At 45.1% G+C, this 48147-nt stretch carries 39 protein-coding genes and 2 pseudogenes; 12 read left to right on the top strand and 29 right to left on the bottom strand.

Annotated elements, in window-relative coordinates; all coding sequences use genetic code 11:
• Positions 1–117, top strand: a pseudogene (locus ACO0K1_RS15405) (IS30 family transposase); the annotation flags it as partial.
• A 48-nt stretch (positions 118–165) separates the two neighbouring features.
• On the opposite strand, the gene ACO0K1_RS15400 reads toward ACO0K1_RS15405, so the two are convergent.
• From ACO0K1_RS15400 to rpsB, 19 genes are all read right to left on the bottom strand, one after another.
• The gene (locus ACO0K1_RS15400; RefSeq protein WP_423027266.1) at positions 166–849 is read right to left on the bottom strand and encodes a thiol:disulfide interchange protein DsbA/DsbL; all 684 of its coding nucleotides are present in this window, start codon (positions 847–849) and stop codon (positions 166–168) included.
• An 81-nt stretch (positions 850–930) separates the two neighbouring features.
• Positions 931–1092, bottom strand: a complete 162-nt coding sequence (locus ACO0K1_RS15395; protein WP_423027264.1) for a hypothetical protein — start codon at positions 1090–1092, stop codon at positions 931–933.
• A 350-nt stretch (positions 1093–1442) separates the two neighbouring features.
• Positions 1443–2747 (bottom strand): nitrate/sulfonate/bicarbonate ABC transporter ATP-binding protein, encoded by a 1305-nt coding sequence (locus ACO0K1_RS15390; protein ID WP_423027262.1) that lies wholly within the window; start codon positions 2745–2747, stop codon positions 1443–1445.
• Between the two features lie 79 nt (positions 2748–2826).
• Positions 2827–4560 carry an ABC transporter permease gene (locus ACO0K1_RS15385; RefSeq protein WP_423027260.1) on the bottom strand — a complete coding sequence of 578 codons (1734 nt, stop codon included), beginning with the start codon at positions 4558–4560 and terminating at the stop codon, positions 2827–2829.
• A 480-nt stretch (positions 4561–5040) separates the two neighbouring features.
• Complete coding sequence (locus tag ACO0K1_RS15380; RefSeq protein WP_423027258.1) at positions 5041–5724, bottom strand: ankyrin repeat domain-containing protein; 684 nt, start codon at positions 5722–5724, stop codon at positions 5041–5043.
• A 42-nt stretch (positions 5725–5766) separates the two neighbouring features.
• The gene (locus tag ACO0K1_RS15375; protein ID WP_423027256.1) at positions 5767–6546 is read right to left on the bottom strand and encodes a TatD family hydrolase; all 780 of its coding nucleotides are present in this window, start codon (positions 6544–6546) and stop codon (positions 5767–5769) included.
• A gap of 97 nt (positions 6547–6643) precedes the next feature.
• Positions 6644–7813, bottom strand: a complete 1170-nt coding sequence (lpxB, locus tag ACO0K1_RS15370) for a lipid-A-disaccharide synthase (RefSeq protein ID WP_423027254.1) — start codon at positions 7811–7813, stop codon at positions 6644–6646.
• A 7-nt stretch (positions 7814–7820) separates the two neighbouring features.
• A complete protein-coding gene (gene lpxA, locus ACO0K1_RS15365) occupies positions 7821–8609 on the bottom strand; it encodes an acyl-ACP--UDP-N-acetylglucosamine O-acyltransferase (RefSeq protein ID WP_423027252.1) in 789 nt (262 codons plus the stop codon).
• Positions 8609–9073 (bottom strand): 3-hydroxyacyl-ACP dehydratase FabZ, encoded by a 465-nt coding sequence (gene fabZ, locus ACO0K1_RS15360; protein WP_423027250.1) that lies wholly within the window; start codon positions 9071–9073, stop codon positions 8609–8611. Before fabZ ends, lpxA begins: the two co-directional genes overlap by 1 nt.
• On the bottom strand, positions 9070–10131 hold the full coding sequence (lpxD, locus tag ACO0K1_RS15355) for a UDP-3-O-(3-hydroxymyristoyl)glucosamine N-acyltransferase (protein WP_423027248.1): 1062 nt from the start codon (positions 10129–10131) through the stop codon (positions 9070–9072). The genes fabZ and lpxD overlap by 4 nt, the downstream gene beginning before the upstream one ends.
• A 3-nt stretch (positions 10132–10134) precedes the next feature.
• Positions 10135–10611, bottom strand: a complete 477-nt coding sequence (locus tag ACO0K1_RS15350) for an OmpH family outer membrane protein (protein ID WP_423027268.1) — start codon at positions 10609–10611, stop codon at positions 10135–10137.
• Between the two features lie 92 nt (positions 10612–10703).
• On the bottom strand, positions 10704–13058 hold the full coding sequence (bamA, locus tag ACO0K1_RS15345) for an outer membrane protein assembly factor BamA (protein ID WP_423027246.1): 2355 nt from the start codon (positions 13056–13058) through the stop codon (positions 10704–10706).
• Positions 13059–13127: 69 nt separating this feature from the next.
• Complete coding sequence (gene rseP / locus ACO0K1_RS15340) at positions 13128–14504, bottom strand: RIP metalloprotease RseP (protein WP_423027244.1); 1377 nt, start codon at positions 14502–14504, stop codon at positions 13128–13130.
• Complete coding sequence (ispC, locus tag ACO0K1_RS15335) at positions 14501–15691, bottom strand: 1-deoxy-D-xylulose-5-phosphate reductoisomerase (RefSeq protein ID WP_423027242.1); 1191 nt, start codon at positions 15689–15691, stop codon at positions 14501–14503. The genes rseP and ispC overlap by 4 nt, the downstream gene beginning before the upstream one ends.
• A 34-nt stretch (positions 15692–15725) precedes the next feature.
• Complete coding sequence (locus tag ACO0K1_RS15330) at positions 15726–16541, bottom strand: phosphatidate cytidylyltransferase (RefSeq protein WP_423027240.1); 816 nt, start codon at positions 16539–16541, stop codon at positions 15726–15728.
• Between the two features lie 399 nt (positions 16542–16940).
• Entirely contained in the window at positions 16941–17501 is a 561-nt protein-coding gene (gene frr / locus ACO0K1_RS15325) for a ribosome recycling factor (protein WP_423027238.1), read from the bottom strand.
• 83 nt (positions 17502–17584) lie between these two features.
• A complete protein-coding gene (gene pyrH, locus ACO0K1_RS15320) occupies positions 17585–18301 on the bottom strand; it encodes a UMP kinase (protein ID WP_423027236.1) in 717 nt (238 codons plus the stop codon).
• A 241-nt stretch (positions 18302–18542) separates the two neighbouring features.
• Positions 18543–19424: a translation elongation factor Ts gene (tsf, locus tag ACO0K1_RS15315; RefSeq protein ID WP_423027234.1), complete on the bottom strand. Its 882-nt coding sequence runs from the start codon at positions 19422–19424 to the stop codon at positions 18543–18545.
• Between the two features lie 135 nt (positions 19425–19559).
• On the bottom strand, positions 19560–20306 hold the full coding sequence (gene rpsB, locus ACO0K1_RS15310; RefSeq protein ID WP_423027232.1) for a 30S ribosomal protein S2: 747 nt from the start codon (positions 20304–20306) through the stop codon (positions 19560–19562).
• Positions 20307–20659: 353 nt separating this feature from the next.
• Between rpsB and map the strand changes: the two genes are divergently transcribed.
• The 3 genes from map to ACO0K1_RS15295 all read left to right on the top strand — a co-directional run bounded on the left by map (position 20660) and on the right by ACO0K1_RS15295 (position 24873).
• Complete coding sequence (gene map, locus ACO0K1_RS15305) at positions 20660–21475, top strand: type I methionyl aminopeptidase (RefSeq protein WP_423027230.1); 816 nt, start codon at positions 20660–20662, stop codon at positions 21473–21475.
• 9 nt (positions 21476–21484) lie between these two features.
• Positions 21485–24037, top strand: a complete 2553-nt coding sequence (locus ACO0K1_RS15300; RefSeq protein WP_423027228.1) for a [protein-PII] uridylyltransferase — start codon at positions 21485–21487, stop codon at positions 24035–24037.
• An 89-nt stretch (positions 24038–24126) separates the two neighbouring features.
• Positions 24127–24873 (top strand): pseudouridine synthase, encoded by a 747-nt coding sequence (locus ACO0K1_RS15295; RefSeq protein ID WP_423027226.1) that lies wholly within the window; start codon positions 24127–24129, stop codon positions 24871–24873.
• Between the two features lie 199 nt (positions 24874–25072).
• Here the strand turns inward: ACO0K1_RS15295 and def are convergent, their stop codons facing one another.
• From def to ACO0K1_RS15265, 6 genes are all read right to left on the bottom strand, one after another.
• A complete protein-coding gene (gene def / locus ACO0K1_RS15290) occupies positions 25073–25606 on the bottom strand; it encodes a peptide deformylase (protein ID WP_423027224.1) in 534 nt (177 codons plus the stop codon).
• A gap of 229 nt (positions 25607–25835) precedes the next feature.
• Positions 25836–26711 carry a UTP--glucose-1-phosphate uridylyltransferase GalU gene (galU, locus tag ACO0K1_RS15285; protein ID WP_423027222.1) on the bottom strand — a complete coding sequence of 292 codons (876 nt, stop codon included), beginning with the start codon at positions 26709–26711 and terminating at the stop codon, positions 25836–25838.
• 4 nt (positions 26712–26715) lie between these two features.
• The gene (gene ligA / locus ACO0K1_RS15280; protein WP_423027220.1) at positions 26716–29118 is read right to left on the bottom strand and encodes an NAD-dependent DNA ligase LigA; all 2403 of its coding nucleotides are present in this window, start codon (positions 29116–29118) and stop codon (positions 26716–26718) included.
• A gap of 15 nt (positions 29119–29133) precedes the next feature.
• Complete coding sequence (locus ACO0K1_RS15275) at positions 29134–30297, bottom strand: cell division protein ZipA C-terminal FtsZ-binding domain-containing protein (RefSeq protein ID WP_423027218.1); 1164 nt, start codon at positions 30295–30297, stop codon at positions 29134–29136.
• Entirely contained in the window at positions 30294–33818 is a 3525-nt protein-coding gene (gene smc, locus ACO0K1_RS15270) for a chromosome segregation protein SMC (protein ID WP_423027216.1), read from the bottom strand. Before smc ends, ACO0K1_RS15275 begins: the two co-directional genes overlap by 4 nt.
• 564 nt (positions 33819–34382) lie before the next feature.
• On the bottom strand, positions 34383–34970 hold the full coding sequence (locus ACO0K1_RS15265; protein WP_423027214.1) for a hypothetical protein: 588 nt from the start codon (positions 34968–34970) through the stop codon (positions 34383–34385).
• A gap of 529 nt (positions 34971–35499) precedes the next feature.
• Here ACO0K1_RS15265 and dapC point away from each other — a divergent pair.
• The 7 genes from dapC to ACO0K1_RS15230 all read left to right on the top strand — a co-directional run bounded on the left by dapC (position 35500) and on the right by ACO0K1_RS15230 (position 43869).
• The gene (gene dapC, locus ACO0K1_RS15260) at positions 35500–36717 is read left to right on the top strand and encodes a succinyldiaminopimelate transaminase (protein ID WP_423027212.1); all 1218 of its coding nucleotides are present in this window, start codon (positions 35500–35502) and stop codon (positions 36715–36717) included.
• 399 nt (positions 36718–37116) lie between these two features.
• On the top strand, positions 37117–37944 hold the full coding sequence (gene dapD / locus ACO0K1_RS15255; RefSeq protein ID WP_423027210.1) for a 2,3,4,5-tetrahydropyridine-2,6-dicarboxylate N-succinyltransferase: 828 nt from the start codon (positions 37117–37119) through the stop codon (positions 37942–37944).
• Between the two features lie 92 nt (positions 37945–38036).
• On the top strand, positions 38037–39179 hold the full coding sequence (locus ACO0K1_RS15250; RefSeq protein WP_423027208.1) for a PilT/PilU family type 4a pilus ATPase: 1143 nt from the start codon (positions 38037–38039) through the stop codon (positions 39177–39179).
• 114 nt (positions 39180–39293) lie between these two features.
• Positions 39294–39674 (top strand): Spx/MgsR family RNA polymerase-binding regulatory protein, encoded by a 381-nt coding sequence (locus ACO0K1_RS15245; RefSeq protein WP_423027206.1) that lies wholly within the window; start codon positions 39294–39296, stop codon positions 39672–39674.
• On the top strand, positions 39671–40798 hold the full coding sequence (gene dapE / locus ACO0K1_RS15240) for a succinyl-diaminopimelate desuccinylase (protein WP_423027204.1): 1128 nt from the start codon (positions 39671–39673) through the stop codon (positions 40796–40798). The genes ACO0K1_RS15245 and dapE overlap by 4 nt, the downstream gene beginning before the upstream one ends.
• Positions 40799–40820: 22 nt before the next feature.
• Positions 40821–41723 carry a 50S ribosomal protein L3 N(5)-glutamine methyltransferase gene (gene prmB / locus ACO0K1_RS15235; protein ID WP_423027202.1) on the top strand — a complete coding sequence of 301 codons (903 nt, stop codon included), beginning with the start codon at positions 40821–40823 and terminating at the stop codon, positions 41721–41723.
• Between the two features lie 157 nt (positions 41724–41880).
• A complete protein-coding gene (locus ACO0K1_RS15230) occupies positions 41881–43869 on the top strand; it encodes an ATP-binding cassette domain-containing protein (RefSeq protein WP_423027200.1) in 1989 nt (662 codons plus the stop codon).
• A 599-nt stretch (positions 43870–44468) separates the two neighbouring features.
• On the opposite strand, the gene ACO0K1_RS15225 is transcribed toward ACO0K1_RS15230, so the two are convergent.
• Both ACO0K1_RS15225 and ACO0K1_RS15220 read right to left on the bottom strand, forming a co-directional pair.
• A complete protein-coding gene (locus tag ACO0K1_RS15225; RefSeq protein ID WP_423027198.1) occupies positions 44469–45272 on the bottom strand; it encodes a zinc-dependent peptidase in 804 nt (267 codons plus the stop codon).
• A 169-nt stretch (positions 45273–45441) separates the two neighbouring features.
• Entirely contained in the window at positions 45442–46080 is a 639-nt protein-coding gene (locus tag ACO0K1_RS15220) for an NAD(P)H-dependent oxidoreductase (protein ID WP_423027196.1), read from the bottom strand.
• Between the two features lie 419 nt (positions 46081–46499).
• Between ACO0K1_RS15220 and ACO0K1_RS15215 the strand changes: the two genes are divergently transcribed.
• Complete coding sequence (locus tag ACO0K1_RS15215; RefSeq protein WP_423027194.1) at positions 46500–46844, top strand: hypothetical protein; 345 nt, start codon at positions 46500–46502, stop codon at positions 46842–46844.
• 58 nt (positions 46845–46902) lie between these two features.
• Here the strand turns inward: ACO0K1_RS15215 and ACO0K1_RS15210 are convergent, their stop codons facing one another.
• Together ACO0K1_RS15210 and ACO0K1_RS15205 are read right to left on the bottom strand one after the other, a co-directional pair.
• Positions 46903–47883, bottom strand: coding sequence for a class I SAM-dependent methyltransferase (locus tag ACO0K1_RS15210; protein ID WP_423027192.1), 981 nt, complete (start codon positions 47881–47883; stop codon positions 46903–46905).
• 145 nt (positions 47884–48028) lie between these two features.
• Positions 48029–48147: pseudogene (locus ACO0K1_RS15205) on the bottom strand (IS30 family transposase); the annotation flags it as partial.

The raw sequence follows: 48147 nt of genomic DNA, 5'->3' as shown, positions 1-48147 counted from the left end.
TGGGCGATGAACAGCTTAAATCATCGTCCCAGAAAATGTCTCGGCTTCAAAACGCCGCACCAAGTATTTATGAAGCAGTTACAATCGCATCAACATGTGGTTGCACTTCGAAATTGAATCCGCCAATTATTTAAATTATTTAAATACGATTGTAACTATTGCAGTCTATTTTGAACGCTCTTTCAAGACACTCGCTACCAACGCATCAATTACCTGAAATGTTGCCGCAGTTAATTCATTGCGGTTCATTTTTGGATTACTGGCAGAAAGAATCACGGGATTCGTCAGATAACGTCCATTCACAATAAATGTAGGTGTGTTATCGACTTCATAACTTTCAGCAAGTTTTGGTAAGCGTGTTCTTGCTGCTGTCACAGAAAACGAATTATATGCATCGACAAATTTCGCTTTGTCTATCCCATTTTTTATCGCCCAATCGATATTATCCTCATCCGTCTTCAACCGTAAATGATCGATGTGCCACGCCTTTAACACCTTAGCGTGCATCGATTGCTCCAAGCCTAACGCCTGTAGAGTCAAAAATAAATGCGCTTCCGGATCATTGGGGCCATCATACGGTAGGTGAATACGACGAAATTCTACTTTATCACCCTGCTTTTTCAACCATTCAGCGATATCAGGCTCCGTCGCGTTACAGGCCGGGCAGTGATACATAAAAAATTCGACGACTTCCACCTTGCCCGGCGCTGCTTTAGCCTCTTGCGGCAACTTCAACGCGATGTAATCAATACCCTTCACTGGACTGGTGGGTGACGCGCTGGCCAATGATGCAATGAAAGCTAAACCAATTAAAGACAACCGAATTAAAGACACACGAATTAAGCGCATTATTTTCCTTCTTCAAAATTTGAGTACGGCATTCAAGCTCTTTTTATCTGCGATTTTAGATTGAAAAGCACGGTACCCATTTTACGGCACTACTGCGTATGCCAAAATAGCTGCGTATTGGTCAGACTCAAATTTCTTACCAACAACGAGCAATTGTCCTTGCAAAGCTGAGCGATACCTAAAAGAGAAAACGTCACCCTCTTTGTTCATTTTTTTCCAATAATCAGCCTGAACTAATGCCATTTTTCTTAAAAAAAACCGGGACTAATTTTAGATGCGTACTGACGATTTAATGTCAAATGATACATCAGTATGAACGAAACTTTCGGAAAACTCAGGGCTTTTAGTTGCTTCAGAGCCATCGATCGGTAACATATTATCGCTTGTATTTTTTTGCACTGCTCATCCTGTAAAAAATACCGATGATAAGTAAAGATGAATAAATGAAAAGCAGTAGAAAACAAGACGCGCTCCAAAAAACTTTAAATACCCTTCGTTAAATTGTTTTTTTCCATAAAAATGGCAACCTTTCGGGTTACCATTTTTATTATTTCGTCTCCACAACATTAACGGTTATGGCGACCACAAATAAATTACTCTTCACTTTCCTCTTCAGGCAACTTCAAGCGACCAGTATGGTAATCATACTCATAGACTTCACCATAACGACCCCATTCAATCGCCACTTCCAGCACCCGTTTAGCTTCATCAGCTTTCAGGAATTCTTCCAGCAATTCCAATAAAGGTTGTTCAGACAAGCTACCATTAACTTCTACTTCCAGTTTACGGCGAATATGGGCGGCCAACGGTACGTGCATTAACAACTGTTCACCAAAGAGCTCCTGTTTCTCAGCCTGCTCAGCCTCGAAGTATTTACGGCCTAACGGCGTCAAAATAATATCGCCCTTTTCCAGCACTGCAAAACCTAACAAGCTCAATGCTTCATAAGTCGGGAATAATTCTTCATCTGACAATTCGGCTTCTTCTGCCAATTGCGGTAAGTCAGCGCGACCGTTATATGGCGCTTCCGCGACCATATCCAAAATCGCTTCAATACGGCTAACGTCAGTATCTGGCAAGCGATAACCAAGATGCTTGGTGCTCGGTACTTCAGAGCTATGTTCATGCGTCGTCCGCATGGTCATCAAACCGTAGACTTCATCAATCAATGCCCGTACTTCAGCAGATTCCACATTACGTGGACGTGGCAGATCAATCTTGACTTCACAACGAATCGTACCAGGATCACTGGACAAAATAATAATCCGGTCAGCCATGACGACGGCTTCTTCAATATTGTGAGAAACGATCAATATCCCCTTGGTGGAAATTTTGTCTTCATCCCACAACTCTAACATGTCGTTACGCAGTGTTTCGCCAGTCAGAACGTCCAGTGCAGAGAACGCTTCGTCCATCAGCAAAATATCGGGATTGGTCACTAACGCCCGGGCAATACCCACACGCTGTTTCATACCACCAGATAATTCGCGCGGCAACGCGCCACCGAAACCGGCCAAACCAATCAGCTCCAATACGGCATCAGCACGCTCTTCACGTTCGTCAGCTGGAACACCTTGCGCTTCCAAACCTAATTCCACATTTTGTTGAACTGTGAGCCAAGGGAACAAGGCAAACGACTGGAACACCATCGCAACGCCAGCCACAGGGCCAAAAATCGCCTTATCACGGTAGGCGACTTTGCCTTTATCAGCAGGAATTAAGCCTGCCATAATGCGCAACAATGTCGATTTACCTGAACCCGATTTACCTAACAGAGCGACGATTTCACCTTCTTTAAGTTGAAAATCGACTTTATCGAGAATCAGGCGCGATTTGCCGTCAGTTGCTTTGAAGGACTTGGCGACCTGCTGCAGGTCTATCAATAAATTTTGAGCCATCTTTTTTTCTTTCAGACTACTTCAAACTACATACAGATTGCATACTCTAGGAAGTGATAACGTTAACAAAAAAACCTCGTTAACGAATATGATCTTCAGCCAATAAATACAATTTACGCCAGAAAAACCGGTTCAACAAAGTCACGAAAATACACATCACACCGATACCCAAAGCGATACGATGGAAATCACCCGTCTCTGTCATTTGCTTGATATAACTACCCAAACCATCAGCGATTAAGGTCGTTTTACCCCACGTGACATATTCCGCCACAATACTGGCATTCCACGAGCCACCGCTGGCAGTGATTGCACCCGTAATATAACTAGGGAAGATCGCAGGCAGGTAAACGCGCTTCCATTTCAGCCAGCCTTTCAAACCCAGGTTGTCCGCAGCCAGCCGCAACTCATTTGGAATCGTAGCAGCACCTGCCACGACGTTAAATAAAATATACCACTGTGTACCAAATACCATTAAGGGGCTAAGCCAGATGTTGGGCGTCAGATTTAACGACACCATCACAAACACGACCAGTGGGAACATCAGATTGACGGGGAACGCGGCCAGGAATTGTGCCACTGCCTGGACTTTTTGCGAGTACTGAGGGCGTAAGCCTATCCATACGGAAATAGGCACCCACACTAAAGAAGCAAGGCCAATCAAGAGCATTACGCGAATCAGCGTAATCGTAGCAAGCCCGAAGACGCGGATTACTTCACTCATCCCCACGTCACTATGAATAAAACTAATCAGACGGAAAATTGCGAGGAAGGTCACGACGGTCAGTATCCCATCCCAAATACGGGACCACATAGGGCTCATCGGCTTTTTCAACGCGCGTTCAGAAGTACCATCGTAAGTAACACTAAACCAGCCTAAACCACGGCCTAAAAATGCCCAGAAACTCTCTGTCCACGAACGCACCCAACTACTATTACGCATCCAATCCAATAACCACGATTGCTGCGCCGTTTCGCCCTGCGATTCCTCAAAGCGGAACTTATCTGCCCACGCCAATAATGGCCGGAAAAATAATTGATCGTAGAGCAGAATGCCCGTCAACATCGCAGCAATTGCCCACGCAATTGCATAACCATCTTTGGCTTCGATGGCTACCGCGATGTACGAACCAATACCAGGTAATTTGATGTCCTGACCAGCCACAGAAATCGCTTCAGCCGCCACGAGTAAGAACCAACCACCGGACATAGACATCATCATGTTCCAGAGCAAGCCAGGCATCGCAAACGGCAATTCAAGTCGCCAGAAACGCTGCCAGGAAGACAATCTAAAAATATGCGCAGCTTCTTGCAGTTCAGCAGGAACCGTACGCATTGATTGATAGAGACTGAACGCCATATTCCATGCTTGCGACGTAAAGATAGCAAAAATGGCAGCACACTCAACGCCAAGTAAATTTCCCGGAAATAAGGCAATAAAAGGTGCGATTGTAATCGCCTGAAAACCTAAGATTGGTACCGACTGTAAAATATCCAACGCTGGGATCATAATTTTTTCCGCAGCAGCGTACTTCACTGCAATGGCAGCAAACACAAAACTGAATAAAAGAGAAAATCCCAGCGCAGTAAACATGCGCAAAATAGTTCTGAGCAAATAGTAAGGAAGGTACCAGGGATCGAGAGAAACTTGCAACGCTTCGCCGACCGAGAAAGGCCGACTCATTTGCATCGCCGCGAATGCAAAAATACTCAGTAATGCTAAGATTAAAGGCAATAGCGCCCAGTCCCAGCGATTAGGCCCCTTGTCGTCGGCTACCTCATCACGCGATTGAAGTTTGAAGAGTTCAAACATGAGCACCACCCTGCTGCGAGCATTTGATCAGAAATTTCAACAAAAAAACATTTTTCATACGCACCAACCTACCTCCTCGGCTTTTGACATGTTGTCATCAGCACTGGGATAACTTGTTCTGAGTTCACCTATCCAGAAGACCAGCGAAACATCAGAACGACATAAACAAACTGGGTAGAAAATCAGCGAATGCTGCAAGAACTACTACCCGCCAAATGGCAAGGTAGCAGCAGGAAATCTGCGGTTACATTGCCGTGTTGAGGTCGACGTGTGATCGACAACTATAACCATCCACAGAATGAACTCCAAGAAGAAGAAGCCCGCACTTTAACACAGGGATATACCTGTTCACAATATGATGCGATGCAAAAAAATGTTTATATTTTCAGCTCACTTAAGAGCGAATAATCTCTAAAAATTGACGCTATTAAAATAAATAAGTCAGGGGCAAAATAGGCGCACTTAATTCAAAATTTTCTGCTATTTAAACAACGAAATAAGATCATTTCTACCCACTTCTTTGGCAAAATCCTTCGCTGTCATACCTGCGTCATTTTTAAGTTGTATGTCGGCGCCTGCATCAATTAATACTTTGGCCGTGTCGTATTTCCCCGACCAAATTGCCAGCATCAACGGTGTTGTTTTATTTGGCGACTCACTATCAATGTATGCCGCATTGTCGAGAAGCAAATTCAGCGTCTCGACGTTCCCACTTGCTGCCGCGTAATGGATGGCCGCCCAACCCGGACGATTAACTTCCGCCCCGGCAGTGATCAATTTCTGCACCACCACCGTATTTCCTGAATAACTAGCCAACATCAACGCAGTATCGCCATTTTGGGCGCGCGCTTCCAATTTAATTTCAGGTGAACTCAACAGCACATCAACTACCTTGAGCGATTTCTCTCTGATGGCAACCATCAATGCAGATTCACCTCTTAACGTCTCTACAGAATTAACGTCGATACCGCGTTGAAGCAATGACTTCACCGTAGCTGCATCATCAAATTTAACTGCAAAGATAAAATCATCATACGAACTAGATTCAGCATGGACAACACCCATTGCAAAGTTCTGAATGACCAGACAAAAAGAGTAAAGCACTATTAATCGCAGTGAACGTCGTAAACAATTTTTAGACATAATCTGATGTATTGTATTCACTTTTAATCTCCATCTATCCACTAGCTTCTGCGCGACTTTGCTCTATGCCGCAGCCTGAAACAAGTTAAAGAAATTTTGCGTCGTCACCGACTGCACTTCTTGCACAGATATTCCTTTTAAATCCGCCAGAAATTCACCGACGTGACGCACAAACCCAGGTTCATTCACTTTGCCACGATGAGGAGACGGCGCCAGATAAGGTGAATCGGTTTCAATTAAAATTCGATCCAACGGTAAAACTTTTGCCACAGCCTGCAAATCTTTGGCACTCTTAAAGGTAAGTATGCCTGAAAACGAAATATAAAATCCCATTGCTACCGCTGCTTGTGCAACTTCAAGGGACTCAGTAAAACAATGCATCACTCCCGCGACACCACCCTGCTCTACGCCTGCGCCTTCTTCCTGCAAAATACGTATTGTGTCTTCCGCCGCAGCGCGGGTATGAATAATCAAAGGTTTGCGACATATCCGTGAAGCACGGATATGTTGACGAAAGCGCTCCCTTTGCCACTCTAGGTCACCTTTTAATCTGAAATAATCCAAGCCAGTTTCACCGATCGCAATAATCTTCGGATGCTTCGCTAATTCAACCAACTGCTCAGCACTTGGTTCTTGGGTTTCTTCATAATCAGGGTGTACGCCGACAGAGGCGAAAATATGCGGATATTGCTCGGCCAATGCTAATACTTGTGGAAAATCAGGTAAATCTACTGACACGCACAAGGCATGGCTGACACCATTCTCGGTCATTTTTTGCAATACTTCTGGCATACGAGCGGCGAGCTCGGGGAAATTAATATGACAATGAGAGTCGACGTACATAATGAGACCAGATAAAAGTTAAATGGCAGCCTCAGCTGCCAAAAATTTGTGTGATGTCAGGATCATACACCCTTCGACGAGGTGTCGAATCAATCCTCTATCGTGCTGACCGATGCCGGGCTATCACATCAAGCACGGCTTGCGATGAAACGTTGGCGGTATCACGTAATAAAGTATGATGCATTTCAGTAAATCTATCTTTTAAATTTTTCTGCAAAACATCATCATTCAACTGCTGCCAGAGAGCATCAGCCATCGCCAATGGCGTCGCTGCTGACTGTAAAAATTCTGGCACTACAAATTCTCGTTCAAGAATATTCGGTAGGCCTATCCATGGCTGATAGCCCATATGCTTCAATATCTGCCAAGATGCCTCCATCATTTTGTAAGCAATAACCATTGGCTTTTTAAACAAAGCTACTTCCAATGATGCGGTTCCGGAAGCAACCAAAACGGCGTCAGCAGCAGCAATCGCTGTGTGTGAACGACCATCGATCAACAAGACTGGAACACCTTCGAGTTTTGCCGCAACCACCAACTTGATGTAATAACTTCTTTGTTTATTACCTGCCATTGGCACAACGATTTGCAAATGTGGGTCTCGCTCGAGCAAAATCTTTGCAGTACGAATAAAAGCTTCCGTGTTGTACTTGATTTCTGAAATCCTACTTCCAGGCAATATTGCCACCACCTTAAAACGAGGATCAAGCCCTAATTCTTCACGTGCCGCCTGTGTATCGATTTCCAAAGGGATAACTTGCGCCAGGGGATGTCCGACATAAGTTGCCGGAATGCCTGCATCACGGTAAATCTGCTCCTCAAATGGGAACACCACGAGCATATGCGACACCGCAGCGGCAATTTTTTTAATACGACCACCACGCCAAGCCCAAATTGATGGACTGATGTAATGAATTGTTGGAATCCCTGCTTGCTTCAGCTTGATTTCCATGTCGAGATTAAAATCCGGCGCATCGACTCCAATAAAAACGTCTGGTTTTTCTTCCAGCAAATTTTCAGTCAATTGCTTACGAATCCCGCTAATTTCTCGATAATGTACAAGTACTTCAAATATTCCGCGTACCGATAACTTCTCCATTGGCCAGTCGCTGACAAATCCATGCTCAGCCATGTGCGACCCACCGATACCGTGCATGCGCGCCTCAGGCAACCGCGGACGCAGCCCGGACAACAAACGTGCTGCTAGCATATCGCCGGACGTTTCACCGGCGACCATCGCAATATTTGATTGGCGAGAAGATGACATAGATAACTTAGCGGACGATGCCACGCGTTGAGGTATCAAGGAAGCTGCGCATTGACTTCACATGCAGGGCGACATCGTCCGTCTGACTTGCAATTTGCTGATCCAAAGCTGTTTTAGCTTCATCCAAGGTCAAGCCTGACTTGTACAAGGTCTTATACGCTTGGCGAATTGCATTTAATTGCTCACGATCGAAACCGCGGCGTTTTAAACCCTCGAGATTGACGCCGTGCGCCACCGCGGGATTACCAGACAACAAAACAAATGGCGGCACATCTTGCGTTAAGCTTGTATTCATACCGACAAATGCGTGCGCACCAATTTTGCAAAATTGATGTACGGCAGAAAACCCACTCATAATGACCCAATCACCAATTTCCACATGACCTGCCAGGGCAGCATTATTAGAGAAAATTGTGTTGCAGCCGACCGTGCAATCGTGAGCAATATGCACATAAGCCAAAAACCAATTATCACTACCGATGCGAGTCACACCTCGGTCTTGCACCGTGCCACAATTAAATGTACAAAATTCACGCACCAAATTGCGATCACCCATCTCCAGATACGTTACTTCACCAGCATATTTTTTATCTTGCGGTGGTCCGCCGATAGAAGAAAAGGCATGGAAATTATTCTCTTTTCCTATTGTCGTATGACCATCGATCACGACATGCGGGCCAACTTTGGTACCAGCTCCTATACTGACATGAGGACCAATAATTGCGTAAGGTCCGACCTCAACAGAACTGTCGAGATTTGCCTTTGGATCAATCAGCGCGCTTGGATGGATCAACATTATTTCTCCACATCGTCATCGATAGTACGCATGGTACACATCAACTCACCCTCTAATGCAAGTTGACCATCAACCGTACCTTTAGCTTTGTATTTCCAGATACCGCGTGCCACCTTCAAAATTTCTACTTCCATTTTCAATTGATCGCCGGGTTCAACCGGACGTTTGAACCGCGCGCCGTCAATTCCCAAGAAATACACGATCGTTTTATCGTCGGGTTTTAGACCCATACTCAAGAAAGAAAGCAACGCCGCAGTCTGCGCCAGAGCCTCAATCATCAATACACCTGGCATTACTGGTTTGTTTGGAAAATGGCCGTTAAAAAATTCTTCATTAGCTGTCACGTTTTTGATTGCCGTGATCGTTTTTCCGTCTTCCCAATCCAAAACGCGGTCAACCAATAACATTGGATAGCGATGCGGGAGATATTCTTTAATTTCGTTGATATTCAGTGTTTTTTTCATGATGTTTTTTCAGTCAATGTTTTGATTGTTTTTTCCAGTTGGCGAATTTTTTCACGCATACCAGAGAGATTTCGGACGATCGCTGCTGTTTTTTCCCAGTCTGCGTTCTTTGCTAATGGATAGAATCCTGTATATTGCCCCGGCTCCAGTATGGATCTTGACACCATGCTGCCAGATGAAATGTGAACATTATCCACAATGGTCAAATGTCCAAGAACCATGGCCGCACCACCAAAGGTGCAATTTTTACCAATTTTTGCACTACCAGCAACGCCAACGCATCCCGCCATCGCTGTATTCTCACCAATGTGGCAGTTGTGCCCAATTTGAATCTGGTTATCGAGCTTGACGCCATTTTCTATGATGGTATCAGCCAGTGCACCACGGTCGATGCTGGTATTGGCACCAATTTCGACGTCGTCACCTATGACCACTCGTCCCGTTTGCGGTATCTTTATCCAATGCCCCTTTTCATTGGCAAATCCAAAGCCGTCCGCACCAATGACCGCACCAGAATGAATAATGCATTGAGAACCGACGACACAGTGTTCGTAAATCGTCACGTTGGCATGTAATAGGCTATTCTCACCAACGCTAACGCCCCGTCCTATCACAGTGCCCGCCTTGATCACAACACCTTCGCCTATCACTGCTTCCGCATCAATGCTGACATTAGGGCCAATACTCGCTGACGTTGCCACCACAGCATAAGGGCTTACCCAAGAAGAAGGATGCACACCGAGTTCTGCTGGTATTGCGACCAAAGAGGCAAAATATTGAGCAGCACGTGCAAAATAGACATATGGATTCGCCACAACAATACAAGCACCGGCATATTCAGAGGAAATGTACTCGTAGTCAAGGGCCGTCACAATCAACGCTGCGGCTTTTGTACTCGCTGCCTGATTGCGCAATTTTGAATTAGAAAGAAAGGTAATAGACCGGTGATCAGCATCGCTCAGAGGCGCAATGCCAATCACGGTTATATCGGGAGAACCAATTAATTGACCACCGAAGCGATCGACCAATTCTCCCAGCCGAGTGCTCGTCGTGGTCATTATTTATTTGGCAAGCGCTTTGAGAACCTTGTCGGTAATATCAACGCGTGGGTTTGAGTAAACTGCATCTTGCAATACGATGTCATATTTTTCGGCTTCTGCAATTTGCTTTACTGCTTTGATCGCACGATCAACTAAAGCTGCAATTTCTTCATTTTTTCGCTGACTCAAATCTTCATTGAAAATACGTTGCTTGCGTTTAAAATCTTGATCTAAGTCAGTCAACTCACGCTGACGTTTAATGCGATCCGACTCAGATAATACAGTCGAGTCTTTGTCCAGTTTCTCAGCCATCGTCTTAATTTTAGCTGACATATCTTGCAGCTCTTTTCCTCGCTTTGAAAACTCTTGCTCAATCTTCGCTTCCGCAGCTTTTGCTGGTGCAGACTCGCGAATCACACGCTGAGAATCAAATATTGCGACTCTCGAGTCTTGCGCGAAAACATGGTCGGCGCTGAAAAAACATGCCGCGCAAACCATTAAACGTTGAAACAATTTGGACGGGGTAATATGCTGAATCAAAATAATCTCCGTAACTCGAACTAAAGCACGCTAAACATCGGCGACGCTAATTAAAAACCGGTACCCATCTGGAACTGGAAGGTTTGTTTCTTATCATCAGGCTTCGCATTTAAAGCATGCCCGAAGCTCAGTTTCAAAGGACCTACAGGTGAAATCCAACTAATACCTACGCCAGTGGAAAAACGCAAATCTTTATATTGCATCTTCTGACCTTCATCAAAAACTTGCCCACCGTCAAGGAAAGTGAACCAACGTAAAGATTTATCCGCACCTGGGAAAGGAACCTGTAATTCTACATTACCAATAACCCGGCTTGCACCACCTAAAGAATCTCCATTTGGATCTTTAGTGCCAAGGGTTGAAGGTTCAAAACCACGCACAGATCCGATACCACCCGCATAGAAGTTTTTGAAAATTGGGTATGGATTACCACCTAAACCATGACCATAGTCAAACTCACCATTCAATGCAAGCACCACGGAGCGCCATACAGGTTTGAAGTACTGAGCGTTATAAATTGCCCGATAATATTTCATATTACCGATCGCAGCCAACTCAAGGTTGGCACGTTGATAACGACCAACCGATGGCGTCATCACACTATCGCGACTATCGCGCTGCCAAGCCACTGTGAACGGGAACGAATTTGTGGTTGCCGAACCTACACCATACAGTGGATCAGTCGGATCTTTAGACACGTTACTACCATATGTTGCAACATATTTAAGATAACGCGCAGGGCTACTTAAGTAAAATGTATCAACGACGGTTCGTTCTGCGCCAATACCAAAGAAAACGGTATCAACTTCTGAAAACGGGACGCCAAAGCGAATGTTACCACCTGTAGTTTGTACTTTAAAATCGCCATAACTACCAATCGTCGGACGCGTCGTTCTTAAATAGACATCCATGCTACGACTAATACCATCGTCGGTAAAATAAGGGTCGAAGTGGGATAAGGCAATTGTTCTGTTAATTCTGCTGGTATTCATTTCGATACCAATAGTGTCACCACTACCAAATGCATTCGCCTGGGAGATTGAGCCAGTCAGGGTTAACTTTTCAGCATTGGAGTAGCCTGCACCAAACGTCAAATTCCCCGTAGGTTTCTCAGTCACACTCAAGCTCACATCAACTTGATCAGCACTCGTTGCGACTTCTGGCGTTTCCAATTTAACATCACTGAAGTAGCTCAGGCGTTCAACACGGTCACGCGACGCTTTAATTTTCTCACCGTCATACCAAGATCCTTCAAATTGACGGAACTCGCGGCGAATAACTTCATCTCTGGTTCGCGTATTACCAGCAAGATTAATCCGGCGTACATAAACACGCTTACCTGGATCAACAGCAACGGTAAATGCCACTTCTTTCTTTTCTTTATTGATAATTGGGTTGGCGTTGACATTGGCAAACGCGTAACCAAAATTACCTAAACGATCAGTAATACGCTTGGTGCTCTCTGTTAAGCGAGCAGCGCTATAAACATCGTTTTTCTTGAGCAACATCAGTGACGCTAACTCTTCCTCACGTCCAAACATGTCACCTTCCAACTTAATGTCAGAGACGGTGTATTTCTCACCCTCAACCAGATTGATTGTGATGTAAATCTCTTTTTTATCCGTCGTAATAGCAATTTGACTAGAGAGAATTTGCATCTCGATATAGCCGCGATTCTGATAGAACGACCGGATAGCCTCGATATCGCCAGACAATTTCTGCTTAGAATATTGATCTGCTTTTGTGTACCAAGAAAACCATGTCGGCGTATTGAGCGCCATCACATCGCGTAATTCGCCATCAGAAAAAGCTTTATTCCCGATAATTTTGATTTGTGCAATTTTAGCAATATCACCTTCATCCACAGCAAAAAGCACCTTGACGCGATTTCGCTCAATGGGCGTGATCGTTGTCGTGATTTGCATCCCATACAAACCCTTGGACAAATATTGCTTTTTCAGTTCTTGCTCAGCGCGATCGACAGTCGCTTTATCAAAAATCTTTGACTCACCAATTCCAATATCTTTCAATGCCTTGATGAGAGCGTCTTTTTCAAATTCTTTGGTACCAGTGAACTCAACACCTGCAATAGTCGGGCGCTCTTCTAATAAAACGACAAGGACGCCACCTTGCTCTTCAATCTGAATGTCTTTAAAAAAACCAGTCGCATAGAGTGACTTAATAGCAGTAGTACTTTTCGCATCATCGAATACTTCGCCGACTTTTACGGGTAAATAGCTAAATACAGTACCGGCTTCAGTTCTCTGCAGACCTTCTACACGAATATCTTTTACTGTAAATGGTTGGATCGCGAATGCGCTGCCAGAACATAAAGCCAAAGCAGCCAAAGCCACTGAATGACGACGAAAATTTGGCAAAGTGAAATGCTCGATATGTAATTTCATTGGGTATAAAGTTCTTTCAATACTCTCAATATTGCTATCTGGAATGAGTTTTTATCATCAAGCCGACTATTATGACATTAGTCTGACGATGTCATTAAAAAAAGCTACTGCCATAATTGCCATCAACAATGCCAAACCTGCACGTTGCGCAATTTCGCCAAAACGTTCCGATACAGGTTTCCCTGTCAAAACTTCCAGCGAATAATACAACAAATGCCCGCCATCCAACACAGGAATAGGCAGCAAATTCATCACGCCAAGACTAATACTGATCAATGCCATGAAACTGAGATAGCTTATCAGGCCAGATCTTGATGTTTTTCCCGCATAATCAGCGATCGTTAAAGGACCTGTAACATTCTTTAACGAGACCTCCCCACTCAACATCTTTCCTAGCATGCTAAAGCTCATAAGACTGGTATCCCAGGTCTTTTGGCTCGCTTTCCACAAAGATTCTATCGCGCCAGTCTGAATTAGCGTCATTTCTGGCGCCAGCAATAACTGCACCTTAAGTCGTCCAAGCTTCACGCCGTCAATATTCTCTAATTCCGGTGTGGCCGTCATATCTAATTCTGCACCTTGACGCTGAACGCGCAATCTTAACGGCACCGCCGCCGATGCATTTACTTTTTCAGTGAATGCCAAGCCATCAAGCACTTTTTCGCCATTGACAGTTAAGATGCGATCACCCTTCTTTAGGCCCGCTAATTGCCCTCGACCACCTTCCAGAATTTCACCCAATACAGCAGGCGGACGGGCCAACGAAAAACCAAGCGGCGTCAGAAAATCAGTTTCAAGATCTTTGGCACTCAATCGTTGCAGAGGAAGATCAACTACCCGTTGCAGTTTTTGTGGTGGCACTGGCGCATCACCATCAGTCACACGTGTCACCACAAGCTCTGCCGTTTTCTTCGCCAACGCACTCTGCATCAACTCCCACTGCGCATCACCCCAACTGTGAATGGCCTTACCATTCACACTCAAAATTTCATCGCCGTGCCTTAAACCAACCTCATAAGCAATAGAATTAACAGATGGGACTCTGATTTTGGCAATTGGTTCAGGAATGCCATGTAAAAACAGTGCTGCATACAAAAAAATTGCCAGTAGAAAGTTAGCGATCGGTCCCGCAGCAACGATCGCAATACGCTTCCATACAGATTGACGACAAAACTCCCTGGGCAAATCTTCGCTAGCAATTGGCTCATCACCGAGATCTCGTCGATCCAACATCTTGACGTAACCACCCAATGGCAGCATTGATATTGCCCATTCAGTCTGATCTTTGCCGAATTTGCGAGAAAAAATCACCTTTCCCATACCGACAGAAAAGCGCAGTACCTTGACCCCACACAATCTGGCAGCAAGGTAATGGCCAAATTCATGAATAGTTACTAAGGCACCTAATGCAACCAAAAAAGCAAGGATTGTCTGGAGTAATTTCATTTTTTGATCAAACTATTAGCTACACTTCGTGCTTCAGCATCGATCGACAAAATGCCTTCCAGATCAGAGACTTGAGTTACCGGCATTTTATTGAGGCATTGTTCGATTAATTTAGAAATCAAATTAAAACCTATTTTTCCATCTAAAAATGCCTGCACTGCAATTTCATTGCTGGCGTTCAGTATTGTCGGTGCAGATTCCCCCACCTCAAGCGCCTCGTACGCCAAACGCAAGCAAGGGAAGCGATTAAAGTCTGGCGCCTCAAAATTGAGCTTACCCACTTTGACCAAATCCAACGCGTCAACGCCTGAATCGATGCGTTCAGGATATGCTAAACCATAAGCAATTGGCGTTCGCATGTCAGGATTTCCAAGCTGTGCCAGCACAGAACCATCGTTATACGACACCATGGAATGGATCACGCTCTGTGGGTGAATCACGACTTCGATTCGCTCTGAAGGCACAGAAAATAACCAATGCGCCTCGATGACCTCTAAGCCTTTGTTCATCATGGTGGCAGAATCAATCGAAATTTTACGTCCCATTACCCAATTTGGGTGCGCAACCGCCTGCTCTGGCGTCACCGAATTCAAGGTTGCCACATCTCTGTGTAAGAATGGGCCACCAGAAGCGGTCAGCAAAATTTTGCGAACACCATGTTGATCCGGCTTTCCATCAAAATGACGCGGAAGGCACTGGAAAATCGCATTGTGCTCACTATCAATAGGTAACAGTGCCGCACCACTTGATTTAATTGCATCCATGAACAGACTACCGGACATGACCAAAGCTTCTTTATTTGCCAGTAACACTTTCTTGCCAGCACGTGCTGCCGCCAGAGCTGCAGGCAAACCTGCGGCACCTACAATAGCGGCCATCACACTATCGCACTCAGCGGATGAAGCAACATCACACAAGGCTTGCGGGCCAAATTCAATCTGTATGTCTTGAAGACCTGCATGCAACAACAATTGACGCAAACCATCTGCTGCAGAAGCTGATCCGACAACCACAACTTTAGGATGGAACCGGGCACATTGCTCAGCTAATTTTTCTATCTGCGTATGCACTGTTAATGCATACACACTATAACGATCTGGATGACGCGCAATAACATCAAGTGTAGAAACACCAATGGACCCAGTAGATCCTAAAATACACACTCGTTGTTGCTGGCTATTATTCATCGAATTACTCGACCTATTCTTGTTGTTCATGAGACTAACGCCATAAATCTAAAAGGATTGCTAATGGTAATACCGGAATTAGCGCATCAATTCTGTCAAGCACACCACCATGTCCTGGCAGTAAATTACTACTATCTTTCATGCCAGCACGTCGCTTTAACATGGATTCGAACAGATCTCCGACAACGCTTGCAGCAGAAATCAGGCTTAGAAGTAAGCCGCCAATCAACCATCCTTTGCGCGCAAATAATTGCACAGCAAAGGTATCGTGCAATTGAGGAACGAATGAAGTCATCGCAGCGATGATCAGTACCGCCAACCAACCGCCGATCGCACCTTCCCACGATTTACCCGGGGAGATTGATGGAGCGAGTTTATGCTTACCAAACGCTTTTCCGGCAAAGTAGGCCCCTATGTCAGCAATCCACACAATGACCATCACAGAGAGCAAATAAAGCGGTGAGATTTTGAATAACACCGCAATCGCGATAAAGCACCCAAATATAGCAATTCCGTACAACGTGCTAAGCAGACCATTGGAAAAACCAAAACCAGGCAAACCCTTTGCCAGAAGCGGTGCAAGGCGCAATAACCAAAACGCTACGCACAATGCAAATAATAACGGTGTCGAAAAACTCTCGAGATGAAATAACAGATAGCTAAAAAAGACCGTCCAAATAACCGCCATAACGACCGGCGCAGGCTTTTTAAATAAACGCTGGCATTCCCAAATTGCCGCTGCAAAAAAAGCGATGACAACGACGGAAAACGCGACAAAATTTCCGGAATAAAGGACAGGCAATAGGATCGCCAGAAGAATCAGAGCAGTAATAATGCGAGTTCGTAGCATCAATGACTTTCTATCGGGTCGTTATCGGAAGTGTTAAGTCAATCAACACATCACTTAAAAAGTGGATCAACAAGAAAAAAGCAAATACAGGTCAATGGATCACTACTCAACGCTCGAAAATACGATACTTTATGAGATAAAAATCAGCGAATTCAGCGAGATTTAGCGAGTATCAGCGAGAAATTGACAGTGACCATATAGCGAATTAAACCATCGCACCAATAATATCGCTGCGGCAAAAGACATTCACAAAATCGAACTTACAAAAAACAAAACACACACCTTGCAAAAAAGATTGGCTCTAAATTGCAAGGAGGTGCGTTTTTCGCTGGCCGATTTGCAGTGCTTGCTTGCACAAAACAATACCAGAGTATGCTATTTTCAAAAGAATAACGAAAACTATACCGTCAAGACTTCTTTTTCTTTTTCCAGTAACAGCTTATCAACTTCCGCGACAAATTTATCAGTCAATTTTTGAACGTCATCTTGTGCGCGACGCTCATCATCTTCTGAACATTCTTTATCTTTGAGCATCTTCTTCAGGGTCTCATTGGCATCGCGGCGAATGTTACGAACCGCGATCTTCGCGCCCTCACCTTCCGTTTTAACCAATTTCACCATTTCTTTACGACGCTCTTCCGTCAATGGTGGGGTTGGAACACGAATCATCTCGCCTTGACTTGATGGATTCAGACCTAAATCGGAATCACGAATTGCTTTTTCAATCGCGTTCAGCATTTTCTTTTCCCATGGCTGAACACCGATGGTACGTGCATCGATCAAAGTTACATTCGCTACTTGGGTGATATTTGTTGGCGAACCATAATAATCTACCATCACATGGTCAAGTATGCCGGTATGGGCACGACCCGTACGCACTTTGGCTAAGTCAGCCTTCAAAGTCTCAATCGACTTTTGCATTCTTTGTTCACTATTTTTTTTAACGTCTGCTACTGCCATTCTGTCCTCCAGTACATCAATGCAGAGTCTTCATATTCAGAAGACCCTTATCAAAATTAAATCATTGCTTCAGAAACGCTGCATTATACGTGGACAAGCGTACCCTCGTCAGCACCCATGATGACATTCTTTAATGCACCAGGCTTAACGATAGAGAATACTTTGATCGGCAATTTTTGATCGCGACACAAGGCAAATGCAGTCGCATCCATCACCTGCAAATGCCGAGAAATCGCTTCATCAAACGAAATCGTCGCAAAACGTGTTGCATTAGCATCTTTTTTCGGATCGGCAGTGTAAACGCCATCTACTTTCGTTGCTTTCAAGACGATTTCAGCCCCAATCTCAGAACCGCGCAAGGCAGCTGCCGTATCCGTCGTAAAAAATGGATTACCCGTTCCAGCTGCAAACACAACAACCTTGCCTTCCTCCAAATACTGCAACGCTTTTGGACGAACATAGGGCTCAACAACTTGATCAATGGCAATTGCCGACATCACACGGGCAGTAATACCAATCTGACGCATCGCATCAGCCAATGCCAGTGAGTTCATTACCGTTGCGAGCATCCCCATGTAATCAGCTGTTGCGCGATCCATTCCCTGCGCTCCAGGAGCAACACCACGGAAAATATTGCCACCACCAATGACGATGGCCAGCTCGACACCTAAACGGGAAACTTCTGCTACGTCAGCCACCATCCGTTCAATGGTAGCGCGATTAATGCCGAACGGGTCATCACCCATCAAGGCTTCGCCAGAGAGCTTCAAGAGCACGCGCTTGTAAGCAGGTTTTGTCATGATAGGACTCCTTCTGGAAAGTTAAGTAAAAACAATAAATACATCAATGCAATTTGATTTATTTATGCAATCTTAGGAATAAATTCCCGATTTTATTGCGGAAAAAATAAACAAATAAATAAATAAAGCAAATCACACTAAGCAAATAAGATCAAACATCGAGCTTAAAAACAAACCAAGAGCGCCACTCTACGCGAGCTTAAAAAAACGGGCCTTTCGGCCCGTTTTATATAACGCCTGATTATGCTTGTTTTGCTGCTGCAACTTGTGCAGCAACTTCTGCAGCAAAATCATCCACTTTCTTTTCAATGCCTTCGCCGACAACGTACATCGTGAAAGATTTAACAGATGAATCAACTGCCTTCAACATTTGTTCCACTGTTTGCTTGTCGTTTTTAACGAAAGGCTGATTGAACAAGGACACTTCTTTCAAGAACTTCTGAACAGAGCCTTCTACCATTTTTGCAACGATGTCAGCTGGCTTGCCAGACTCTGCAGCTTTTTGTTCAGCAACTGAGCGCTCTTTCGCGATCAATTCAGCTGGAACTTGCTCAGTAGATAATGAAACTGGTTTCATTGCAGCAATGTGCATCGCTACATCTTTACCAACTTGTTCATCAGCACCATCGAATTCAACGATAACGCCGATACGTGTGCCATGCAGATAAGAAACCAGTTTAGATGGTGTCTCAAAACGGGCAAAGCGACGGAAAGACATGTTTTCGCCGATTTTACCAACCAAAGCTGCGCGAACTTCTTCAACTGTTTTGCCTTCGAGTGGCAAAGCACCCAATGCAGCGATATCTGCTGGATTGTGTTCAGCGACCAATTTAGCCACTGTATTTGCCATCGCCAGGAAATCGTCATTTTTAGTAACAAAGTCTGTTTCGCAGTTGACTTCAATCAATGCACCAACGTTGCCAGAGATATAAGAAGCAACTACGCCTTCTGCGGTAACGCGAGAAGCTGCTTTAGAAGCTTTGCTACCCAATTTAACGCGCAAAATCTCTTCTGCACGATCCATATCGCCATCAGCTTCTGTCAAAGCTTTTTTGCATTCCATCATTGGCGCATCAGTCTTAGCGCGCAAAGCACCAACCAAAGCTGCTGTAATCGCTGCCATGTCATTCTCCTAATTCAGTAGTGCCAAAAAGCACAATCATCAAATTTTGTTTAAAAAAAAGGGCGAACGACAGTTGCCCCATTTTTTGTGTTGGCCCACCAAGGCAGATCAACACTAATTTACCTGAACAAACTATTACGCTTGCTCAACTTCTACAAACTCATCAGAACCTGGTTTAACAGCTTCCAGAACTTCGTTAACCGCATTTGCGCGGCCTTCGAGAATCGCGTCAGCTACACCACGAGCGTACAAAGAGATCGCTTTAGAAGAATCATCATTACCTGGAATGATGTAAGCAACACCTTCTGGGGAATGGTTAGTATCAACTACACCGATCACTGGAATACCTAATTTAGCCGCTTCAGTGATTGCACCTTTGTGGTAACCAACGTCAACCACGAAAATTGCATCAGGGATGCCGCCCATATCTTTAATGCCGCCGATCGATTTTTGCAGTTTGATCATTTCGCGTTGGAACATCAATGCTTCTTTTTTGGACAATTTTTCAACTGAACCATCTTCAACAGAAGCTTCCATTTCTTTCAAACGCTTGATCGAAGTTTTTACTGTCTTGAAGTTTGTCAACATACCGCCCAACCAACGTTGATCAACGAAAGGCATACCTGCGCGTTGAGCTTCAGCAGCGATGATTTCACGGGATTGACGTTTAGTACCAACCAACAATACTGTGCCGCGATTAGCGGACAATTGACGGATGTACTTCATCGCTTCCTGGTACATAGACAAAGTCTTTTCCAGGTTAACGATATGAATCTTGTTGCGGTGACCGAAAATGTACGGTGCCATTTTTGGATTCCAAAAACGAGTTTGGTGACCAAAGTGCACACCAGCTTCCAGCATTTCACGCATTGTTACAGACATAATAACTCCAGGGTTAGGTCTTGAATCCAGCCAGTGATCTTGAGATAACGCATCTGAAGACACCCTTTTCGACCGGATTCGATTGATAAGAATTTAATTAACTTACTTTCAACTTGCATTGAAATTTACGTTCATTTACAAGCTAACCATCTATTCTACTATGAAAGTATAGATTTTCTCAAGTAAGAAGTTTCACCGAACACTGCGGCGAGTCACTTCCTCGTCTATAATTCTGTTTCTAGTAGCCTTTGGCAATTTTTATATCTGGCGACGTCTACTGACTGAACAGACTGAACAAGTTTCGCTTTTTAGATGATCAAGTCGACCCGCCGCAGTCACCAAGAAAAAGAACTATGGAATCCATCTCAATTAAAAACGCCGAAGACATCGCAGGAATGCGCATTGCCGGTAAGTTAGCATCTGAAGTACTTGATTACATCACGCCATTTGTGAAAGTTGGCGTCACAACGGGCGAATTAGACCGTTTATGCCATGAATACATGACAAATGTTCAAGATACTATTCCCGCACCGTTAAATTATTGCCCTCCCGGCTATACGCCTTACCCGAAAGCAATTTGCACATCAGTCAATGATGTGATTTGCCACGGCATTCCCGGCGATAAAGTATTAAAAAGCGGCGACTCTGTCAATTTAGATATTACCGTTATTAAAAATGGTTATCACGGTGACACTAGCCGGATGTTCCTCGTTGGAGAGCCCTCCATTCTCAGTAAGCGACTGAGCGAAATCACTTACGAGTGTATGTGGTTAGGCATCGCTAAAATTAAACCTGGCGCACACTTGGGCGATATTGGTCATGTGATCCAGCAACACGCAGAAAAAGCCGGCTATAGCGTCGTTCGTGAATTTTGTGGCCATGGAATCGGTAAAATTTTCCACGAAGCACCACAAGTGATGCACTACGGCAAACCTGGCACAATGGAACGCCTGGAAGCAGGTATGATTTTCACCGTTGAACCTATGATTAATGCAGGTCGCCGTGAAATCCGTGAAATGGGTGATGGCTGGACGATTCGCACTAAAGATCGCAGCCTGTCAGCGCAATGGGAGCATACCGTCTTAGTTACCGAAACTGGTTATGAAGTATTGACATTGTCGGATGGTTACCCAGCAATCCCCGACTTTATTACAATCAATCACGGTTAAACTCGGACAATGCCCGCGCCCGCACTCGTATTTAAAGAAGAAATAAAGTCACGTCAGGCGGCAGCTATTGATGACTTCAACAAGCAACATAAGGCAGAGCAGTTGCTGCGCGAGTTGTGCAAAAACGTTGATCATGTTCTCGAAAAAGTATGGAAATACTTTAAGCTTCCCAAAGAGTATTCTTTAGTCGCCGTTGGTGGTTACGGGCGCGGTGAACTTTTTCCGCAATCGGATGTTGATGTATTGATTCTGCTACATCAAGCGCCTGATCACGAAGAAAAAGAAAAGCTCGAAAATTTGGTACAGTTGTTTTGGGATATCGGCCTAGATATTGGACATAGCATCAGAACCGTTGATGAATGCCTACAAGAATCAGCCACAGATATCACTGTGCAAACCAGCTTACTGGAAGCACGATTGATTACGGGCAGTCGTAAGTTGTTCTGGGAATTACAAGAGCGATATACAGAGGCATTGAATCCGCAGAAATTTTTCCAGGAAAAACTCCTGGAATTACAACAACGGCACGTAAAGTACGAAGATACGCCGTATAGTCTGGAGCCTAACTGCAAAGAAAGTCCCGGCGGTCTGCGTGACTTGCAGGTCATTTTATGGGTCGCAAAAGCTGCCAATTTAGGTAACTCGTGGCGAGAATTGGCTGATCGTGGATTAATTACCGACACCGAAGCAAGACAACTCAAGCGTAATGAACGTGCTTTCAAGGATATTCGCATCCGTCTTCACATTCACGCTGGTCGACGTGAAGATCGATTGATTTTCGACGTGCAGACACCAATCGCGGAATCCTTCGGATTTAAAACAACAGAATCTCGACGTGCCAGCGAATATTTGATGCAAAGGTATTACTGGGCCGCCAAGGCGGTAACGCAACTAAATCAAATTTTGCTGCAAAATATTGAAGCAGTACTGTTTCCGCAACCTTCAGTACCGCGGCCGATTAATGAGCGCTTCAATGAAGTAAATGGCTTTATCGACATCGCGCGTGACGAGACCTTTGAATCGACACCCTCTGCACTTCTTGAAATTTTCTTGTTGCTCGCGAAGCATAAAGAATTGAAAGGAATGACTGCCAGAACCTCACGCGCCTTGTGGCATGCGCGTTTGTTGATGGATGCCGAATTCAGACACGATATCTTTAATCGCTCTTTATTTTTGCAGATTTTACAGTCTCCTCAAGGTATCACACACGCCTTGCGTCGCATGAATCAGATGAGTATTCTGGGTCGTTATTTGCCTAATTTCCGACGCATTATCGGGCAGATGCAGCATGACTTATTCCATGCTTACACGGTAGACCAGCACATTTTAATGGTAGTGCGAAACCTGCGCCGTTTTACGATGCCAGAACACGCGCACGAATACCCATTTTGCAGCCAGCTAATGGCAAATTTTACGCAACCGTGGGTGCTTTACATCGCCGCATTGTTTCATGATATTGCCAAGGGGCGCGGTGGTGATCACTCAATCCTGGGTATGGCAGATGCGAAGAAATTTTGCTACGACCATGGCTTAACACGTGCCAATTCTGAGTTAGTTGTCTTCCTCGTGCAAAATCATTTAACGATGTCACACGTCGCTCAGAAGCAAGATCTTTCCGATCCTGACGTTGTTAAAGAATTTGCTAAAACAGTCAAAGATGAACGCCATCTGACTGCGCTTTATTTACTCACCGTCTCAGATATTCGCGGCACCAGCCCAAAAGTATGGAACGGCTGGAAAGGCAAGCTGCTAGAGGATTTATACCGAATGACCCTGCGGGTGCTCGGCGGCGAAACCCCATCCAAAGACCGCGAACTAAAGAATCGCCAGGAAGAGGCACTCAAAGCACTGCGTCTGATCGGCATCGCACCAAACGCGCATGAAAAATTCTGGCAGCAACTCGACGTCGCCTATTTTTTACGTCATGATGCATCCGATATCGCATGGCAAACCCGAGTTCTGCACGACAAAATTGATAGCACTATTCCAGTTGTAAAATGCCGGCTTGCTCCTATTGGCGAGGGACTGCAAGTCACGGTATATGTCAAGGATCAAGCTGATTTATTTGCACGTATTTGCAATTATTTTGACAGTAAGAATTTTGGTATTCTAGATGCGAAAATTCATACCAGCAAAAATGGTTATGCACTCGATACTTTCATGGTAACAGAACCAACTTTTGCGCACCAATATCGCGACATTATCAACCTCGTTGAGCACGAATTAAGCGCCGTTTTAGCAAAACAAACGCCGTTATCACCACCAAACAGAGGTCGTTTGTCGAGAATGTCTCGCAGTTTCCCCATTGTGCCCACGGTTGACCTACGGCCAGACGATAAAGGGCAATTTTACCTGCTCTCTATTTCCGCCAATGATCGAAACGGTCTACTTTATGTGATCGCCGAAGTATTAACGAAGTACAAAATCAACCTTCATACAGCCAAAATTATGACACTTGGTGAACGTGTAGAAGACGTTTTCATTGTGGATGGCGCGGCTCTCCAAGGTGCGCGCACACAAATTCAATTTGAAACAGATTTACTTGATGCACTCAGAGTTTAAGATGTAAGCTCGCACGCCCAAGGCCTTTTAATTTTTTTTGAAATTTATTGCAATCAATAATTTCAAGCTTACGACCAGATAATAAAAAAATGACAGAATTAGTACGACTCTCAAAACGTATGTCCGAACTAGGATTATGCTCACGCCGCGAAGCCGATGAATGGATCGCACGTGGCTGGGTGCGCGTCGATGGCAAAGTGATTGACGAATTAGGTAGTAAAGTGCTTCCCCATCAAAAAGTAACTGTAGAGCGCCAAGCTGCTGCAGAGCAATCCAAACGTGTCACCATCCTTATCAACAAGCCAGTCGGCTATGTGAGCGGCCAGGCAGAAGATGGTTACACACCTGCCGTTGCTTTGATTAAACCGGAAAATCGTTGGTCTGAGGACGCCGTAGACACCGCTTTTCATCCAACCCAATTACGCAGCCTGGTACCAGCCGGACGCCTCGACATTGACTCGGTCGGCTTGCTTGTATTAACCCAAGATGGCCGGGTCGCCAAACATCTTATTGGTGAAAATACGGTCGTAGAAAAGGAATACCTTGTGCGAGTCGCTTATGCAGGCGGCGGTAAATTACCAGACCAGGATCTGCGTCGCTTAAATCATGGTTTAAGCTTAGACGGCAAAAAATTATTGCCGGCAAAAGTGAGTTGGCAAAATGATGACCAGTTAAATTTCATTTTGCGCGAAGGGAAAAAACGTCAAATCCGTCGCATGTGCGAAATGGTTGGCTTAAAAGTACTAGGCTTAAAGCGGGTGCGCATTGGCAAAGTCAGACTCGGTAATTTACCCGAGGGGCAATGGCGTTATTTGCGTGAAGATGAAATGTTTTAAGTATCAATAGCAAAATAGATGCTCAATGAGAAATAACGGTTAGTTAATCGCCTTAATCGCCTTAACTTAGCTAAATTTCTTCAATCGGAATAAAAAAAGGGGGAGACTTATATACTCCCCCTCTTTTTTATCAAAAGTCCTGTTTTATCAAGGCGATATAAGGACAAAATTAAATACCTACCCCAGTATATTGTTTGCCTTAGTCATCATCATCCGCTGTGAGCTCAGGAAACAGGACATCAGTAAATCCAAACTGCGTCATATCTTTAATTCGCATCGGATATAAAATGCCATTCAAATGGTCGCATTCATGCTGGACTACGCGAGCATGAAAACCTTCGACCTCACGTCGAATTGGGCTGCCAAATTGATCAAAGCCCTCGTAACGCAATGCAAACCAACGCGGAACCTGACCACGCATCCCGGGGACGGACAAGCAGCCTTCCCAGCCTTCTTCAACCGCATCTGACAAAGGTGTCAGGACGGGATTAATCAGCACCGTCTCAGGCACGACAGGAGCATCCGGATAGCGAGGATTACTTTTAAAACCGAAAATGACTAGTTGGAGATCAACACCAATTTGTGGCGCAGCTAAACCTGCACCATTGACTGCCCGCATGGTGTCGAACATATCAGAAATCAATTGATGCAATTCAGGCGTATCAAATGTAGCAACCTGCTTCGCAACACGCAAAAGGCGTGGATCGCCCATTTTTAAAATAGGGTGTATCAATTTAATCTCCTTCTAAAAACAGTGCGGTCCAGCTCGTTAATTCTTTGAGCGGCGACAAATCAACCACGGAGTAACACGAAAACGCGGCCAGATTTTTAAAAAAAATATGGCCGCGGTAATAGCGAACTTTATGTTTTCCAATCAATACATATTTCAGTCATGATCGGAGCTCGCAACATCTTTTTTGATTGGCTGAGTGACTGAATCATTGATTCATTCACGGAGAATTTTATTTCAACGAATTCAAATATTCAGCAAATTCAGCGGCCGTTTCTTTATGCTTTAAACCCAGCGCCACACTCGCCTTTAAATAACCCAATTTAGAGCCGCAGTCGTAACGCGTCGCTTCAGACCGATATGCGTAGACCGGAAAGTCTTTCAACATGGCGGCGATCCCATCAGTCAATTGGATTTCACCACCTGAACCTTTACCTAAATTTTCCAGATAGGAAAAAATACGACCTGATAAGATATAGCGCCCGACAACTGCCAGAGTGGACGGTGCAACATCAGGCATCGGCTTCTCAACAATCGCTTGCACGCGTTCAAGACGATCCTTATATGCGGCGCCACTCACAATACCGTACTGGCGCGTGAACTCACGTGGCACGTCCTGCACAGCGATGATACTGCCGCCCTCTTGCTCATACTGCCTTGCCATTTGCGCCATAACGGACGATGTACCAGGATCGGCATCCATTAAATCGTCCGCCAACAAAACGGCAAAAGGGTCATCGCCAATAACTGGGCGGGCGCACAAAACAGCGTGTCCCAAACCTAAGGCAGCTGGCTGACGAATGTAGATGCAGTTAATATTTTTAGGAATAACATTACGCACCAAATCGAGCAATGCTTCTTTGCCAGCGGCTTCCAGCTCGCTCTCTAATTCGTAGGCTTTATCGAAATGGTCCTCGATAGCGCGTTTATTTCGACCAGTAATAAATACCATCTCAGTAATACCCGCCTCGACAGCTTCTTCGACAGCATATTGAATCAATGGCTTGTCAACGATAGGCAACATTTCTTTAGGTTGCGCCTTTGTTGCAGGCAGGAATCGACTCCCTAAACCAGCTACCGGGAATACCGCTTTTTTAATTTTTCTCATTTTTTCAAGCTCCGACGACAATTTGAAGCAACTCTGCTTCCGTTAATATTGAAACACCTAATTCTTGGGCTTTGAGCAATTTACTACCTGCCTCGTCCCCTGCGACGACATAACTGGTCTTCTTAGAGACTGAACCGGCAACTTTGCCGCCTGCTGCTTCGATCAAGGCACTGGCTTGCTCACGACTCAAGCTTGGCAATGTACCAGTCAATACAAAGGTTTTACCAGCTAACAATCCTTCATTAGCAAGCGCTTCCGGCATTTGCTCCAGTAGCATTTTTCTTAAATAATCCAACTGATTTAACTGCGCTTTGTTGTTTGCCACCGATAACCACTCGCGCAATGCGAGGTTCACATCAGCCGGCAAGCCAAGTTGAACGAACCCATCATCAGCAATGGCAGCCAAACTCGCTAATGTAACGCCTCGTTCCTGCAATTGTTTACAACGCGTGGCTGTTAATTTAGGAATAGACAACGCAGACAGTAACACGGAAGTTTCCAGTTGCTGACTCAATTTCGCGCTCGGTGGATGTTCGCCTTGAGGTGCGACACCAGCCAACAACAACTCATCGAGTGCCTGTTGATTTTTTTCCTCGATAAAGAAGTCTGCAATTGCCTCTGCAACTGCCGGACCAATATCTGGTAAGACAAGAAATAAACTAAGCGGCGCGCGACGAATTAACGCCAATGACCCCAACCACTCTGCCACCGTTTTCGCCGTAGACTCACCCACATGACGTATTCCTAATGCAAACAAAAACCGCTCGATCGGAGGCCGTTTGCTATTATCAATCGCGAGAATCAGGTTTTCTGCCCATTTTGTCGCGATTTTGCCTTGTTGGACGGTTTCGGGAATGACACCTTCGCGTTCGTCGGCGCGACGTTTCATTTCCAATAAATCGCTGAGGGTCAATTTATATAAATCTGCAATGCCACGCACGTAATCGAATTCGACCAGATTCTCAATATACCGCTCACCGAGGCCATCGATATCCATCATTTTACGTGCCGCAAAATGACGCAACGCCTCTTTACGCTGAGCAGAACAAAACCAACCGCCAGTGCATCGGGCGATTGCCTCACCCACTTCGCGCACGACATGCGAGCCGCATACCGGACAATTTTTCAGCATCTCGAATGCAGCAGGTGCTGGCTCAGGCCGACGCTCTAACACGACCGCCAGTACTTCAGGGATCACATCCCCCGCACGGCGCACAATGACAGTATCACCAATACGCACGTCTTTGCGTCGAATCTCATCCTCATTATGCAAGGTCGCATTCGTGATAGTAACGCCACCAACAAACACGGGCGCCAAGCGCGCGACTGGCGTCAAAGCGCCGGTACGCCCAACCTGAATATCGATTCCTTGCACAATCGTCAGCGCCTCTTCAGCAGGAAACTTATGCGCAATTGCAAAACGCGGCGCGCGGGAAACAAACCCCAACTCTTCCTGCTGCGCGAAATCATTGACTTTATAAACGACGCCGTCAATTTCGTATGCCAGCGTTGAGCGTTTGACTTGAATCGCGCGATAGAAATTCAATAAACCATCTGCACCTTGAACGACTGCATTTTCATCGCAGACCGGAACGCCCATAGATTGATACCAATCTAACAGCGCGCGATGCGACTCTGGTAATGGCGCTCCTTCGAGCAAACCAATGCCGTAGGCAAAAAAGCGTAAATGTCGCTGCGCCGTCACTTTTGAATCAAGTTGACGCAAGCTTCCAGCAGCCGCGTTACGAGGGTTGGCGAATTCCTTGGAGCCAGCATCACGTTGTCGTTGATTTAAACGCGCAAAATCGCTTTTAAACATCAATACTTCACCACGTATATCGAGAATTGCAGGCGGTTTTGGCGTGTTTAAACGTAAAGGGATACTGCGAACTGTTCGTATATTCTCAGTCACATCCTCGCCAACAAAACCGTCGCCCCGCGTTGCGGCTTGCGTAAATACGCCGTTGACGTAACGTAAATTGATCGCCAGGCCGTCAAATTTGAGGTCAATCGCATAGTCAATCTGAGGCGAAGCGTGCGAACCAGCTTCTAAACCCTCGCTGATGCGACGATCGAACGCCTGAATATCAGCGTCTTCAAAGGCATTGTTTAAAGACAGCATTGGTACGGCATGTTGTACCTGCCCAAACTCTGCTAATGGCGCGCCGCCGACTCGGAGAGTTGGTGAGTCAGGCGTTCTTAATGCAGGAAACTGCTCCTCTAGCTGTTGAAGCTCTAGAAAGAGCTTATCGTATTCGCCATCGGGAATCGTGGGCGCGTCCAACACATAATAGGCGTGGCTATGGCGCTCGAGTTCAGTGCGCAGGATAGCAGCACGTTGTGCTTCTGGTGTGATAACGCTGGCGACATCAGTCACCGCGATCTCACTAAACAAATCATTCTGCATGAAACGACAACCAGCTTAACTAAACAGACGTTGGGCGCGCAAAGAGCCAGCAGGAATCTGGGCTTCGGCCATCGCACTATAAAACTCATTCACCTGACCAGCGATTTCATCCAAAGCCGCCTTAGAAATCGGTTGATTACCATCATCAACGACCGTCCCACTCAGACGTGTCGCCAAAGACCTCGCGCACGCCGCCATCGCACCAAAACTATTCCGTGAAGGTGCAACGCAGGGAACGTCCAACAGTAAGGTCAGGCGTGAAGTCATCGTCTCACTCACTGCAGCATTGGTTGATAAGGTAAATAAGCTACCGCCATCGCCATCTGGCATCATCAAACGTCCGTCTGGGCGCTGATCAAACCCCATTTTTTCTAATGCTGCCAGCAGGGTATTTAAAGCCCACGGGGCACCGTTCGCAGCGATATTGACGCTCAACTGAGCATCGTGTTCAACAACGAAGTGATGCAGTTCGCGCGCATGTAAAATCACTTTACTCATATCTGGTACGTCTGGATGCGCATTCAGATTATCGGCAATCGCTCGCAACTTCATCACGAACTCAGAATACTCAAGTTCATTCAAAGGACCACTACGACTCACCATTTGAATGCCAGCAAACAGAGTCGTATAGGCGCCACCGGTGGCTATAACATCTTGCCCGCCAGCGTCATTCTGGCCAATAAAATGCACGGGCTTCTTACCGACATATTTGAGTTCAGCTATTTCAGTTAAAATTTTCTCACCACGAATTGGCGTGTCAAACTCCAAAGGGATAATGCAGTCAATTAACTCATCAACTGGCAATTCACGCAATGGAGCGACTGGCGCAGCGGCAGTTTCCACTGGCGCGTTAATTTCGGAAGGAGCAGGCTCATGTGCATCATGAGCCGAAGCAGAAATACTGGCGTGATGTTCAGCGATATCATCATTTTCTTCAAACGAAGCTGATGGCGTATCCTTTTCCCTGCCTGATTCTACGACTGGATCAGCATCATCGAAAGTTGGCTCATATCTCTGCGTTGTAGGGACGTCGGGATTAAGCAAGACATCGTCATGTCCGTCTGAAAAGGCATTTTCTACTGTTTTCTTTGCCTTATATTCCTGCCATTTATTGAAGATAACGACGCCAACGAGAGACGTGCCGCCAGCGATTAATAAACTTAATTGAAAATCTGTCATGCCGCTTGAACCTCAGTAGCAAAATTGACAGCAGACTCCATGTCTACTGCCACTATTCGGGAAACCCCCTGCTCTTGCATGGTAACGCCAATTAATTGTTGCGCCATTTCCATTGCAATTTTGTTGTGGGAGATAAATAAAAATTGGGTATTAGATGACATCCGTTTTACCATTTTGCAGAAACGTTCGGTATTAGAATCATCCAACGGTGCATCAACCTCATCGAGCAAGCAAAATGGCGCAGGATTGAGCTGAAACATAGAAAAAACCAAAGCGGTGGCAGTAAGTGCTTTTTCGCCACCCGACAACAAATGAATCGTTGCATTCTTTTTGCCTGGAGGTTGTGCCATCACCTGCACGCCAGAATCCAGAATTTCATCGCCCGTCATGATCAATTTAGCCTGACCACCACCAAATAAAATCGGGAACAGCTCTGCAAAATGATGATTAACTTTATCAAACGTATCTTGCAACAACGCGCGCGTCTCGATATCAATTTTATGAATTGCATCCTGCAGCGTCGTGATCGCCTCGGTCAGATCGGCATGTTGCGAATCAAGGAAGGTTTTTCTTTCCTTCGCCTGCGCGAGTTCATCCAATGCCGCCATGTTCACTGCACCCAATGCAGTGATCGCATTAGTGAGACGCGTTACTTCGCCCTGTAAATACGATGGTTTTAAATCAGCATGAAGTTTTTCAGAGAGCTTCTGTTCGTCAACGTCGAAATTGCGCAATTGCTCTGCATACTGTTCTTGTGCAAGACGGGCGGCTTGTTCTTTTAGCTGCAATTCAACAATGCGGTCGCGCTGTGGTTGCAATCCTCGCTCAGTTTGAGATTTGTTATCTTCAAATTGACGAAGTTGTTGGGTCAACTGATCCAACTCGTGTCGCGCATCGGCCAAAGCACGTTCCTGCTCGCTTCGTTTGTCGAGCAAATCTTGCAACCCTGCTTGTGCAGCCTGGTCATTCATTGATTCGAGTTCAAGTTGACCTTGCTGCATACTAGCGAACAACTGTGCAGATTGTTCCAATGCCGTAGCAATATTGCGCCGCATCTCATCCATTTTGCTGCGATGAGATTTTTCTGCGAAAGCCGCTTCTTGCGCGGCCAATTCAAGCTCACGCAAGCGCTGACGTGCTGTATTTAAATGCTGTTCTTTTTCCAGATACGCCGTTTGGCCATCCTCGTGCGATTCCTGCAATTCAGCCAACTCAATGTCGAGTTGCTCAAATTTTTGTTCGGACTCAGCACGAATTTGTTGCTGTTCCGCTTCCTGCGCAGCGATCTCCGTCAAATCATTGCCAATTTGCGAGCTACGCTGATTAAAGCGCGTTTGCACCTCAGCAAGCTTCATGTATTCAATCTGCAAACTGTGATTGGTTTGGGTTAAGGTCGAAACGCGCTGACGCAATTCTTGCAGTTGTTGTGACGACTGTGTATATAAAGATTCTGCTCTGACTGCACGTGATTTTGCTTCATCTGCGAGCAGTTGTTTGGCACGAACCTGTTTACCAATGTTTTCAATTTCTTGTTGACGACCTAAGACACCATCCTGTTCCGAATCCGACGCATAAAACCGCACGCTAGAACGGGAAATGACATGTCCCTGTTTAGTCACAAACGAGGCACCGGCAGGTAATTTAATACGGTCAACAAAAGCCGACGTTACATCTTCCGCCACATAAACTTGATGCAACCAGTCTTGCATGAGGCTGCGCACGCCTGCATCATTCAATTGCAATAAGCTGATGAATGGTTTTAGGCCGGCAACAGGCGCTGGTTGTCCGGCAGAAATCTGTGGACTATAAACGGCCAGTTTCGCGGGTGGAGCGTCATTGAAAAAAGCTTTTGCCCAATCCAGATTGGACATTTCCAACGAGGCCGTACGCTCACGCAACACAGATTCGAGCGCAGTTTCCCAGCCGGCTTCAATATGTAATTTCTGCCATAGCTTAGGCAAACTACCCAGCTCATGTTTTTCCAGCCAAGGTTGCACTTTACCTTGGGTTTGAACTTTTTCTTGTAATTGCTTTAACGCCAGCAAACGGGCTTCTAATTGCGCCAGTTCTGCCGTGTCTTGATTGACTTGCACCTGCGCTTGTTTGCGTTCATCTTCCAGCGTCGGTAAGCGCTCTTGCGCTTCTTCAAGCTGCATTACCAGCTCTTCCAGAACCTGTTTCTTCTCTTCGAGCTGGAAAGCCAGATTCTCCAGATGACTAGAATCTGGCAACGCAAGACCTTGCTTCTCTTGTAAAAGCCGATCTTTACGCGCAGCCAGAGAATTAAGGATGTTTGATGCATTGCGTTGATGCGCAGACTCAAGTTCAATTTGCTGCTGCATCTGCATGATTTTGGCTCGTGATTCAGTAGTCTTCAACTGCGACTCGCGCCAAACTTGCTCCAACGCAGGCAACGTATCAGCATGAGAATGAGCAATCTCAACAGCCTGTTCAGCGTGCATTGCCAGCTCTTCTACGTGAATTTCTGCCTCTGCGAGCTCGTCTTGCAAGTGATGACTTTGGCTCTGCCATTGATCACGCTGCGCCGTCAACGAATGCAATTGTGATTGCAAGCGAGAGCGTGATTCAATCACGAATTTAATTTGCGCTTCAAGGCTACCGATCTCTGCATTTGTCTGATACAAATGACCTTGCGCCTGATGCATACGATCGCCGACAGCGTAATGTGCCTGGCGCATCTGTTCTAGTTCTAATTCAATGTGCCGCAATTTGGCGGTATGCTCTTCCAGATCGAGCTGTGTTTTTTCAATTTCTGCGAAATGCTTTTGCTGTTCGTTAGCAGCTTCATTTTTACGTAATAACCAGAGTAACTTTTGTTTCTCTTCCTGATCAGATTGTAATTCATGGAATTTATTCGCGACAACTGCCTGCGCTTCCAATTTTTCAAGATTGCTATTGAGTTCGCGCAAGATATCATCGACACGCACTAAATTTTCATGTGTGTCATGGATGCGATTTTCAGTTTCGCGGCGACGTTCTTTGTAGCGAGAAACCCCAGCAGCTTCTTCCAGGAAAATACGTAGTTCTTCAGGACGCGCCTCAATAATGCGCGAAATCATGCCCTGACCAATAATCGCATAGGCACGTGGGCCTAAGCCTGTCCCAAGGAAAATATCCTGAATATCGCGACGGCGAACTGGTTGCCCGTTAATATAGTAGGTGGAAGTGCCGTCTCGGGTTAGCGTTCGCTTTACGGCAATTTCACCATATTGGCTCCACTGCCCAGCCGCCTTACCTAAGCTATTATCAAAAACCAACTCAACCGAAGACCGCCCGGCAGGTTTTCTGTGCGTAGAACCGTTGAAAATAACGTCTTGCATAGATTCACCACGCAACTCCGACGCTTTAGATTCGCCCAGCACCCAGCGCACCGCATCGATGATGTTGGATTTTCCACAGCCATTCGGCCCGACAACGCCGACGAGCTGACCCGGAACCTGAAAATGAGTGGGATCAACAAACGACTTGAATCCCGACAGTTTAATAGAAGTTAATCGCACTTAATGAATTTTAATTATCTTTTGCAATCATATCTATCTACATTCACCACCAAGGTAATGAATCTACGATAGAGCCCAGGCTAGTAACTTGGCATCATACCATTTGATCAGCAAAATTTTGATATTACGATGGTGCATCCCATAACAAAATATAAAAATATTGCATTCGATGGTTCACTTAAAAATATCGTTTAGCAATAATACGTGGAAATATTTTCATATTTTGACTTCCCAACACCCCTCAAAACACGCCCTAAAAGCTTCTATAAAACCCTGCTTAAACCAAATCCAAAGCACGACCAACTCGGGCTACGATACGAAGATAAACCACTTAAACAGGATTAAACTTTTTTGCAGGATCTGTACGATATCAGCCCTTAACCGTTTCCATAAGAAAAAAGCTGACCAAAAATTTGGTCAGCTTGCGAATATCTTTAGCAAACAATGAGATGTCAAGGCAACATTTTTAATTTAGTTAATAAAATTTTACCAGTATTTTTATTGCAACATCCAATCACTAAGCAACGGCCAATCATCGTGACGACGAGCCAATCCACCCATTATTTACTGGCAGGAAACCACTATTGCTGTAATCGACCCAGTTGCCGGAATTGTTCCAGTTGCATTGCCCAAAGTGCATTTCAGACCTGTCGAGGTACTAACGATGGAAACGGCATAACTTCCACCCACAGCGACTGCTGTTGGGAACGCAAATGCGCCATTTACATTGAGTGTTAACTTATCAGCGCCATTGGCTAATTGAACAGAACCGCCCGTTGGCAAGCCGGAGACAGCACCAAAAACAACGTTGTTACTACCGATATTAGCAACACAACTGACCGCAACATTTGTCACTGCCGCACCGTTCGACGATACCGTACCAGTACCATTTGTTACCGAGCAAGTTTCACCAATCGGTTGCGTCCCAACAGAGACATTGTAGGTACTACCAGATTGGATCGACGTCGAAAACGCAAAAAAGCCATTGGCACTCATCGTCAGCGGATTAGCCCCGTTATTTAACAATTGCACTGTCGTACCACCCGACAAACCTGTAAGCGTACCGCCAATTTGCGCGCTGGACGTGCCGCCGCAACCAACAACGACCATGCCGACCAAGGAGCCTGCCAACAAGATTTTTAATTTATTCATCTTTCTCACACAATCCTCTTGTATTTAAATCAATTTTTATAAGCTTCACAACTCAGCTACACTAAAAATCGCAAAAAAACGTCATCAAAATAACCTGCAGTTGAGATAACGATGCAACGTAGGCGCAATTTTAACTCAAGCAAGCCACGGGCAACGAAATTAGTCCATATAGTAAACGATCAAAAAAATCGACAACAGCCGCCAGTTGTAAAGCTTTTCACTCTATTTGTATCTGCTTGTAAGTACTTTTCGGTCGCACTGGCATCGCCTGACACAAAATAGGCAGATGAAAAAAATGCATCAACTGACTTTTTTACTTCTCCAGATCTTAGATGCGAAGACGAAGCAACAATGATGACCGATGAGTGCCGTTCTTAAGAATCTACAGAAAATATCATAAAGCCTTTATCGCAAGAATCTCGGTAGAGATATAATGTTGCAGGCAGCGGACGGATGCGCCATGCCGCATCCATTGCTTGCTAAAAAAATGCACAAATAGACCACAGTAGAAAAAAGACAGAAAATAAAAATGGCTTTTCATCCCCATCTTGCAAAGTTACAACCTTACCCTTTCGAGAAATTAAAGCGTTTATTTGCCGAAATTGAGCCGAATCGTTCATTGAGAGCTATCAGCTTAGGGATTGGCGAGCCTAAACATCCAACACCAGAATTTATTAAGCAGGCATTAATCGCCAATCTGGATGGACTTGCCAGCTATCCAGCCACAGCAGGATCTGACGCACTGCGCAGCTCTATTTCACACTGGCTTGCCCGTCGCTACAACATTCCCGCGCCCGACGCGGCAACACAAATTTTGCCAGTCAATGGATCACGTGAGGCCTTATTCGCGATTGCACAAACGGTGATCAATACGGAGAAGTCAGTACTTCCGCCATTAGTTCTATGCCCTAATCCGTTTTATCAAATATACGAAGGTGCAGCATACCTTTCCGGTGCCGAACCCTATTTCGCCAATTCAGACCCGCTACGCAACTTTGCGCCAGATTATAAGAGTATCCCTGAAGACATTTGGAAACGTGTTCAGTTGCTTTTTATCTGTTCACCAGGCAATCCAACAGGCTCGGTCTTAAGTCTTGAAGACTGGCGTGAGTTATTTGAACTATCAGATCGTTATGGCTTTGTTATCGCTGCCGACGAATGTTATTCAGAAATTTACTTCAAATCCGAAGCGCCTTTAGGCAGCCTGCAAGCAGCTCAAATGCTAGGCCGACCAACCTACTCACGTTTGATTACCCTATCAAGCTTATCTAAACGCTCTAATGTTCCCGGAATGCGTTCTGGATTTGTAGCAGGCGACGCCGAGATTATTAAAAATTTCTTGTTGTATCGCACCTATCATGGCAGTGCAATGAGTCCAGTGATTCAAGCGGCGTCAGTTCTTGCTTGGAATGATGAGGTACATGTAGAGGAAAATCGCGCCAAGTACATTCAGAAATTTTCCCAAATCACACCGCTACTGCAAGAAGTTTTAGAGGTTGACTTACCAGACGCCGCGTTTTATTTATGGGCTAAAGTCGACCACCTAAACGGGATTAGCGACACGGAATTTGCAAAGCAATTGTATGAAAAATATCATGTCACGGTACTTCCCGGTAGTTATCTGGCCCGTGAAGCACATGGCATCAATCCTGGTCAAAATCGCATTCGGATGGCGCTAGTCGCAGAAGTGGATGAATGCCTTGAAGCGGCAATCCGTATTGTCCAATTTTGCAAAGAATTATCATAAAACAAGCACGGCAACAGAGGCTATAAGGTATTTTTAAAAAGTCTACTCTTGCTGTTTAAGGGGAATTGCCATTCGCAAAATTTTCAGCATGCTATCGCAGTAGTGGCACAATAAGCCCGCTATTACTTGCCAGCAGACGCCAAAAGCGCCATGTGAACATTTTGCTAAAACAGACACGGATCAACGCTTAACAGCTTGGTCTGAGCAATCAATTACGTAGTCAATTAAGTAGTCAATTAAGTAGTCAAGTAAGTAGTCAAGTAAGTAGTCAATTAAGCAATAATCAATAAGTTAATTGAATAAATAATTGAATAAATAATTGAATAAATAATTGAATAAATAATTGATTAAATAACGCATGAAATAATTTATTTTTACTCCTATTTTAGAAGACTCAACATGACTCAACAATTACAGCAAATCATCGAACAAGCGTGGGAAGATCGTGCTAATTTTTCTCCAAAATCTGCGCCAGCAGAAATTCGTGAAGCGGTCGCCCATGTACTCAGCGAACTCGATAGCGGCAGCTTACGCGTGGCGCAAAAAATCGATGGTAATTGGCATGTCAATCAGTGGATAAAGAAGGCAGTTCTATTATCTTTCCGTCTTGAAGATAACATCTGCATGCCGTCAGGTGACCATATGCAATTTTTTGATAAAGTTCCGACAAAATTTGCTAATTACACAGCGGAAGATTTTGCCAAAGGTGGTTTCCGTGTTGTCCCACCAGCGGTTGCGCGCCGTGGCAGCTTTATCGCAAAAAATGTGATTTTGATGCCGTCGTATGTCAATATTGGCGCGTACGTCGATGAAGGCGCAATGGTAGATACCTGGGCGACTGTGGGTTCATGCGCGCAAATTGGTAAAAATGTACATTTATCCGGCGGCGTAGGGATTGGTGGCGTCTTAGAACCGATGCAAGCCAACCCAACAATTATTGAAGATAACTGCTTTATTGGCGCTCGCTCTGAAATCGTCGAAGGTGTGATCGTGGAAGAAAATTCCGTTATTTCTATGGGCGTCTACATCGGTCAATCCACTAAGATTTACGACCGCGCTACTGGTGAAGTGACTTATGGTCGCGTCCCATCGGGCTCGGTTGTTGTGTCTGGCAATTTACCTTCTGCTGACGGCAAATATAGTTTGTATTGCGCAGTCATTGTGAAGCGTGTAGACGCTCAGACCCGTTCCAAAACAAGTATTAACGAACTGCTACGCGGCGCTTAATTAATAAATTAAGCACTAGTAATGTAATCGGAAATTGCCCGGTTGAGACAGTTGAATAGAACAGATAGTTTTTGGATTGCAAAGGAAGCGTCATGGCAGCAATGGAGCGTTTATTCCAACTAATGAAAGAAAAGCGTGCTTCAGACATGTTTTTCGCGATGAATTCTCCGGTTCATTTGAAGATTAACGGCAATTTAATACCAATTAATCAGCAAAAAATGGATCAGGTAAACATCTTTTCATTGCTTAATGAAGTTGTTTCGGCCGAACACATGGAGGTTCTGCAGCGTGAAAATGAACTCAATATCGGCATAGGCGCTGCCGGTATTGGGCGCTTCCGTTTGTCAGCATTCCGGCAACGTGGTTCTATTTCTGCGGTATTTCGCTTCATTCCTGGCGATATTCCGCGATTAGAAACGCTGAATTTGCCACCAATCATGCCCGAACTCATTATGGAAAAGCGGGGGTTAATTCTCGTGGTTGGTTCCACCGGGTCGGGCAAATCGACCACCATTGCCTCAATGTTAGATTATCGCAATGAAGTTAAGACCGGCCATATTCTGACCTTAGAAGATCCGATTGAATATTTATTCCGCAGCAAAAAATCGATCGTCAATCAGCGCGAAATTGGTACCGATTCTGAAAGCCTGAAAACGGCCTTGAAGAACTCTTTGCGGCAGGCACCTGACTGCATTTTAATTGGCGAAATTCGTGATTTAGAAACCATGATTGCGGCGATTGCTTACGCTCAGTCCGGGCACTTGGTGCTCGCCACCCTGCATGCCAATAATAGTTATCAGGCTTTAAATCGTATCATCAGCTTTTTCCCGATGGAACACCGCACTGCCCTGCTCTTAGATTTGGCGTCGTCTGTACGTGCGATTATTTCGCAACGCTTGATACGATCAGTCGATGGTGGTCGTTGTCCAGCAGTCGAAATTATGCTCAACACACGTTATGTATCCGAGTTAATTGAGCAAGGTGATATTTTCCAAATTAAAGAAGCGATTGAAAAAAGCTTATCACCTGGTTCACAAACATTTGAGCGCGCACTGATGAATCTGATCAGAGAAGGCTTAATTACGAAGGAAGAAGGATTATCCAACGCAGATTCGGCGAACAACTTAATGTGGTTGCTCAACAATGAAGCGTCAGGCAATCCAGCTCCAATAGAAGAACCCGAACCAGATGCAAAAGAAGAGGCCTCGTTTACTGAATTCACCCTTAATGTATAAGCTACTTTTATGTTCAGGCTACTTTTATGCAGAATTATTGTAGCTAAAACATGAACTGGGTATATCCAGTGAACTTTTTCACTTAGTTAAATAACGCACTAAAAGAAACAAACAATGTCCGATAAAATTACTGTCTTTGGTATTCCAAATTGCGATACAGTCAAAAAATCCCGGGTCTGGCTTCAAGAGCAAGGCCTGGATTTTGATTTTCATGATTTTAAAAAACAGGGATTGGATCAGGCAACGGTAGAAAACTGGCTGCAGCACGTTCCTTTGGAAATCCTCATCAATCGCAAAGGGACCACCTGGCGCGCACTATCAGATGAGCAAAAAGCCTCTGCAGCAGAGAGTTCTTCTGCAATATCACTCATCCTTAATAATCCGTCTTTGGTAAAACGTCCGGTTTTGCAGATCAACGGTACCAACAATTTGAAGCATGTTTCGGTTGGTTTTTCAGCGAATCAGTTTCAAACAATTTTTGAACAAAAAAAATGAGTAAAACGCTAGCCCTGACAGAGCAATTAATTTCCCTTGACTCGGTTACCCCCGAAGATAAAGGCTGTCAACGAACCTTAATTTCACTCCTGGAACCACTAGGCTTTAAGTGTGAAACCATTCAATCAGGCGACGTTACCAATCTTTGGGCACGAAGAGGAACGGCGCAGCCTTTAGTCGTTTTTGCGGGTCACACAGACGTCGTACCAACAGGCCCGATTAACCAATGGCAATCGGCCCCCTTCACGCCTACTCATCGTGAAGGTAAACTATTCGGTCGCGGTGCCGCGGATATGAAAACGTCAATCGCTGCATTTGTGGTCGCCAGTGAAGAATTCATTGCGGCGCATCCAGCGCACAATGGTTCGATTGGTTTTCTGATCACGAGCGATGAAGAAGGCCCCGCAACAGATGGCACCGTGGTCGTTTGTGATTTACTGAAAGCACGTGGTGAGCAACTGGATTATTGCATTGTCGGCGAACCGACATCGGTGGACGCCTTGGGCGACACGATCAAGAACGGTCGCCGCGGCACGATGTCAGGCAAATTGACGGTCAAAGGCGTCCAAGGTCATATCGCCTACCCACAGTTAGCCAAAAATCCAATTCATGCCTTCGCGCCTGCCATGGCAGAATTAGTGGCAGAAGTCTGGGATCACGGTAATGAGTATTACCTCCCAACATCATGGCAAATGTCGAACATACACTCGGGCACCGGTGCTTCAAATGTCATTCCAGGCGAAGCAGTGATTGATTTTAATTTCCGGTTTTGCACCGCCAGCACCGCAGAAAGCTTACAACAACGAGTGCACGCCATACTTGATAAACATCAGTTGAACTATGAACTGAAATGGACTATCGGTGGTCATCCATTCCTGACGCCTAAAGGCAATCTCAGCGATGCATTAGCGGACGCAATCCGTGCCGAAACCGGCATTGAAACTGAATTATCCACGACTGGTGGTACCTCTGATGGTCGCTTTATCACCAAAATCTGCCCGCAAGTCGTCGAATTTGGCCCACCCAACGCCAGTATCCATAAGATCGACGAGCACATCGAAGTGCAATATATCGATCCACTTAAAAATATTTACCGTCGCACATTAGAAAATTTGCTGACTTAATTTGCGCACGAGGACTTTTTACATGACCACACCCGCCACCACCTTCATTACAATTCGCGATTTACTGCGCTACGCCGTAACGCGCTTCAACAAAGAAAAGCTTTTTTTTGGCCACGGTAGCGCCAATGCTTTAGATGAAGCTGCCTATTTGATTTTGCATACGCTCAGTTTGCCACTTGATAAAATCGATCCGTTTTTGGATGCCAAACTTTTGTCTGACGAGATTGATGCCGTTATCCGCGTCATCGAACGCCGCGCGACTGACCGCGTTCCTGCTTCTTACATTACCAACGAAGCGTGGTTGGGTACGTATAATTTTTATGTGGACGAACGTGTTATCGTTCCACGATCTTTTATTGCTGAACTGATACCCGAACATTTCTCACCATGGATCACAGATCCTGACTCAGTCACCAACATTCTTGAGTTGTGTACTGGTTCAGGATGTTTGCCTATCATGCTGGCAGATATGTTCCAGAACGCCCATGTTGATACAGCGGATATTTCAAAAGATGCATTGGAAGTTGCTAAGCGCAACGTTAATACCTACGAACTGCAAGATCGCATTACGCTGATTGAGTCGGACTTATACGCCAATGTACCAGACAAAAAGTATGATCTGATCATCACCAATCCACCGTATGTCAATGCAGGCTCGATGGAAAAATTACCAAAAGAATATTTACACGAACCGCAAATAGCCTTGGCTGGTGGCGAAGATGGTATGGATTTGGTACGCAAAATCGTCGCAGGTGCCGCCCAACGATTGACTGACGACGGCTTATTGATGGTAGAAATTGGCAATGAACGCGCCTTTGCTGAGGCGGCTTTCCCAGAATTAAACTTAATTTGGCTCTCCACCAGCGCTGGCGATGACATGGTATTTTTAATCGAGGCACAGGATTTAGCGAATTTCACTGCATAACCCTGTAAAATTACGACCTGGATTGATTCATACGGGCAAAAACAATTTTTGCCCGTTTCTTATTCAAAAATACTCCTTACCAGTATTTTTGCGAACCGCTTATTTCATGCTGGTAAATTCAGTATAAAGCGACATACTCCCTAATTTTTAAGTTTATATGATACGTTTGCAGCAAGTCATCCTCGCCCGTGGCACGAAGCCCCTGTTTGATAGCGTCGATGTAACCCTCAACCCCGGCGATAAAATTGGCCTGATTGGCTCAAATGGCGCGGGCAAATCCAGCCTGTTCGCCATGTTGCGCGGAGAGTTGCATCCAGATCAGGGCAGTATAGAATTTCCTGCAAAATGGCAACTCGCGCACGTTGCCCAAGAAACACCGCCGTTAGAACGCTCGGCAATTGATTACGCCATCGATGGCGACGTTACTTTACGTAAGCTGGAAGCCGAATTGGCTGCACTAGAAGCCCAACCTGAAAGTTATGAAAACGGCATCGCCATTGGCGATTTATACGGCTCAATGGCAGATGCAGACGCGTACACTGTACGCTCACGTGCCGAACAACTGTTGATTGGCCTTGGCTTCAAACTGGACCAATTGGAACGTTCAGTCGCTAGTTTCTCGGGCGGGTGGCGGATGCGCTTAAATCTGGCGCAAGCATTGATGTGTAAATCTGATTTGCTGTTGCTTGATGAACCAACCAACCATTTAGATTTGGATGCCATCATCTGGCTAGAAGACTGGTTAAAACGCTATGCTGGCACGCTCATCATTATTTCGCATGATCGCGACTTCCTGGATGGTGTCGCCAATGTGATCGTGCATATTGACGAACGAAAACTGAAGCGCTATTCGGGTAACTACTCCGCCTTTGAACGCCAACGTGCTGCGCAATTGATCCTGGCCGCTGGTACGATTGAAAAACAAAACCGCAAACGCGCCCATTTGGAATCTTTCATTAGTCGTTTCGCTGCAAAAGCATCCAAAGCAAAACAAGCACAAAGCCGTATCAAAGCGCTGGCAAAAATGGAAGAATTGGCGCCGTTGCGTGCTGCGGCAGAGTTCTCATTTGAATTCCGTGAACCGTTAAGTGCACCGAATCCTATGCTGGTCATGGAAGATGTTGATTGCGGCTATCGCATTGAATCAGAAACGGACCATAGCTTTACTGAGCGACGTATCGTCAACGACGTCAAGTTTTCTCTGCAAATTGGTCAACGTATCGGCTTACTTGGCGTCAATGGTGCAGGTAAGTCGACGTTAATCAAAACTATTGTTGGTGACATTGCACCACTATCAGGTGTCATGCAAACGGGAAAAGGACTTTCAATCGGTTACTTCGCTCAACATCAGGTGGAAATGTTACGGCACGACGAGTCCCCTTTGTGGCATCTGGCGCACATCGCACCAAATGTTCGCGAACAAGAATTGCGCAATTTTTTGGGTGGATTTAATTTCCCGGGCACGATGGTCACCAGCCCGATCAAACCTTTTTCAGGTGGTGAGAAAGCGCGTCTTGCGTTAGCCATGATCGTCTGGCAACGCCCTAACCTGCTGCTGCTGGATGAACCCACCAACCATCTGGACTTGGAAACACGCGAAGCGTTGACCGAGGCGCTGGCACAGTTCGAAGGAACCTTGGTTGTTGTTTCTCATGACAGACATTTATTACGCGCCACGACCGATCAATTCATTATCGTCGCGGATGGCCAGTTACAAGCATTTGACGGTGACTTGGACGACTACAAAGAATGGCTATTTAAGAGTAAATTAGAAAAAGAAGCGACGCCTTCTTTACCTGAAAAAGCCAAAACAAAAGAAGCGGCATTGCCTCAAGCAAAGCCTATTCCGGTTGCCAAAGTTGACGACAAAGAACAACGTAAACGCGATGCTGACGAACGTCAACGTCTGGCTAATTTGCGCAAACCGATTGAGAATCGCATCAAACGTCTCGAAGAAGAGATGGCAAAACTCAATGCAAAAAAGCAAGCAATCGCCGCTCAACTTGAAGATAGCGACATTTATAGCGATGCAAATAAAGAGAAACTAAAGTCTCTTTTGCTTGATCAAGCATACCTTGTAAAAGAACTTGAAACTACTGAGGCAGACTGGTTAGAGCAACAGGAGTTTTTAGAGGCAGTTGTTTAATGGTTGTTCTATGGTTGTTCTATGGTTGTTCTATGGTTGTTCTATGGTTGCTCACAGTTTGCTTGATGATTTTTTAATGGTTTTAACGAGCGCCGTGATCGAAATTGCGTGTTGTACGCGTTTGATTGAGTTTTCGTATCCATGACAATTTCGGTTGTGACTTTCACCGCTTGAGACAACGCAATTTGTGCTTCAAGCAAAACGGATCAGAAGGTATCTTTGTCCGAGAGAAGCAAGTGTAGATACTTCTCCGTAATACGTGACGCACAAATTATTCCAACACAAGGTGACGGCAGCCGCAGGGCAAAATCTCAGCGCCGCCCTCATTGTCTTAGCCTTCTTGGCAGGACACGAAAGCTAAGCGACTGCCGGGCCACACCTGGTTTGATTCTTCAGAGAGCGATCGTTTTACAATTCAAAAATGACGCAATAGTGAAGCAAAAGCTTGGACGTTAGGATAGGCTCGGATGGCATTTTCTACAAAAAGCTGCTATTGACGTCGATTCTCATATTTTTTAAGGCGGGTGGAAATCGCACTGACATTTTATTTTAGATCACCCCACCACGCTATTCTTAAGTCAATAAATCAAAACACGAGGTCATACCCAATCTCTGGGATCAACCTTGTAATAGCTCTGTAGCTGCGCGTATAAGGCGGGATGATGTTGCGCGAGTTGTTCACTTTTTTTAAAAAATGCTTCTGTGGAAACCGCAAAAAATTCTGCAGGATTGGTGGCACCATAGGGATCAATCACTGTCCCGTGGTGATGGTTGATCGCATTTAACAGGCCTGAATATTCTGACTCCATGACCTTCGACCACGCTTGGTAAGCGGCGGTACTATTGAGTATAGGCGCGCCATTCGTCTGACCCGATTCGCTATCCAACTGGTGCGCAAATTCATGTAAGACGACATCCTGACCATGCATTTCATTATGGGAGTTAAGTGCCACCTGATCCCACGCCAATATCACGCGACCATCACTCCAGGATTCGCCACTCAATCCCTGATTGGTATGGGTAACCACGCCGCCATTCAACATTTCCTTACGGGGCGCGACGAATGCTGATGGATAAACCAGAATATGGGTGAGTTGTGGATACACTTCGCTGGACCGATTTAAAAGCAACATGCACGCTTTGCCGGCGATGGTGACGCGAATTTCATCCGTAATTTCTAAGCCACCACAGCCAACAAAGGTCTTTTGATATAAAAATTGCCGGATACGTCGTTTGAGTTGCATCTGCAAATCAGTTGGCATTTTTGAATAGGCAGGTAAATTTTTACGTAAAATTTTTGAATAGGGTAACGGAAAAGCTTGCGACAGCACATACCTCAAACGAACGCGTGGTACTTCAAATGCAAACAGCAATACAACCGCGATGACGATTAACCAGCCCATTGATATCCTTTTAAACACAGATACCAATCACATGGGCGCGACTCCAGCATTCTCAATGGAGGAATGGCAAAAGAAATTGCAGGATACAAAAATTCAATTACCACCACCCACATACAAAAAAGCTGCCAGGTTACCCGTGGCAGCTTTTTTGTATTGAAAATAATGATACTTATTTCACTTCGGTAACAAATTGCTCAACTGGACGGCGAACTTTTTTCAAATTTACCAGCCAGTCTTTGTCTTCTTCGCGATAACCAATTGGCAGAATCACGACGCTGCGTAGACCTTTGGCACGCAATCCCAGGATTTCGTCGAGCGCGGCTGGATCAAAACCTTCCATTGGCGTGCTATCGACTTCTTCTTCTGCCGCTGCAATCAAAGCACTACCCAGGCCGATATAAGCCTGACGTGCTGCATGTTGGAAGTTCACTTCTGGATCGCGTGTCGGATAAGTGCTCAACAACATATTGCGGTAATTTTCCCAACCTTCATTCTTGAAGCCACGCACTTCATTGGTTAAATCAAACATTGCATTGATCCGCTCAGCTGTGTAATTGTCCCATGCCGCAAAAACCAGTAAATGCGAACTATCGGTGATCTGGCCTTGATTCCAGGCGATTGGTTTGATTTTTTCGCGGATTTCAGCGTTCGTGACCACCAATACTTCATACGGTTGCAGGCCGCTAGACGTTGCTGTCAAACGGATCGCTTCCAAAATAGTGTCCACTTTGGCCTGCGGAACTACTTTTGCCGGATTAAATTTCTTTGTCGCATAACGCCACTTCAATTTTTGAATTAAATCGCTCATTTACTCTATCCTCGGTAAGTTTATGAAGAAATCTTGCTACAACACCATGAAATAAGCCCCACAAACAAACATATATACATACAAGCTAGTTTGTATGTGGACTAAAACGTCACTATAACAGCACATTTCATTTCTTGCTGGCGCGTTCACCAACATTGAATGCATGCGAAAAACAAGTAAAACTGGTTGCTTAGCATGTCAACAATTCACGCGAGAGCAAAACCAAACACTCTGGCTTCCAACATGTATTTCAACGTATCCCGTCTGGCAAAGTATGAGAAATTTCAATGCATAACGATACAAGATAATACCAGTGCCTTGTCAACACCATGAACGCATGGCCGTTGATAGACACAGGAGTACCAGAGCACAGCAAGTGATATTCCAACCCCACATACGCGAATGCAAAAGGAAATAAAATGAAACTGACAACTTTTACCGCAATTATTCTCGCCACTTTATCATTTGGCGCTTTGGCGCAAACAACCGCTCCCACAGCAGCGCCAACGACAACTACCACCCCCAACCCAACCGTTCAAGCTGATCGTGCACAACTGAAGGCCGATCGTGAAGCAGCAAAAGCTGAACGTGAAAAATTAAAAGCAGATCGCCAACAAGCAGTTGCAGATAAAAAAGCAGGTAATACCGCAGCTTTGAGTACGGACAAATCAACAATCCAGGCTGATAAGCAAACCCTCAAAACAGATCATCAAACTGTTCATAGTGATAAGAAAAAACTTCACGCAGATAAAAAAGCAAAATAAACTGAAAGTCTTACTTGAACTGGCTGGAGGGCTTGATTGCCTCCAGCCAAAAATCTAATTACTCAGTTTGACCTTGATTAGATTGAAATGCACGGTCGAACCATTCTGGCAATTGCGTGTAGGCCACATGGATGCTCCCATTCAATGCACCGTATTGCAAACCGTGGCCAACTAGTGTCTGCTCCAGACTTTTACGGGAAAAAATACTGATGTGACCATTTCTAGGTGACGCATACCACCAGGTCAATTTCTGCGATCGGAATATATTTCCATCGGACAATATGGTACTAAAAAGGATCACGCCTTCAGGTTTGCATAGCTTTTTCAGATTATCCACTAATGCACCAACATCAGGTACATGTTCAAAAACTTCGAACGCAGTAATAAAATCAAATTGTCCTAAATCATCAATCAATTTTTCACGATCTACAAATGGGTCAAAGGTTTCTGACGTCCAACCATTTTCGCGCAACGTCTTACTTAACAAACCAGAGCCGCCACCGTAGTCAAGATGTCGTATTTTTTCTTTACAAAAACCGAACGTTTTATTTAATAATTTCGCATTAGAGTCAGGACGAAAGAATTTGTAATCCGGATCGACCATTCCATATTCTTGATTATAAATACGTTTTTCAAACTCATCGAATCCCCACGCTTGCATTTCCGGTGCAAAACAAAATCCACAATGATCGCAAAGAAAATAATCGATCAACATTCCACTCGGAGACAGTTTGACGCCCCGAAGTTCTTCGCATGACTTATTGAGATCAACTGTATCCAATAGCACTGCTGTATGTCCACAAACCTGACAAGGCGCAGTTTTTGGTGTTACTGGCACGTTCGATACAGCACTGCCATTGCGAATCGGCACCACTGAATCGACACTTGCAAGCTTGATCCCATGAACATTAATACTATGAGGACTACTGGATAGTCTCGCTGCATAGTTGGGAATTTTCGCTGCTGTATGAACTACGTCGTTTCCATCAGTAGCTTGCCCCATACCATGCAAATTTTCTTTCCCAAATGATTCATTCATCGAAACATACGATCCAGAAGAAACTTGTGATGATTGCGACAGTGAGTTTGGCGGCACGACGGATGTTTTGCTTTTCGGTTCAATCTCTATTTTTGAAACGGGGCGACCTAATACTGCCTTGATAAGTGTTTTAAAACTGGCGGATTCAATTTCGAAGTGCAACCACATGTTGATGCGATTGTAACTGCTTCATAAATACTTGGTGCGGCGTTTTGAAGCCGAGACATTTTCTGGGACGATGATTTAAGCTGTTCATCGCCCATA

This window comes from Undibacterium sp. SXout20W, from assembly GCF_049340285.1.
In the GTDB taxonomy this organism is placed as follows: domain Bacteria; phylum Pseudomonadota; class Gammaproteobacteria; order Burkholderiales; family Burkholderiaceae_D; genus Undibacterium.
This window is presented reverse-complemented; position numbering and strand designations above follow the sequence as displayed.

Bases quoted from the DNA above. Each gene is read 5' to 3' on its own strand.
- rseP (WP_423027244.1), bottom strand. From the start codon at position 14,504: ATGAAATTACTCCAGACAATCCTTGCTTTTTTGGTTGCATTAGGTGCC.
- frr (WP_423027238.1), bottom strand. From the start codon at position 17,501: ATGGCAGTAGCAGACGTTAAAAAAAATAGTGAACAAAGAATGCAAAAG.
- bamA (WP_423027246.1), bottom strand. From the start codon at position 13,058: ATGAAATTACATATCGAGCATTTCACTTTGCCAAATTTTCGTCGTCAT.
- tsf (WP_423027234.1), bottom strand. From the start codon at position 19,424: ATGGCAGCGATTACAGCAGCTTTGGTTGGTGCTTTGCGCGCTAAGACT.
- ACO0K1_RS15225 (WP_423027198.1), bottom strand. From the start codon at position 45,272: ATGGGCTGGTTAATCGTCATCGCGGTTGTATTGCTGTTTGCATTTGAA.
- fabZ (WP_423027250.1), bottom strand. From the start codon at position 9,073: ATGAAAAAAACACTGAATATCAACGAAATTAAAGAATATCTCCCGCAT.
- ACO0K1_RS15210 (WP_423027192.1), bottom strand. From the start codon at position 47,883: ATGAATGAATCATTTGGGAAAGAAAATTTGCATGGTATGGGGCAAGCT.
- pyrH (WP_423027236.1), bottom strand. From the start codon at position 18,301: ATGACAAAACCTGCTTACAAGCGCGTGCTCTTGAAGCTCTCTGGCGAA.
- rpsB (WP_423027232.1), bottom strand. From the start codon at position 20,306: ATGTCTGTAACAATGCGTGAAATGCTGGAAGCTGGTGTGCACTTTGGT.
- ACO0K1_RS15215 (WP_423027194.1), top strand. From the start codon at position 46,500: ATGAAACTGACAACTTTTACCGCAATTATTCTCGCCACTTTATCATTT.
- lpxD (WP_423027248.1), bottom strand. From the start codon at position 10,131: ATGACCACGACGAGCACTCGGCTGGGAGAATTGGTCGATCGCTTCGGT.
- ACO0K1_RS15275 (WP_423027218.1), bottom strand. From the start codon at position 30,297: ATGACAGATTTTCAATTAAGTTTATTAATCGCTGGCGGCACGTCTCTC.
- ACO0K1_RS15395 (WP_423027264.1), bottom strand. From the start codon at position 1,092: ATGGCATTAGTTCAGGCTGATTATTGGAAAAAAATGAACAAAGAGGGT.
- lpxB (WP_423027254.1), bottom strand. From the start codon at position 7,813: ATGTCATCTTCTCGCCAATCAAATATTGCGATGGTCGCCGGTGAAACG.
- dapD (WP_423027210.1), top strand. From the start codon at position 37,117: ATGACTCAACAATTACAGCAAATCATCGAACAAGCGTGGGAAGATCGT.
- ACO0K1_RS15385 (WP_423027260.1), bottom strand. From the start codon at position 4,560: ATGTTTGAACTCTTCAAACTTCAATCGCGTGATGAGGTAGCCGACGAC.
- ACO0K1_RS15400 (WP_423027266.1), bottom strand. From the start codon at position 849: ATGCGCTTAATTCGTGTGTCTTTAATTCGGTTGTCTTTAATTGGTTTA.
- galU (WP_423027222.1), bottom strand. From the start codon at position 26,711: ATGAGAAAAATTAAAAAAGCGGTATTCCCGGTAGCTGGTTTAGGGAGT.
- ACO0K1_RS15295 (WP_423027226.1), top strand. From the start codon at position 24,127: ATGACAGAATTAGTACGACTCTCAAAACGTATGTCCGAACTAGGATTA.
- dapE (WP_423027204.1), top strand. From the start codon at position 39,671: ATGAGTAAAACGCTAGCCCTGACAGAGCAATTAATTTCCCTTGACTCG.
- ACO0K1_RS15330 (WP_423027240.1), bottom strand. From the start codon at position 16,541: ATGCTACGAACTCGCATTATTACTGCTCTGATTCTTCTGGCGATCCTA.
- ACO0K1_RS15375 (WP_423027256.1), bottom strand. From the start codon at position 6,546: ATGTACGTCGACTCTCATTGTCATATTAATTTCCCCGAGCTCGCCGCT.
- dapC (WP_423027212.1), top strand. From the start codon at position 35,500: ATGGCTTTTCATCCCCATCTTGCAAAGTTACAACCTTACCCTTTCGAG.
- ligA (WP_423027220.1), bottom strand. From the start codon at position 29,118: ATGCAGAATGATTTGTTTAGTGAGATCGCGGTGACTGATGTCGCCAGC.
- ACO0K1_RS15390 (WP_423027262.1), bottom strand. From the start codon at position 2,747: ATGGCTCAAAATTTATTGATAGACCTGCAGCAGGTCGCCAAGTCCTTC.
- ACO0K1_RS15230 (WP_423027200.1), top strand. From the start codon at position 41,881: ATGATACGTTTGCAGCAAGTCATCCTCGCCCGTGGCACGAAGCCCCTG.
- lpxA (WP_423027252.1), bottom strand. From the start codon at position 8,609: ATGTTGATCCATCCAAGCGCGCTGATTGATCCAAAGGCAAATCTCGAC.
- ACO0K1_RS15300 (WP_423027228.1), top strand. From the start codon at position 21,485: ATGCCCGCGCCCGCACTCGTATTTAAAGAAGAAATAAAGTCACGTCAG.
- ACO0K1_RS15220 (WP_423027196.1), bottom strand. From the start codon at position 46,080: ATGAGCGATTTAATTCAAAAATTGAAGTGGCGTTATGCGACAAAGAAA.
- ACO0K1_RS15250 (WP_423027208.1), top strand. From the start codon at position 38,037: ATGGCAGCAATGGAGCGTTTATTCCAACTAATGAAAGAAAAGCGTGCT.
- map (WP_423027230.1), top strand. From the start codon at position 20,660: ATGGAATCCATCTCAATTAAAAACGCCGAAGACATCGCAGGAATGCGC.
- ACO0K1_RS15245 (WP_423027206.1), top strand. From the start codon at position 39,294: ATGTCCGATAAAATTACTGTCTTTGGTATTCCAAATTGCGATACAGTC.
- prmB (WP_423027202.1), top strand. From the start codon at position 40,821: ATGACCACACCCGCCACCACCTTCATTACAATTCGCGATTTACTGCGC.
- ispC (WP_423027242.1), bottom strand. From the start codon at position 15,691: ATGAATAATAGCCAGCAACAACGAGTGTGTATTTTAGGATCTACTGGG.
- ACO0K1_RS15265 (WP_423027214.1), bottom strand. From the start codon at position 34,970: ATGAATAAATTAAAAATCTTGTTGGCAGGCTCCTTGGTCGGCATGGTC.
- ACO0K1_RS15350 (WP_423027268.1), bottom strand. From the start codon at position 10,611: ATGGTTTGCGCGGCATGTTTTTTCAGCGCCGACCATGTTTTCGCGCAA.